Source organism: Tamaricihabitans halophyticus (genome assembly GCF_004340875.1).
Taxonomy (GTDB): domain Bacteria; phylum Actinomycetota; class Actinomycetes; order Mycobacteriales; family Pseudonocardiaceae; genus Tamaricihabitans; species Tamaricihabitans halophyticus.
The window spans coordinates 57672-113320 of the sequence record NZ_SLXQ01000004.1 but is presented as its reverse complement, the minus strand read 5'-3'; the positions used below and the strand labels follow the sequence as shown (position 1 = coordinate 113320).

54 protein-coding genes and 1 pseudogene (2 of these 55 cut by a window edge) are annotated in these 55649 nt (G+C 65.3%); 31 read left to right on the top strand and 24 right to left on the bottom strand.

Annotated features, from left to right (window positions below; genetic code table 11):
- On the bottom strand, positions 1–495 hold the 5' portion of the coding sequence (locus tag EV191_RS12930; protein ID WP_132877264.1) for a TetR/AcrR family transcriptional regulator. Its footprint begins 81 nt before the window's first position; the window shows 495 of its 576 coding nt (coding positions 1–495); the start codon lies at positions 493–495; its stop codon lies beyond the left edge, outside the window.
- A 56-nt stretch (positions 496–551) separates the two neighbouring features.
- Between EV191_RS12930 and EV191_RS12925 the strand changes: the two genes are divergently transcribed.
- From EV191_RS12925 to EV191_RS12915, 3 genes are all read left to right on the top strand, one after another.
- Entirely contained in the window at positions 552–1625 is a 1074-nt protein-coding gene (locus EV191_RS12925; protein WP_132877263.1) for an FAD-dependent oxidoreductase, read from the top strand.
- Between the two features lie 11 nt (positions 1626–1636).
- On the top strand, positions 1637–2479 hold the full coding sequence (locus tag EV191_RS12920; protein ID WP_132877262.1) for an SDR family oxidoreductase: 843 nt from the start codon (positions 1637–1639) through the stop codon (positions 2477–2479).
- Between the two features lie 95 nt (positions 2480–2574).
- The gene (locus tag EV191_RS12915; protein ID WP_132877261.1) at positions 2575–3207 is read left to right on the top strand and encodes a class I SAM-dependent methyltransferase; all 633 of its coding nucleotides are present in this window, start codon (positions 2575–2577) and stop codon (positions 3205–3207) included.
- Here EV191_RS12915 and EV191_RS12910 read toward each other — a convergent pair.
- Positions 3172–4734, bottom strand: a complete 1563-nt coding sequence (locus EV191_RS12910; RefSeq protein WP_132877260.1) for an MFS transporter — start codon at positions 4732–4734, stop codon at positions 3172–3174. The two genes, EV191_RS12915 and EV191_RS12910, sit on opposite strands and share 36 nt — an antisense overlap.
- An 87-nt stretch (positions 4735–4821) precedes the next feature.
- On the opposite strand from EV191_RS12910, the gene EV191_RS12905 reads away from it, so the two are divergent.
- The 3 genes from EV191_RS12905 (at position 4822) to rpmF (ending at position 9083) form a co-directional block, all read left to right on the top strand.
- Entirely contained in the window at positions 4822–7620 is a 2799-nt protein-coding gene (locus EV191_RS12905) for an ATP-binding protein (protein ID WP_132877259.1), read from the top strand.
- Positions 7621–7707: 87 nt separating this feature from the next.
- On the top strand, positions 7708–8526 hold the full coding sequence (locus EV191_RS12900; protein WP_165912941.1) for an endonuclease/exonuclease/phosphatase family protein: 819 nt from the start codon (positions 7708–7710) through the stop codon (positions 8524–8526).
- 365 nt (positions 8527–8891) lie between these two features.
- Positions 8892–9083 (top strand): 50S ribosomal protein L32, encoded by a 192-nt coding sequence (rpmF, locus tag EV191_RS12895; RefSeq protein ID WP_132877257.1) that lies wholly within the window; start codon positions 8892–8894, stop codon positions 9081–9083.
- A 21-nt stretch (positions 9084–9104) separates the two neighbouring features.
- Here rpmF and EV191_RS12890 read toward each other — a convergent pair whose 3' ends face one another.
- Positions 9105–9854, bottom strand: a complete 750-nt coding sequence (locus tag EV191_RS12890) for an IclR family transcriptional regulator (protein WP_132877256.1) — start codon at positions 9852–9854, stop codon at positions 9105–9107.
- Between the two features lie 64 nt (positions 9855–9918).
- On the opposite strand from EV191_RS12890, the gene EV191_RS12885 reads away from it, so the two are divergent.
- The 3 genes from EV191_RS12885 to dmpG are packed head-to-tail and all read left to right on the top strand — an operon-like array spanning position 9919 to position 12724.
- Positions 9919–10755 (top strand): 2-keto-4-pentenoate hydratase, encoded by an 837-nt coding sequence (locus tag EV191_RS12885; RefSeq protein WP_132877255.1) that lies wholly within the window; start codon positions 9919–9921, stop codon positions 10753–10755.
- Complete coding sequence (locus EV191_RS12880) at positions 10755–11678, top strand: acetaldehyde dehydrogenase (acetylating) (protein ID WP_132877254.1); 924 nt, start codon at positions 10755–10757, stop codon at positions 11676–11678. Before EV191_RS12885 ends, EV191_RS12880 begins: the two co-directional genes overlap by 1 nt.
- Positions 11675–12724 (top strand): 4-hydroxy-2-oxovalerate aldolase, encoded by a 1050-nt coding sequence (gene dmpG / locus EV191_RS12875; RefSeq protein ID WP_132877253.1) that lies wholly within the window; start codon positions 11675–11677, stop codon positions 12722–12724. Before EV191_RS12880 ends, dmpG begins: the two co-directional genes overlap by 4 nt.
- Positions 12725–12769: 45 nt before the next feature.
- Here dmpG and EV191_RS12870 read toward each other — a convergent pair whose 3' ends face one another.
- Complete coding sequence (locus EV191_RS12870; protein WP_132877252.1) at positions 12770–13444, bottom strand: GntR family transcriptional regulator; 675 nt, start codon at positions 13442–13444, stop codon at positions 12770–12772.
- Positions 13445–13582: 138 nt separating this feature from the next.
- Here EV191_RS12870 and EV191_RS12865 point away from each other — a divergent pair, with 138 nt between their 5' ends.
- Both EV191_RS12865 and EV191_RS12860 read left to right on the top strand, forming a co-directional pair.
- A complete protein-coding gene (locus EV191_RS12865; RefSeq protein ID WP_132877251.1) occupies positions 13583–14953 on the top strand; it encodes an L-serine ammonia-lyase in 1371 nt (456 codons plus the stop codon).
- Between the two features lie 58 nt (positions 14954–15011).
- Entirely contained in the window at positions 15012–16145 is a 1134-nt protein-coding gene (locus EV191_RS12860; protein WP_132877250.1) for an alpha/beta hydrolase, read from the top strand.
- Positions 16146–16150: 5 nt separating this feature from the next.
- Here EV191_RS12860 and EV191_RS12855 read toward each other — a convergent pair whose 3' ends face one another.
- Positions 16151–17482 carry an aldehyde dehydrogenase family protein gene (locus tag EV191_RS12855; RefSeq protein ID WP_424565455.1) on the bottom strand — a complete coding sequence of 444 codons (1332 nt, stop codon included), beginning with the start codon at positions 17480–17482 and terminating at the stop codon, positions 16151–16153.
- Positions 17483–17500: 18 nt separating this feature from the next.
- Between EV191_RS12855 and EV191_RS30550 the strand changes: the two genes are divergently transcribed.
- Entirely contained in the window at positions 17501–17662 is a 162-nt protein-coding gene (locus tag EV191_RS30550; protein WP_243658945.1) for a hypothetical protein, read from the top strand.
- A gap of 45 nt (positions 17663–17707) precedes the next feature.
- On the opposite strand, the gene EV191_RS12850 is transcribed toward EV191_RS30550, so the two are convergent.
- Positions 17708–18061 carry a DoxX family protein gene (locus EV191_RS12850; protein ID WP_132877248.1) on the bottom strand — a complete coding sequence of 118 codons (354 nt, stop codon included), beginning with the start codon at positions 18059–18061 and terminating at the stop codon, positions 17708–17710.
- Between the two features lie 227 nt (positions 18062–18288).
- On the opposite strand from EV191_RS12850, the gene EV191_RS12845 reads away from it, so the two are divergent.
- The gene (locus EV191_RS12845) at positions 18289–18996 is read left to right on the top strand and encodes an alpha/beta fold hydrolase (protein WP_132877247.1); all 708 of its coding nucleotides are present in this window, start codon (positions 18289–18291) and stop codon (positions 18994–18996) included.
- Between the two features lie 26 nt (positions 18997–19022).
- On the opposite strand, the gene EV191_RS12840 is transcribed toward EV191_RS12845, so the two are convergent.
- On the bottom strand, positions 19023–19922 hold the full coding sequence (locus tag EV191_RS12840) for a LysR family transcriptional regulator ArgP (protein ID WP_132877246.1): 900 nt from the start codon (positions 19920–19922) through the stop codon (positions 19023–19025).
- Positions 19923–19991: 69 nt separating this feature from the next.
- Between EV191_RS12840 and EV191_RS12835 the strand changes: the two genes are divergently transcribed.
- Entirely contained in the window at positions 19992–20603 is a 612-nt protein-coding gene (locus tag EV191_RS12835; protein WP_132877245.1) for a LysE/ArgO family amino acid transporter, read from the top strand.
- 27 nt (positions 20604–20630) lie between these two features.
- Here EV191_RS12835 and EV191_RS12830 read toward each other — a convergent pair whose 3' ends face one another.
- Together EV191_RS12830 and EV191_RS12825 are read right to left on the bottom strand one after the other, a co-directional pair.
- Positions 20631–21815 (bottom strand): FAD-dependent oxidoreductase, encoded by a 1185-nt coding sequence (locus tag EV191_RS12830; protein WP_132877244.1) that lies wholly within the window; start codon positions 21813–21815, stop codon positions 20631–20633.
- A complete protein-coding gene (locus EV191_RS12825; RefSeq protein WP_132877243.1) occupies positions 21806–22399 on the bottom strand; it encodes a TetR/AcrR family transcriptional regulator in 594 nt (197 codons plus the stop codon). The genes EV191_RS12830 and EV191_RS12825 overlap by 10 nt, the downstream gene beginning before the upstream one ends.
- Before the next feature lie 161 nt (positions 22400–22560).
- Between EV191_RS12825 and EV191_RS12820 the strand changes: the two genes are divergently transcribed.
- Both EV191_RS12820 and EV191_RS12815 read left to right on the top strand, forming a co-directional pair.
- Positions 22561–22932 carry a DUF6463 family protein gene (locus tag EV191_RS12820; RefSeq protein ID WP_132877242.1) on the top strand — a complete coding sequence of 124 codons (372 nt, stop codon included), beginning with the start codon at positions 22561–22563 and terminating at the stop codon, positions 22930–22932.
- Between the two features lie 56 nt (positions 22933–22988).
- Complete coding sequence (locus tag EV191_RS12815) at positions 22989–23942, top strand: LysR family transcriptional regulator (RefSeq protein ID WP_132877241.1); 954 nt, start codon at positions 22989–22991, stop codon at positions 23940–23942.
- On the opposite strand, the gene EV191_RS12810 is transcribed toward EV191_RS12815, so the two are convergent.
- The 4 genes from EV191_RS12810 to EV191_RS12795 form a co-directional block, all read right to left on the bottom strand.
- Positions 23939–24721, bottom strand: coding sequence for a GNAT family N-acetyltransferase (locus tag EV191_RS12810; RefSeq protein WP_132877240.1), 783 nt, complete (start codon positions 24719–24721; stop codon positions 23939–23941). The genes EV191_RS12815 and EV191_RS12810 overlap by 4 nt on opposite strands.
- 161 nt (positions 24722–24882) lie before the next feature.
- Positions 24883–25860, bottom strand: coding sequence for a TerC/Alx family metal homeostasis membrane protein (locus tag EV191_RS12805; protein WP_132877381.1), 978 nt, complete (start codon positions 25858–25860; stop codon positions 24883–24885).
- Between the two features lie 299 nt (positions 25861–26159).
- A complete protein-coding gene (locus tag EV191_RS12800) occupies positions 26160–27323 on the bottom strand; it encodes a C45 family autoproteolytic acyltransferase/hydrolase (RefSeq protein WP_132877239.1) in 1164 nt (387 codons plus the stop codon).
- A 30-nt stretch (positions 27324–27353) separates the two neighbouring features.
- The gene (locus EV191_RS12795) at positions 27354–27959 is read right to left on the bottom strand and encodes a GNAT family N-acetyltransferase (protein WP_132877238.1); all 606 of its coding nucleotides are present in this window, start codon (positions 27957–27959) and stop codon (positions 27354–27356) included.
- A gap of 98 nt (positions 27960–28057) precedes the next feature.
- Between EV191_RS12795 and EV191_RS12790 the strand changes: the two genes are divergently transcribed.
- Entirely contained in the window at positions 28058–29005 is a 948-nt protein-coding gene (locus tag EV191_RS12790) for a TetR/AcrR family transcriptional regulator C-terminal domain-containing protein (protein ID WP_132877237.1), read from the top strand.
- A 33-nt stretch (positions 29006–29038) separates the two neighbouring features.
- Here the strand turns inward: EV191_RS12790 and EV191_RS12785 are convergent, their stop codons facing one another.
- A complete protein-coding gene (locus tag EV191_RS12785; protein WP_132877236.1) occupies positions 29039–30139 on the bottom strand; it encodes an ABC transporter ATP-binding protein in 1101 nt (366 codons plus the stop codon).
- 93 nt (positions 30140–30232) lie between these two features.
- Here EV191_RS12785 and EV191_RS12780 point away from each other — a divergent pair, with 93 nt between their 5' ends.
- Positions 30233–31414 carry an ROK family transcriptional regulator gene (locus EV191_RS12780; RefSeq protein ID WP_243658929.1) on the top strand — a complete coding sequence of 394 codons (1182 nt, stop codon included), beginning with the start codon at positions 30233–30235 and terminating at the stop codon, positions 31412–31414.
- A 12-nt stretch (positions 31415–31426) separates the two neighbouring features.
- Here the strand turns inward: EV191_RS12780 and EV191_RS12775 are convergent, their stop codons facing one another.
- The 7 genes and pseudogenes from EV191_RS12775 to EV191_RS12745 form a co-directional block, all read right to left on the bottom strand.
- Positions 31427–31768: an MmcQ/YjbR family DNA-binding protein gene (locus tag EV191_RS12775; protein WP_132877235.1), complete on the bottom strand. Its 342-nt coding sequence runs from the start codon at positions 31766–31768 to the stop codon at positions 31427–31429.
- A gap of 120 nt (positions 31769–31888) precedes the next feature.
- Positions 31889–32896 (bottom strand): 1-aminocyclopropane-1-carboxylate deaminase, encoded by a 1008-nt coding sequence (locus EV191_RS12770; RefSeq protein ID WP_132877234.1) that lies wholly within the window; start codon positions 32894–32896, stop codon positions 31889–31891.
- A gap of 49 nt (positions 32897–32945) precedes the next feature.
- On the bottom strand, positions 32946–35438 hold the full coding sequence (locus EV191_RS12765; RefSeq protein ID WP_132877233.1) for a DNA gyrase/topoisomerase IV subunit A: 2493 nt from the start codon (positions 35436–35438) through the stop codon (positions 32946–32948).
- A 70-nt stretch (positions 35439–35508) separates the two neighbouring features.
- On the bottom strand, positions 35509–37566 hold the full coding sequence (locus EV191_RS12760; RefSeq protein WP_132877232.1) for a DNA gyrase/topoisomerase IV subunit B: 2058 nt from the start codon (positions 37564–37566) through the stop codon (positions 35509–35511).
- A 204-nt stretch (positions 37567–37770) separates the two neighbouring features.
- Positions 37771–38522 (bottom strand): annotated as a pseudogene (locus tag EV191_RS30965) (cytochrome P450); the annotation flags it as partial.
- 323 nt (positions 38523–38845) lie between these two features.
- A complete protein-coding gene (locus EV191_RS12750; protein WP_132877231.1) occupies positions 38846–39835 on the bottom strand; it encodes an Acg family FMN-binding oxidoreductase in 990 nt (329 codons plus the stop codon).
- A gap of 9 nt (positions 39836–39844) precedes the next feature.
- Positions 39845–40726 (bottom strand): universal stress protein, encoded by an 882-nt coding sequence (locus EV191_RS12745; RefSeq protein WP_132877230.1) that lies wholly within the window; start codon positions 40724–40726, stop codon positions 39845–39847.
- Positions 40727–40943: 217 nt separating this feature from the next.
- Here EV191_RS12745 and EV191_RS12740 point away from each other — a divergent pair, with 217 nt between their 5' ends.
- The 4 genes from EV191_RS12740 to EV191_RS12725 all read left to right on the top strand — a co-directional run bounded on the left by EV191_RS12740 (position 40944) and on the right by EV191_RS12725 (position 44789).
- Positions 40944–41459: a universal stress protein gene (locus EV191_RS12740; protein WP_132877229.1), complete on the top strand. Its 516-nt coding sequence runs from the start codon at positions 40944–40946 to the stop codon at positions 41457–41459.
- A gap of 73 nt (positions 41460–41532) precedes the next feature.
- On the top strand, positions 41533–41964 hold the full coding sequence (locus EV191_RS12735; RefSeq protein WP_132877228.1) for a Fur family transcriptional regulator: 432 nt from the start codon (positions 41533–41535) through the stop codon (positions 41962–41964).
- 27 nt (positions 41965–41991) lie between these two features.
- Positions 41992–44217, top strand: coding sequence for a catalase/peroxidase HPI (katG, locus tag EV191_RS12730; protein ID WP_132877227.1), 2226 nt, complete (start codon positions 41992–41994; stop codon positions 44215–44217).
- Positions 44218–44291: 74 nt separating this feature from the next.
- Positions 44292–44789 carry an HAD domain-containing protein gene (locus tag EV191_RS12725; RefSeq protein WP_132877226.1) on the top strand — a complete coding sequence of 166 codons (498 nt, stop codon included), beginning with the start codon at positions 44292–44294 and terminating at the stop codon, positions 44787–44789.
- Between the two features lie 55 nt (positions 44790–44844).
- Here the strand turns inward: EV191_RS12725 and EV191_RS12720 are convergent, their stop codons facing one another.
- From EV191_RS12720 to EV191_RS12710, 3 genes are read right to left on the bottom strand one after another with little or no spacing between them, the layout of a single operon-like run.
- Positions 44845–45711: a 5-oxoprolinase subunit C family protein gene (locus EV191_RS12720; protein WP_132877225.1), complete on the bottom strand. Its 867-nt coding sequence runs from the start codon at positions 45709–45711 to the stop codon at positions 44845–44847.
- Positions 45712–45738: 27 nt separating this feature from the next.
- On the bottom strand, positions 45739–46356 hold the full coding sequence (locus EV191_RS12715; RefSeq protein ID WP_132877224.1) for a 5-oxoprolinase subunit B family protein: 618 nt from the start codon (positions 46354–46356) through the stop codon (positions 45739–45741).
- 15 nt (positions 46357–46371) lie between these two features.
- Positions 46372–47151: a LamB/YcsF family protein gene (locus tag EV191_RS12710; protein WP_132877223.1), complete on the bottom strand. Its 780-nt coding sequence runs from the start codon at positions 47149–47151 to the stop codon at positions 46372–46374.
- Positions 47152–47340: 189 nt separating this feature from the next.
- On the opposite strand from EV191_RS12710, the gene EV191_RS12705 reads away from it, so the two are divergent.
- From EV191_RS12705 to EV191_RS12665, 9 genes are all read left to right on the top strand, one after another.
- Positions 47341–48303: an LLM class flavin-dependent oxidoreductase gene (locus EV191_RS12705; protein WP_132877222.1), complete on the top strand. Its 963-nt coding sequence runs from the start codon at positions 47341–47343 to the stop codon at positions 48301–48303.
- Positions 48303–49259: a CoA transferase subunit A gene (locus EV191_RS12700; RefSeq protein ID WP_132877221.1), complete on the top strand. Its 957-nt coding sequence runs from the start codon at positions 48303–48305 to the stop codon at positions 49257–49259. The genes EV191_RS12705 and EV191_RS12700 overlap by 1 nt, the downstream gene beginning before the upstream one ends.
- Positions 49256–50044 (top strand): CoA-transferase subunit beta, encoded by a 789-nt coding sequence (locus EV191_RS12695; RefSeq protein ID WP_243658926.1) that lies wholly within the window; start codon positions 49256–49258, stop codon positions 50042–50044. The genes EV191_RS12700 and EV191_RS12695 overlap by 4 nt, the downstream gene beginning before the upstream one ends.
- On the top strand, positions 50041–50931 hold the full coding sequence (locus EV191_RS12690; protein WP_132877220.1) for an FAD binding domain-containing protein: 891 nt from the start codon (positions 50041–50043) through the stop codon (positions 50929–50931). Before EV191_RS12695 ends, EV191_RS12690 begins: the two co-directional genes overlap by 4 nt.
- Positions 50928–51419 carry a (2Fe-2S)-binding protein gene (locus tag EV191_RS12685; protein ID WP_132877219.1) on the top strand — a complete coding sequence of 164 codons (492 nt, stop codon included), beginning with the start codon at positions 50928–50930 and terminating at the stop codon, positions 51417–51419. Before EV191_RS12690 ends, EV191_RS12685 begins: the two co-directional genes overlap by 4 nt.
- On the top strand, positions 51412–53754 hold the full coding sequence (locus EV191_RS12680; protein ID WP_132877218.1) for a xanthine dehydrogenase family protein molybdopterin-binding subunit: 2343 nt from the start codon (positions 51412–51414) through the stop codon (positions 53752–53754). The genes EV191_RS12685 and EV191_RS12680 overlap by 8 nt, the downstream gene beginning before the upstream one ends.
- Complete coding sequence (locus EV191_RS12675) at positions 53751–54359, top strand: SRPBCC family protein (protein ID WP_132877217.1); 609 nt, start codon at positions 53751–53753, stop codon at positions 54357–54359. Before EV191_RS12680 ends, EV191_RS12675 begins: the two co-directional genes overlap by 4 nt.
- Positions 54356–55495: a diaminopropionate ammonia-lyase gene (locus EV191_RS12670; RefSeq protein WP_132877216.1), complete on the top strand. Its 1140-nt coding sequence runs from the start codon at positions 54356–54358 to the stop codon at positions 55493–55495. The genes EV191_RS12675 and EV191_RS12670 overlap by 4 nt, the downstream gene beginning before the upstream one ends.
- Before the next feature lie 109 nt (positions 55496–55604).
- Positions 55605–55649: the 5' portion of a PucR family transcriptional regulator gene (locus EV191_RS12665; RefSeq protein WP_132877215.1), read on the top strand. The gene runs 1626 nt beyond the window's last position; only the first 45 of its 1671 coding nucleotides appear in the window; the start codon lies at positions 55605–55607; the stop codon falls past the right edge of the window.

Here is a 55649-nt window from a genome sequence, read left to right as displayed (position 1 = left end):
TTGACTGTAGGCAAGGGTCGCGATCAGTAGTCCATCGAGGCAGGCGAGCAGGGCGCGGGCGTGCGTCTCTGGTGTCACCGAGCCGGCGAGGCGTAGTCGTTCAGCGGTGAGCGCATGCCATTGGGTGGCGCCCTCGCGTAGGGCGGGACCGAGCTCGGGGCGATTGGCTGCCTCGAGAAACAGGGCATGTCTTGCCAGTGCGAGGTCGCGACCTTCGGTGCGGAGGAAGTGAAGCATGGCAACCGCATCCTCGGCGATACCCGCCGCATCGCGCGGCGTCGGCGACGCGGCGACCACCGCGTAGCGTTCGTTCTCCCTGGCGCGAACGTGCTCGAGAATTCCGCCGATCAGTTGGTCGCGGCTGCGGAAGTAGTTCGACGTCGTGCCTTCCGGTAGGTCGCCGGCGGTGTCGACCGCCCGGTGGGTCAGCGTCCGGGGTCCGTGGTTGCCGAGGACCTGAATGGCCGCATCCAATGCCTGCTCGCGTCGCCCCATAGAGCGAGCGTACTACAGGCGTTGTATATCTACTACAAACGTAGTATCGTGTTTCTATGCGTGGAACCGCCGTCATCGTGGGTGCTGGGATCAGCGGCCTGTCCGGTGCGCTCGGACTTGCCCGCGTGGGGTGGCGGGTCACCGTCCTGGAACGCGAACCGTCGATTGTGGATGTCGGCACGGCGTTAGGCATGTGGTCGGAGGCGCAACGAGCCCTGCGTTGGCTAGGTCTCGACGTAGCGCTGCGGGACGCTGCCGTGCCGTACCGCTCCGGGGTGATCAGTGCACCGTCCGGTCGACGGCTCATGGAACTGCCGCTGGCGCGGATCGAGCGTCGTGGTGCCCCTGTGCTGCTGCTGTCTCGGGCCGCGCTCATTGACATGCTGCTGGACGCGGTGCGGGGCTGGCCAGACCTCACGATCCACACCGGCGTCGAGCCAGCCGTGTCAGATATTGCCGCGCTGTGCGGCAAGTACGACGTCGTCATCGGCGCGGATGGGTTGCGCAGTGTGGTCCGGCTCGCGAGCTTCGGTGATCTCACGCGTCCACGATGGTCGGGCACGGTGGCATGGCGTGGTTGCGTGGATCTCGAACTGGACCGGTACGGAGAGACCTGGGGAAACGGGGTGAAGATCGGTTACACGCCGGTCGAACCTGGCCGCACCAACTTCTTCGTGTCTGTCCTATCTGGACGGAACAAACTAGACGGTGTTGACGATATCCGGCGGCTACTGGCCAGCTGGCACCATCCCGTGCCCGGACTTGTCGAGGCCATTGACTCTTCGCGGGTACTCCGGCACGAGGTATACGACCTTGCGCCGAGGTTGCGCTCATTCGTTTCGGGATCAGTGGCCCTTGTCGGGGACGCGGCGCACGCGATGACCCCGGATCTGGGCCAAGGGGCGGGACAGGCGTTGGTGGACGCGACCGAACTGGCGCGTTGCCTTGGCCGGGCTTCCTCGGTGACTGAGGCGCTCGCTAGCTATGACCGGTCTCGGCGGGCTCCCGCGCAGCGGATCGCCAGCCTGGCCCGCCTGGCCGCGGGTATGACGAACACCCGCCGGGTCGTGCTGCGGGATACCGCGTTGCGTATGGGCTCTCGAGTGCTCCGCTCAGGCGGTGGTGGGTAGAGTGCCGGCTGATGACTGAGTACCCAGTTGACGAACTGGCCAGGGCGCCGTTGCCACTGCTTGGCAGGAGGGTGTTGGTCACTGGCGTGAGCCGGCGGCAGGGGATCGGATACGCGATCGCGCGACGCCTGGCTAGCTACGGCGCAAGCGTGTTCGCGCAGCACTATCTGCCGCATGATCGGGAGCAGGACTGGGGTGCCGATGATCTCGAGGTGGTACTCGCCGGCATACGCAAGCAGTTGGTGCCATCGGCACGGCTGGCGGACGCGCACACGGATCTCGCCGAACCGGATGCGCCGCGGCAGCTGATGGACCTGGCCGTCCAGGAGTTCGGACACATCGACGCACTGGTGTGTAATCACGCCCTCAGCGGGTCGGACGGTCCGCTTGGCGCGTTGAGCGCGGTTGAACTCGACCGGCACTGGGCGGTGAACACCAGGTCGACCATCCTGTTGGCGCAAGCATTCGCCGCGCAGCATCAATTCGGAAGGCCAGGTGCGGTGATCTTCATGACCTCCGGCCAGGATCTCGGGCCGATGCCAGGTGAAGTCGCCTACGCCACCGCCAAAGCTGGTCTCGCCGGCATCACCACGACGCTCGCTGATCAGCTGGCCGATCGCGGTATTCGACTGAACACGGTCAATCCGGGGCCAGTGGACACCGGCTATCTGACCGAGGAGATGTTCGAGTACGTGCGACCGATGTTTCCGTCCGGCAGATACGGCGAACCCGACGACCCGGCCCGGTTGATCGCGTGGCTGATCACCGACGAAGCGCGCTGGATCGTCGGCCAGGTGATCAACACAGAGGGTGGGTTCGGTCGCTGGCGGCCACGCGGCCCGGCCACCAGTTAGCGGGGACCGGATCGCCGGCGTGTCCACCGATGGTTGACATCAAGTTTGCTCGAGGTTTCACACTTGTCGCGTAGCAGCGGACAAGGAGTGAACGAATGGACCAGACCGTAGCCAAGAGCACGTTTGACGAGATCTACGCGGCCGATCTGCCCGGTTGGGTGATCGGCGAACCGCAGCCCGCCGTGGTGGAACTCGAGCGCCAGGGTCGGATTCGCGGAGCCGTGCTCGATCCGGGATGCGGACTAGGCGAGCATACGATCCACCTGGCCAAGCTCGGATACGACGTGCTTGGTATCGATTCCGCGGCACGTGCGATCGAACTCGCGGAACGCAACGCGGCGGACAAGGGTGTCCCTGCCCGCTTCGCGGTGGCCGACGCACTGCGTCTGGGGCGCGACCACAGCTACGACACCATAGTGGACAGTGCGTTGTTCCATGTTTTTGGTGCCGCGGATCGCCACGCGTACGCGAAGTCGCTACACGCGGTATGTCGGCCGGACGGCCAGGTATTTGTACTCGCCCTGGCCGAGACAGATGAGCGGGGGTTTGGTCCCCGGATTCGGGCCGAGGTCATCGAGGAAGCCTTCCAGGATGGTTGGGAGTTGACGGATATTGAGCCCTCGCACTACTACGCGATGGCTTATGACGAGCAGGCCGCGGAACTCGGTGTGGCATCGGGAACACGGGTAGCCCTACCCGCATGGCTGGCCAGCGCGCGCCGGGTCTGACGAGGGTTCCTCGGGTGGGGTGTCCTTGGTTGCTCCGGTGCCGCGCAAGGTGAAACCGGACAGCACCGCAAGCAGCAGGATGCCGATACCAGCGACCAGCGCGGTCACATTCAAACCGGAAGTGAACGCGTCCGCGGCCGCCTGGCGCGCGTCCTCCGGCAGCTGGTCGGCGACGGCTGTGGCACCGGACAGGTTCTCGGTGGCCGTCTCGGTCGTTTCGGCGGGCAGGTCCCCGGGTAGTTGGGCGTGCAGCTGTGTTCGGTAGACAACGGTGGCGAGACTGCCGAGCACGGCTACGCCGATCGCGAGTCCGAGCTCCTGGACCGTTTCGGATAGCGCCGAGGCCGAGCCGGCCCTGGCTGGGGGCGCGGAGCCGACGACCAGATCCGTACCCAGTGCGGCGATGGCGCCCAATCCGAGGTAGACGAACGCGAAACCGGCCACCACCAGCGGGATGTTGCCCGCCCCGGACACCTGGGTGAGGAGTAGATAGCCGACCGTGGAAAGGCCGAGCGTGCCGGTCACCACATACCCAGGTCGAAATCGCCTCGCCAGCAGGGGAGCCACGATCGACGCGACCAGCGTCGCCAGAGCGGGCGGGCCCATCCAGAGGCCCGCGTGGAATGGCGAGAGCTCTTCGACGAGCTGGAGGTGCTGGGTGACCAGGAACATCACCCCGCCGACGCCGACGAGCCCGATCAGCAGCAGTCCGAGCGCTGCGCTGAACGTGCGGCTGGCGAACAGTCGGACGTCGAGGAGCGGGTCCGTGAGCCTGCGCTGCCGCCGGACGAACACCACTGCCATGGCCACTCCGAGCAATGCCGCTAGGACGGTTGGCAGCTGGAAGCCGTCCTTGGCCGCCCTTTTCACCGCGTAGATCACCGGCAGTATCGCGAGCATGGACAGCGCGACGCTGAGGAGATCGAACCGGCCAGCCCTGGGCGCGCGGTACTCCGGCAGCAGGAACGGCGCGGTCACCAGGAGAACCAGTATGAGTGGTATCGCGACGAGAAACGCCGATCCCCACCAGAATCGCTCCAGCAGCACACCCCCGACCAGCGGTCCCGCGGCCATACCGAGTGCGAACATCATCGCCCAGATGCCAATCGCGAGAGCTCGTTGGCGTAGGTTGTGAAACAGATTGGTGATCAGCGAAAGCGTCGCTGGCATCAGCGTGGCGCCGGCCACGCCGAGTGCCGCGCGCGCGGTGATCAATAGTTCGGCGTTTGGTGCGTACGCGGCGAGTACCGAGGCCACGCCAAATGCCGTGGCGCCGATGAGGAGTAGCTTGCGCCGGCCGATCCGATCGCCAACGTTACCCATGGTGATCAGTAATCCAGCGATGAGGAAGCCGTAGGCGTCCATGATCCAGAGTGTTTCGGTGGCGCTTGGCCGTAGATCCTCGGCGAGCGCGGGTAGTGCCAGGTAGAGCACGGTGACGTCCAGCCCGAGCAGCGCGGTGGGCAGGGCGAGTACCGCGAGACCGCTCCATTCCCGGATGCCCGCCGCGCTCGTGGTGTTGCGCATATCGCTCCTTCACGTTCGACTCCACTACTCACCTTGTGTGTCGGCGCGTACGAAATGCTGACGATTCGCTGGCGATAAGCTGAGGACATGCGTTTCGGGGTGCTTGGGCCACTGGCCGTATGGGATAAGGACGGCCATCCGCTTGAGATCCGGGAACCGAAGGTTCGCGCACTGTTGGCGAATCTGCTCGTGCATGGCGGTGCACCGGTCCCTGCCGACCGGTTGATTGCGGATCTGTGGCACGATATGCCGCCGCGCGAGCCGCGCAATGCTTTGCAGACCAAGATTTCGCAGTTGCGCAGAGTGCTCGGGCGGGACCGTCTGGTGCACGAGGCGGCCGGCTACCGGCTGGTGCTGGCCGAAGACGATATCGACGCCAGCCGTTTCGAACGATTGGCGAGCCGGATCCGTTCGGTTGCCGAGGCTGGCGCGCGCGCCGCGTTAGGTGCTGAGGCGCTGGGGCTGTGGCGTGGTGCCGCCTACAGCGATGTGGCCGACTCCCTGGTCACCAGCGCGGAGATCGCCCGGCTGACCGAGTTACGGCTCACCGTGGTGGAAGATCATGTGCAGGCGCGCCTCGACCTCGGCGAGCACGCGGCGCTGGCCGCCGAGTTGACCGCGCTGGTGGCCGAGTACCCAGCCAGGGAGCGGTTGCGGATGGTGCAGCTGCGGGCGCTGTACCTTGCGGGTCGGCAGGGTGACGCCCTGGCCGCGTTCCAGGAATTGCGGCGCTACCTCGCAGCGGAGCTGGGTCTTGACCCTGGTCCGGAGGTGACCGCGTTGCACGAGTCGATCCTGCGCCAGGATGCCGAACTGGGCAGCCAAGCCGCCAGCCAGTGCGTGCCGACCTGGCCACGGCGCCGAACGGATAACCTGCCGTCCCCGGCCACCTCGCTCATCGGCAGGAAAACCGCGGTCGGTGCGGTGAGTGAGCTACTCGGCGACGACCCGAACACGCGGCTGGTGACGCTGACCGGCCCCGGCGGCGTTGGCAAGACACGGCTCGCTGTCGCGGTCGCCGAGCGCCTTCTCGGCCGGTTTGCTGACGGGGTGTGGCTCGTGGAGCTGGCTGGTGTGAGTGGATCGTCCACCGTGGACGATATCGCGGAGCGGGTGATCGCCACATTGGGTCTGTGCGATACAACCTCCGCGGAGTCAGATCCGATCGACCTGCTTGCCTGGCTCTGTCAGTCCATGGTGGACAAGAGCCTGCTGCTGGTGTTGGACAACTGCGAGCATGTGATCGGTCCGGTGGCACGACTCGCGGATGCCGCCCTGGCCGCTGCCGCTGGCGTGCGCTTGATCGTAACCAGCCAGGAAGTACTGGATACCGCCGGCGAGACGGTCCACCTGGTACCGCCGCTGGAGTTGCCGCCTGCCGCTGAGCCGGCGGAGGGCGATGATCCGGAAACAGCCTGCGCCGCATCGAGTGCGGTCGAGCTGTTCGTTGCCAGGGCTACGGCGGCGGCTCCTGGATTTCACATGGACGGTCAGAATGCCAAGGCAATCCGGGAGATCTGCCGGAGGCTGGACGGGATTCCACTGGCCCTGGAACTGGTGGCTTCCCGGCTGCGGGTGTTGGCGCCGACACAGCTGGCGGCCAGCCTGGACAATCGATTCAGTCTGCCCGGCGGACGCGCGCGTGGTCGCGCCGGCAGGCAGCAAACCCTGCGCGCGATGATCGACTGGAGTTGGGATCTGCTGACTGAGCCGGAGCGAATAGTGCTGCGTAGGCTCGCGGTTCATGCGGACGGCTGTACTCAGGCGGCGGCCGAGGCGGTCTGCGCCGATGTGGATATCGCCGCTGACGACGTTCTGCCGTTGCTCGCCCGGCTGGTGGACAAATCACTGGTGGTTGCCGAGCGTGGTCGGTTCCGGTTACTCGAATCCGTCGCCGCGTACTGCACTGAGCGGATGCGCGAAGTGGGTGAGCTCGACTGTGTGCACGCGAGGTTCGTGGACTGCTACGTCGAGCTGGCGGAGCTGGCCGATGACCAGCTGCGGGGAGCTGGCCAGATCGAGTACCTGACCAGGTTGGACACCGAGACGGTGAACCTGCGACGGGCGCTGGATGCCGCGCTCTTGGACGGTGCCGTGGGCAAGGCGCTGCGCTTGGTGAACGCGCTGTCCTGGTACTGGTTGCTGCGTGGGCGCATCGCCGAAGCGCGCCGGTCGTTCGATTCGGTGTTGTCACTGGGTGGTGGGGCATCCGCGGACCGGGTCGTGGCTGGTGCTTGGCTGCGTGGCTTCGAGTTGCGGATGCCCGCTCTGGCAGTGGATCGAACGGCCGCGGAGGTCGCCGTGACCGAGGTTGCCGACGTATCACTGCATGGTCGACTCTGCTGGTTCATCGGATCGGCGCTATCGGCGAATGGCCAACTGGCGGCGGGGGAACGATTGTTCAGCGCTGGTCTGGCGCTCGCCGCGCAGGCTGGGGATCGTTGGGGAGAGGCCGTGCTGCTCGTCGAACGTGCCAGTCATCCAGAGTTGGTCCCGGATCCGGTCGCTAGGTTGGCTGACGCGCGGCAGGGCGCCGCATACTTCGCCGAGAGCGCTGACCGGTGGGGCAGGTTACGCGGATTGCGCTCGCTCGCGTTGGCTGCCGAGTCGGTGGGTGACCGGACCGAGGCGGTTCGCCTACACGAAGCGGCCCTCGAGATCGCAGAGGAGCTCGCACTGTGGTCGGAGGCGGTGGAGACCCTGTGCTGGCTTGGCGATGCGGCGCTCGCGCAAGGCGAGCTTGCCGGCGCTACGGCGTATTACGACCGGGCGCGACGGTTGGCCACCGAACGTTCCTATGTTCGGGGTGAGGTCAGGGCGCGCACAGGCTTGGACCGGGCGAACGGTGGAGTGGTTGCCGGTGGTGGACGGGAGCCGCGTGCCTAGCTCCGCGCGTCGACGCATCCCCTAATGTGACATGTGAATTAATAGTGTAACATGTGGTCCTTGGTTCACACTGAGGGAAGATATGACATGGGGAGATCTCGACCGCGACGAGCTGCCGGGGTCGTCGCGGTGCTGCTGGTTGGCGTGTTGGCGAGCACTGGCGTCGGCGGCGCGCAGCCGAAAGCGGCTGGCACGAAGGTCGTCACCTGGAATCTGCTTTCCGACTGGGGCATCGATGGCAACAAGAAGATCGCCGACTGGGCGGCGACGATCGCCCGGGTGCAGCCGGATGTGCTCGGGGTACAGGAAGTCTGCAACTGGCAACTCGTCAAACTGGCCAAAGAGCTCAAGGACAAGCACGGTCTGAGCTACTACCAGCAGGCAGGGCCGGTCCACGAGAAGGATCAAGCGTTCAACGGTTGCGGCAAGGGCAAGAAATACGGCCAGGGGCTGCTTTCCACGAAACCGTTCACGGCGGCCCGTACCGTCGAATACACCAAGACCGGCCCGAATGAGCGGCGCGGTTACCAGGTGGTCCGGACCGAGGTAGCCGGCAAGCCGACGCGCGTTTTCAATACGCATACGGACTATCTCGGCGAGGTGCTACCCGCCCAGTTGAAGCAACTGTTCGCCGACGCCGGCAGCGGATCGAACGCCATCGTGCTCGGTGATCTGAACACCGAACCGGACAACAAGAAGCTGCGGGAGTACGCGGCGGCTGCTGGCTTCCGGGATGCCGAGCCGGGTTGCGAGAAGTCCCCGCCGGATCAGCAGACGTGCAAGCCCACCCATTCGAAGGGCACGCGGATCGACCACATCCTGCTCAAGGGATTTACCCCACCGGGGACCAGCCGGCTGCCCAGCGAGGCGTCCGATCACCTGGTACTGGGTGCGACGGTGTCCTGAACGGGAGTATCACCGCAGGTCAAAAACCCGTATCCGAGGCGGTGCGAGTGTTGCTACGGTTCCGCCCGTGGCAACCTCGCCCTGTGCGTCTTAGCTTTCCGCGATGAGGTCACCGGTGCTCCTCCGGTGACCTCATTCCGCCTGTCTTGCTCGCGCCACAGTATCGGGATTTCTGTTGCCTGCCGTCTATTCTTTTCGTCTACTTGCGAATGCTCCCAGCGGGGCTCCCGGCTCCGTACACATCGGCTTGATTGTCCGATCGGAGACGGTGCCGGACCCGCCGACCTCCTTCGTCCGCCTACCCCGCGTGTCGCGCGGTAGCGCATCGGCTGAATCAGAACAGCAGACGAAGGAGAACAACCGTTATGGCCTCGTCCGGATTCCGGCGCAAGTCTCGGGCCAACACCCGTGCTCGCCGGTCCCAGTGGAAAGCAGTGGCGCCGCGGCTGACGCCCTGCCCGAACCGGTCCTGTCGTAAGTTGAAGCCTCGGCAGATCGCTTGCCCCGGTTGCGGGCAGTACAACGGGCGGCAAGTGTTGCCGCTCTCGTCGAGCTGACGCCGTTCGGCACGGTGCGCGCTATCGCAGAGCTCGGGACAGTGCGAGCGCGGTAGTGCGCACCGCCGGGGCGACGTGGTTGAGCCGTACTCGGTTGCTCCAGCCGGATACCGAGATGGCCGCGATTGCCTGCCCCGCGTGATCGAGGATCGGGCTCGCGGCACAGACAACGCCAGCCCCGGACTCCTCGCGTTCATAGGCCATGCCCTCTTCGCGCGCGCGGCGGAGTTGCTTACGGAACACCGCGGCCGAGGTGATCGTGCGTTCGCTGACCCTGGACAGGCCGGGGCGCAGCACGGCATCCACCAGTTCGGAACTGGCGTAGGCGAGCAGGGCTTTGCCCACGGCGGTTGCGTGTGCGGGGAACCGGCCGCCGATCCGGGACGGCAGCCGAGGGCCGTCCCGCCATGGCAGTACATCAAGGTAGACGACCTCGGTACCTTCCAGGACCGCGAGATGCACGGTGTTCTGACTTGCCGCGCGCAGGTCCGCCAGATGCGGTCGGGCCAGGTCGACCAAGCCACGTTGCCGGACGGCGAGCTGGCCGATTTCGAACAGCTTGAAACCGAGTAGCAGTCCGTTTTCGGTCCGTTCGAGAAAACCGTGCGTGAGTAGCTGCTCAGTGAGTCGGTGCACGCTTGATTTGGGCAGCCCGGTTCGGCGGGCAAGCTCGGAAACACCGAGCGCGTGATCGCCCGCGGAGAACGCGCCGAGCAGCAGCGCAACCCGTCCTGTCGCCGACGGCTCCGTGTTCCGCTGATCGGGACGCATCGCTTGAGTATTTCATCTCTACCGGCGAAGTTGGATGTATCCGAGAAGGGGAGTTGGGTGGCGTATGGGCGAGTCTCGCGACAGGGTCAACGGTCCCGATATAGCCGCGCCGGATCGCGCGGAGCTGGCGCAGCTGCTTCTCGCGGCTTATGCGAGCCGGGTACCGATCGTTCCGCTCATCGAGCAACACCCCGGGCTGACCGTTGCCGATTCGTATGCGATCCAACAGCATCAGGTCGGTGCTTGGGAAGCGGCGGGGGCGTCGATTCGGGGACACAAGGTCGGGCTGTCCTCGTTCGTCATGCAGCGCCAGATGGGCGTCGATCAGCCCGATTACGGGCATCTCCTGGACACGATGTTCTTCCCCGAGCACCAGCCGATCGCGGCTGCCGGCTACCTGCAGCCGCGAGTGGAGCCGGAGGTCGCGTTCGTGCTGCGCACATCGCTGTCTGGCCCGGGTGTCACGGCTGCCGATGCCGCGGCCGCGGTCGACTTCGTGTTGCCGGCACTGGAAATCATCGATTCGCGCATCGCGGACTGGCGTATCTCCATTGTGGATACGATCGCGGACAACGCTTCCTCGGGTGGGGTCGTGCTGGGCAGCAAACCGACCCGACTTGACCGAGTCGATCTACAACTGGCCGGCTGCCTACTTGGCGTGAACGGACGAATCGTGGAAACAGGTGCCGGTGGCGCGGTACTGGGCTCCCCACTCAACAGCCTCGCGTGGCTGGCGAACACCTTGGGCCCGCTCGGCGTCTCGCTGGAAGCTGGCCATGTGGTGCTGCCGGGTTCAATGACCAGAGCGATCCCGATTCGACCTGGTGATGTCGCGACCGCGACTGTCGCTGGACTCGGCACGGTGACCGCCGTGTTCGCCGACGACGGAAAGGACGCGTAATGGGTGAGAACGCGGCGATCGCCGCGATTCTGGGTCCGGGCAATATCGGGACGGATCTGCTGGCGAAGCTTCGACGTAGCGACGTGCTTGACGTGCGCTACATGGTTGGTGTTGATCCGGACTCGGACGGCCTGCGGCGCGCGGCGGAACTGGGCGTGACTGCCTCGGCTGGGGGAGTCGATTGGCTACTGGATCAGTCTCCGTTGCCGGATCTGGTTTTCGAGTCCACGTCGGCGGGAGCGCATCTGGCGAACGCGCCACGGTTCGCTGAGGCCGGGATTCCGGCAATCGACCTGACACCGGCCGCGGTCGGCCCGTTCATCTGTCCTGCCGTCAGTGCCCCAGAGCAGCTCGATCTGCCGAATGTCAACCTGATCACCTGCGGTGGTCAGGCGACGATTCCGATGGTGTTCGCGGTTTCCCGGGTTACCCCGGTGTCCTACGCGGAGATCGTGGCGTCCGTGTCGTCTCGTTCGGCAGGTCCGGGAACCCGTGCGAACATCGACGAGTTCACTGAAACCACCGCGAACGGTATCGAATCGGTCGGTGGCGCGCGGCGGGGCAAGGCGATCATCATCATCAACCCGGTTGAGCCGCCGATGATGATGCGGGACACGGTGTTCTGCGCCATCGATCCCGACGCCGACCGTGCCGCGATCACCGAATCCATCCACCACATGGAGCGCGCGGTGCAGCGGTACGTGCCGGGCTACACGCTCAAGGCCGAGCCCCAGTTCGACGATCCGCGTCCGGAATGGGATGGGTCAGCGAGGGTGGCGATCTTCCTCGAGGTAGCCGGTAACGGCGACTACCTGCCTAGATACGCGGGCAACCTGGACATCATGACGGCCGCCGCCGCGCGGGTCGGCGAACTGATGGCAAACCGGCTCCGTACCGAGCGAACGGGGGAGATGTCGGTATGACAACCGGTGACGGATCGGCTCGCGACCTGCGGCTGGTGGACACCACCCTGCGCGACGGCAGCCATGCCATGGCGCATCAGTTCACCGAGGCGAACGTACGGGATACCGTGCGGGCACTGGACACCGCGGGAATCTCATTGATCGAGGTGACCCATGGTGATGGCCTGGGTGGCTCGACCTTCAACTACGGATTCTCCCTTGTGGACGAACGGGTACTGATCAAGGCGGCGGCGGAGGAAGCACGAAACGCGACCATCGCCGTACTACTGCTACCCGGCCTTGGCACCGTGACCGATCTGCGGGCAGCGGCCGATCTCGGTGCTGGCGCCGTTCGGATTGCCACGCACTGCACCGAGGCGGACGTCTCGACGCAGCATTTCACCGAAGCTCGCAAGCTCGGATTGGAAACGGTCGGTTTCCTGATGCTCTCCCATATGTCGGAGCCGGGGGCACTTGCCAAACAAGCGCGGATCATGGTTGACGCGGGTTGCCAATGTGTTTACGTGGTTGACTCCGCTGGAGCCCTGATTCTCGAGGAAGCCGGCGACCGGATCGCCGCGCTGGTCGCCGAGGTCGGCGATACCGCACAAGTCGGCTACCACGGACATCAGAATCTGAGCTTCGGCGTGGCGAACTCGGTGCTCGCCTACCGCGCCGGTGCGCGGCAGATCGACGGCTCCCTGGTCGCGCTCGGGGCCGGTGCGGGCAACTCGCCGACCGAGGTGCTGGCGGCAACTTTCGACCGTCTCGGTATCCGCACGGGTGTTGATGCCGATGTGCTCATGGACGCCTGCGAGAACATCGTGAAGCCGTACATCACGCGGCTACCGGTGATGGATCGGTCGTCGATCGTGCAGGGCTACGCGGGGGTGTACTCCTCGTTCCTGTTGCACGCCGAACGCGCCGCCGAGCGTTATCAGGTTCCTGCCCACGAAATCCTCTATCGGGTAGGTGCGAACAAGTATGTCGGCGGCCAGGAGGACATGATCATCGACATCGCCCTGCAGCTGGCCGCCGAGCGCGAAGGAAGCACGTCGTTCAGGTGAGGGCGCGCGACTGAGGTTGCGGCCAGCGCGTCGACGATCGCTTGGTCAGATCGCTTCGTGTACGGCTCGCTCGAATCCCTTGACGTGGATTGCCGCGAGGTCGCGCGCGCCCGATTCGTCGCCAGCCAGGATGGCGCGCAACAGTGGGCCGTGCTCGTTGATATGTCCGGCGACTCCGGAGAGCCGGTCGAGGAAAAGACACCAGATCCGGGTCGCCAGATTGTCGTACCGGACAAGGGTGTCTTCCAGATATGGGTTGTGCGTGGCCGCGTACATGGCGCGATGAATCCGGAGGTCGAGTCGAAGCATGGCCTCCGCGGGTGGCTGCGGGGCGTGGGAGTCCAGTTCCGCAAGTAGGTCGGTGAGTGCCACCCGGTCATCGGCCCGTAGCCGCGTCGCCGCGGCGGCCGCGGCGACCGGTTCGAGTTGCAGGCGTACCTCGGAGATATGCGCGAGGTCGGTGATGTTTACGTCGGTCGCGAAGGTGCCACGGCGAGGATAGGCGACGACCAGGCGCTCGGATTCGAGGCGTTTGAGGGCTTCACGTACCGGGGTACGGCCGAGGTGCAACTCGTTGGCGAGCAGGACATCGTTGATCGCCGCGCCGGGTGGAATATCGAGCAGTACCAGCCGGTCTCGGATCGTCCGAAATGCGCGCTCGGCCAGCGAGATGTCCTCGGTTGCGTGCGTGCTGCCCACCTTGTTGACCGTGCTGCGCATGCGGCATACTCTACACCACAACTGATATATCAATTGACTGTCAGGAATGTGGCCAGCTGGGTGATATGGCTCGGCAACCGGAAGGTGGCTAGTGGACGCGGTACGCGAGCACAACGACGGTGATCGTGAGGGAGCCAGATGGCGCTGAGCGCGTTCGATCTCTACTCCATCGGCATCGGCCCCTCGTCGTCGCATACGGTGGGCCCGATGCGGGCGGCGGGCCAGTTCGTCGCCGGCCTGACCGACGACGGGCTGCTCGGCGAGGTGGCCAGGGTTAAGGCCGAACTCTTCGGTTCCCTCGGTGCGACCGGACACGGTCACGGGTCGGAAAAGGCGGTAGTGCTCGGCCTCGAGGGGCACGCGCCGGAAACCGTGGATCCAGACGGTACGGATGGCCGGATGGGCGAGGTCCGTACCGCCGGCAAGCTGTTGCTTGGCGGCGCGCACCCGATCCGGTTCGACGCAGATCGGGATCTGGTGCTGCACCGGCGAAAGAGTCTGCCCGCGCATCCGAACGGGATGACCTTCACCGCATTCGATCAGACCGGCGCGTCGATTCGGACGCGAACCTATTATTCAGTAGGTGGGGGCTTCGTCGTGGACGAAGGTGCCACCGGAGCCGATCGGGTTGTCGTGGACGCCACCCAGGTCCGCTACCCATTCAGTACCGGAGCCGCGTTGCTCGACCAGTGCTCGACGCATGGGTTGGCGATCAGCGACGTCATGCTGGCCAACGAGCTGTCCTGGCGCAGCGAACCAGATATTCGCACGGGACTGCTCGAGTTGTGGTCGGTCATGCGGGCTTGCGTGACGCGCGGCTGCACCCAGCAGGGTGTGCTGCCGGGTGGTCTGCGAGTGCCGCGGCGCGCCCCCGCGCTGTATCAGGAGCTGTCTTCCGGTGACGACACCGACCCGATGCGGGTGATGGACTGGGTGAACCTGTTCGCGCTGGCGGTGAACGAGGAAAACGCCGCGGGTGGCAGGGTGGTAACCGCACCGACCAATGGTGCGGCCGGGATCATTCCGGCCGTACTGCACTATTACGTGAAGTTCGTACCGGGCGCCTCGGATGAGGGCGTGGTCCGGTTCTTGCTCACCGCGGCGGCGATCGGCATCCTGTTCAAGGAGAACGCGTCGATCTCCGGTGCGGAGGTCGGGTGCCAGGGCGAGGTCGGTTCCGCCTGCGCGATGGCGGCCGGGGCACTGTGCGAAGCGCTCGGCGGTACACCTTCCCAGGTCGAAAACGCGGCGGAGGTTGGTATCGAGCACAACCTCGGGCTCACCTGCGATCCTGTTGGTGGCCTCGTGCAGATTCCGTGTATCGAGCGCAACGCCATCGCCAGTGTCAAGGCGATCAACGCCGCACGGCTGGCCAGGGTCGGGGACGGGACACACAAGGTCTCGCTCGATCGCGCGATCAAGACGATGCGGGAGACCGGGGCGGACATGAAGATCAAGTACAAGGAAACGGCGCGCGGCGGGCTCGCCGTGAACGTGATCGAGTGTTGACGCCAGTATCGCGAGTATTCGGCTGCCCCTCGGGCGCGAGTTGCCTATATTGAACCCCGTGCCGAACAAGTTTGAGTTCCCCGTCGAGCTGTCGGAGTTTTTCGGCGAACGCGCCAGGCAGTTCGCTGGGTGGGGAGTTCCCGCTGAGGTGATAACCCGGGCACGTGAACGCATCGCGGATATGTGGGACGCGGGTCCAGCTGGCTGGGTCTCGGTCTGGTCCGAGCAGGCACGCGCGGCCGAAGCTACCGAAGAGTGGCTGACCGCGGCGATGTGTTGGGGGGCGGCGAGATTCCCCACTATCGTCACGCCGGAACGCCGCGCGGCGTATCAGCGACAGCTCAGTTGCTACCAGCGAGCGGCGGCGCAGTGCACGGCCAGCTTCGAACGGTTGACACTTGACGTCACCTACCGGGCGGAGACCACCACGGTCCCAGTACACATCTGGCGGGATGCGGACGAAAGCCCGCGTTCGCTGGTGCTGATCTGTGGCGGGGTGGACACCTGGAAAGTCGAACTGCACCGGATGGCCATGGCGGCCGCGAAGTTTCCCGGGACGGTGGTCGCCGTGGTGGATATGCCGGGAACCGGCGAATCGGAGGTTCCGCTCGCTCCAGCCGTCGACGAGATCCTTGCGGAGGTCGTGGCCGATCTTGCCCACCGATTCGGGGTGACGCGTACTGGGTCCCTTGGCGTGAGTTTCGGCGGGCACTGGGCGGTGAAACTGGCATTCACCGGTCGTATCGACGCCGCGGTTGATCTCGGTGGCCCGGTGGGCGCGACCGGTTCCCCGATGGATATCAGCGCACTGCCGAACGGCATGCCCGGCATCCTCGGCAACGTCCTTGGCCTGTCCGGTCTGCCCACATCGCTCGACGCGGCACGATTCGCCGAGGACTTTTCGTTGCGTCGGCAAGGACTGCTCGACAGTGCTCCGCGGGGAGCGTTGCTGGCGGTCAACGGTGCAGCCGATCCGTATGTGTCCGAACGGGACACCACGGTGTTCGCTGGACTCCCCAACGCGGCCGCGTGGCTGGTTGCGGACGCGGGTCATTGCGCGACGGAACGACTCCCGGTGGTTCTCCCGGCGGCGCTAGCGTGGTTGCACCACGCGCTGTGGCCGGCGGAGCGTCCGGCGCAATGGCTCGCTGACGCGGTTGGTCAGCTAGGACCGTTGCTGCGTGACCTGTAGCCAGTTCATTCGGTTCGCAGGACGGCCATCCTGGTCACCGTGAGTTCCTCGATCGCGAAGCGCGGCCCCTCCCTGCCAATCCCGGAATCCTTCACGCCGCCGTACGGCATGATGTCCGAGCGGAAACCTGGCACCTCGTTGACGACCACACCGCCCACGTCGAGTTCGTCGATCGCCCGGAACGCGGTAGCGAGCGAGCGGGTGAAGATGCTGGCGTGCAGGCCATAGCGGGAACGGTTGACCGACGCTAACGCAGCATCCACATCCGCGACCGTTCGGACGCAGACGACCGGCCCGAAAACCTCCTCGCACCAGGCCAATGCCGTTTCCGGGACGTCCACGAGAACCGTGGGCTCGACGGCGCCATCGCGAACCGCGCCGCCATGCAACAGCGTGCCGCCGGACCGCTGTGCGGCGTCGATCCAGTCCAGCACCCGCTCGGTGGCCGCGGCATCGATGAGAGCGGCGACATCCGTCTCCGGCGCGCGGGGATCGCCGACCACGAGGTCGCCGATCCGTTCGGTCAGCTTCGCGAGGAACTCGTCGCGGATCGAGGCGCAGACGAGGACCCGCTGCACGGAAATGCATGCCTGACCGTTGCCGTAGAAACCGCCACGAAGCACCGCATCGGCCGCCCGATCGAGATCGCCGTCCGAGGCGACCACCAGCGCCGCATTGGAACCGAGTTCCAGCAAGGTCTTGCGGGGCGCGGCATCCCTGGCGATCCGGTGTCCTACGGAGGCCGAGCCGGTGAACGAAACGGCGCCCACTCGTTGATCACTGACCAGCTGGTTGCCAACGGCGGCATCCCCGGTGACCACCTGTATCGCGGAAACCGGCGCGCCGTGCCGCTGTGCCGCGCGCCGCGCGATATCCGTCAACCAGAGCGTCGCGAGCGGCGTCGCCGGCGCTGGTTTGCAGATCACCGGGCAGCCGGCCGCGATCGCCGGTGCGACCTTGTGCGAGGCGAGCAGCAGCGGATAGTTGAAACCCGCGATGCCGACGACCAAGCCGATCGGCCGGCGGGTCCAGAACCCGAACAGTCCTTCGCCGGCCGGCTGGCTGTCCAGCGGCACGGTTTCCCCGTGCAGCCTGGCGACTTCTTCGGCGGCGGCGTCCCAGGTGAACAGCGCGCGTGTCACTTCGGTGGCGCAGTCCTTGCGCGGCTTTCCGGTCTCGGCGATCAGCACGTCGATGAAGTCGTCCTGGTGGGCGGCCAACTCGGCACGGACATCGAGGCAGATCGCGCGCCTGGCCCCGGAACTGAGCTTGCCGAAGGGGCGTACGGCCGTGGCGCCGGCATCCAGCGCGGCGGCGGCCTCGGTCGCGGTGCCCACGGGGGCGGTGGCGACCTGATGACCGTTGTACGGGAAGCGGACTGGTGCGCCTGCCTGGACGTGTCGCCACTCGGTACCGATGGGCAACCCCGGCGGACAGGGGAGAGTGACCGTAGGGCCCGGCTGAACGACCATGCGCACCGCTTCCTCGTCGATCTGGATTACTGGTCCGACCAGTAGGCTAGGCCGGCGATGGCCCGGCGAGCAAGCGCGGTGTGCGCTCGGTCAACCAGCGATGAGCACAAAGGTGAGGGTGGCCGCGGATGCCAACAGCATGCCGGTGCAGTTGACGAACAGGTTGCGGCCGAAATCGCGCGCGTGGACATGCGCGGCGAGCGCGATGACGAAATAGCAGGTAAGTGCCGCGCTGGTGAGAATCGCCAGCGGTGTGAACCAGATGCCGACTACGAGCCCGGCGGCAGCGGCGAACTTCAGCACCGGAAGTAGCCACCAGAAGCGCTGCGGGAAACGAACATCGACGAGGCACTTGCGGATGAAGCTGACCGGCTGGATACACAACACGCCGTCACCCAGCTGCACGAACGCCAGCGCGGCGAGCGGCCACCACGGATCGATCACGATAAACGCACTCCTCTGCCCATAACCCGGTCGGCGGTTCGCCTCGGACGCTGTGGCTTCCCCGCACCCCTAGGACGGGACCGGCGGCCACTTCGTGACAGCCAGGAAAGGTCTCCACGATGTCCCCAGGAAACGATGTCCACAGGAAACACGGTTACCGCGGGCGTGTGGTCGCGGTAGGCGAAACCCGGGGTTTTTGTCCGTGGCCGGGAGTACCGTCGCGAGCCATGGACGTAATCATGATTCCCGGTTTCTGGTTACGGGGTGAATCCTGGAACGCGATCGTGCCGGCGATCGAGGCCGCTGGCCACCGTACGCACCCGGTGACGCCTCCCGGCCTCGACGCCGTCGACGATGACCGGTCCGATATCGGTCTCGCTGACCACGTTGCCGCCGTCGTGGCGCTCATCGATCGGCTCGGGAAACCCGTCGTGCTCGTGGGTCACAGTGGCGGGGGCGCGGTCGCGCATTCCGTCGTGGACGCACGGCCGGATGCCGTCGCCAGGGTGATCTACGTGGACTCGCTGCCGCTCGGTGCGGGTGTCGCGATCAACGAGGAACTGCCCGTTGTGGATGGCGAGATACCGCTGCCCGATTGGTCGTTTTTCGGGGATGAGGATCTCGTTGACATGGACGACGAGATCCGCGCCGAGTTCCGGGCGAAAGCGGTGCCAACTCCGGCGAGGGTAGCCACCGATCCGCAGGTACTCCGCGATTCTCGCCGTTACGATGTGCCGATTACCGTGATCGCCTGCGAGTTTTCCGTAGACGTGATTCGGGAGTTGATCGAAAGCGGAGACCCGTTCGTCGCGGAACTCGCCAGAGTGCGCGATGCCACCTTCGTGCACCTGCCAACCGGACATTGGCCGCAGTTCACGAAACCCGCGGAGCTCAGTTCGACGATCGTCGAGGCGCTGACTCAGGTCGACGGCTGAAACGGGCCAGGGTCCGTCATCGCTCGCTAGTCGCGTAACGCCCGGCTTGCGGCGTTGGCCACGGCCCGGGCGGTCGCAGTGAGCGGTGGTGAATCAAGTTTCCACTGCTGCCAGAACAGCGGTACATCGATCGCCCGCTCGGTGTCGAGGTTGATCAGCGCGCCGGTGGCCAGGTGGGGTAGCGCCTGCGGTTCGGGCACCATTCCCCAGCCCATGCCGGACGCGATGGCCTCAACGAAGCCCTCGGAGGACGGTACGAGATGTCGCATCGTGGTCCCGGTATGTCCGAGCTCGCGCAGGAACTGGTCCTGCAGGTCGTCGTTGCGGTCGAATGCGACCAGTGGCGTGGCCGGCAACGTTGTCGTGAGCGGTACCGCCGGCCAGTCGGGGAGCCAGCGAGCAATGAGTCCTGGACTGGCCGTCGGCAGGTAGCGCATCCGGCCGAGCCGCCGCACCGTGCAGCCGGTGACCGGTTCCACCGCTGAGGTGACGGCGGCAAGTACCAGTCCGGCCCGCAACAACTCGGTGGTGGTGCTCTGGTCTTCGCGATGTAGTTCAACGCAGAACCCCGATTCGGCAGGCATGTTCGTGATCGCGGGCAGGAACCAGGTGGCTAGCGAGTCCGCGTTGACCGCGATGGGGAGCCGAGCCGGACCGTGCTGCCTGGTCAGCCCGAGTTCAGCGCGTGCGTCGTGCTCGAGTTGGGCGAGCTGACGGGCATAGCGAACAAGGATCTGGCCGGATTCGGTGAGCCGCACTGGCTTGCTGCGCCGCACCAGCACTCGCCCGGTGCCGTGTTCGAGCGCTTTGAGTCGTTGACTTACCGCGGAGGGAGTCACGTGTAGCGCGTGGGCGGCCGCGTCGAAGGTACCGTGTTCGACGACCGCGAGCAGGGTGCGCAGTTGGTCGGGGGCCAGCTCTGACATCACAGTCGCTAATGATACGTAAGAATCTTTAGCTGTACTGGTGCCCAGTTGCTTCTTAGCCTTGCGCGAATGGGACCCACGGTGCTCGCGGTAGGGGCTGGCTTTGGGGCGGGACTTTCGCTGATCGTTGCCATCGGCGCGCAGAACGCCTTCGTGCTACGTCAGGGCATCCGCCGTGAAGCGGTGGTCGCGGTGGTGACGATCTGCGCGCTTTCCGACGCGGTGCTGATCATCCTGGGTGTCGCCGGGGTTGGCGCGGTGGTGGCGGCGTGGCCCGCCGCGTTGACCGCCGTCGCGATCGTCGGCGGCGGCTTCCTGATCTGCTACGGCTTACTTGCCGGACGGCGGGTTTTCCGTTCGGCCGCACTGGAAGTTGACGGCGGTTCGGTGCGCTCGCGGCGTCGGGCTGTCGCTGCCTGCCTGGCGATGACCTGGCTGAACCCGCACGTCTATCTGGACACCGTGCTGCTGCTCGGTTCGGTAGCGGCCGCACGCGGCGAGCTGCGCTGGATGTTCGGGTTGGGAGCGGTACTGGCCAGCCTCAGTTGGTTTCTCGCGCTCGGCTTCGGTGCCCGCCTGTTGAGCAACGTCTTCCGCAAACCATTAGCCTGGCGCATCGTGGACGGTTTCGTCGCCGCGACCATGTTGACGCTTGGCGCGCTGTTGATCGCGCGCGCCTGACACGTGGCCCGTGGCCGCGGTGTCGGTTCATTGTGGACTGGTAACCAGGTCATCGATACGCGGTGCGCGCCACCCAGCGACGAGGTTCCTGATCAGTGTGCTGGCGCCGGGCAGTCCGGCGAGCCGCGCGCCTGCCCGGCGAATCCGCACGTCCCTTGCTGACTCGGGTAGGAACCACCGGATGCCTCGACGGGCGCCGCGCTGGCGCGCCGCGACGATCGGTTGCCAGATCCGCTGGTAGTGGGAAAGCGCCGCATCGATCGACCGGGTCCGACTCAGCAGCTCGGTAAGCAGGTAGGCGCCGGCCATGGCCAGCGAAGCGCCCTGGCTGGCTAGCGGAGTGACGGCGCCGCAGGCATCGCCGAGTAGGCCCACGCGTCCGCTGCTCCACCGCGGCAGCTCGACCTGCGACATCTGGTCGTAGTAGACATCCGACGATGGCGGGCAGGCCGCTACCGCACGCGGAACGATCCAGCCTAGTTCGCCGTAGACCTGGCGGATGGCTTCCTGGGCGTCCGGCGGGCTCGCCGGATCGGGCGTGCGGTGCGCCGCGAAGGCGACCACGAGGTCGCTGGCCTGACCATAGAGGCCGACCTGCTGGTCGGAGGAATCGGTAAAACAGAACCGATCGCGAAGCTTGCGATGGATCTCTCGATCGGTGAACTGCCATACCGCCATCTGCAAGCCGAGGTAACGCAGGAAACGTTCCTCGGGGCCGAAGACGAACCTTCGTACGGCCGAATGGATGCCGTCCGCGCCGATCAGCAGGTCCGCGGTGATCGTCGTACCGTCCGATAGCGTCACCCAGACTTTCTCCGGTCCATTCTCGATCGCGTCAATCGTATGGCGATAGCGGAGATCCACGGTGTCGCCGAGTGCGTCATACAGCACCCGTTCGATATCCGGACGGCGAATACTCAGCAGTTCGCCACCCTGGGCCTGCTGGAACGGCCTTCGATCCAGGTGGGCCGTCGGGTGGCCGTTTCTGTCCAGATAGCACCACTCGCTGACCGTGTGGCTACGCGCTTCGAGTTCGGCCAGGATCCCCATACGTTCGGCAGCCTGGTAGCCGAGTCCCCAGAAATCCAGGGAGAATCCTTGGTCACGTAAGCCGGCCGCTCGGTCCACGACAGTGACCTCCCAGCCGAACGTGGCGAGCCAGCGTGCCGCCGCGAGACCGGCGATACCGGCACCGCAGATCACTACTCGCATGCTGTCCCCCTGCCGCGGCTATCGAGGAGGCGATCAACGGCTGGCCGGGTCGTGTCCGCGGACAACCTTGGGTCGAAGATGCGATGTAGTAGTAAGCCATCGATCAAGGCGGCGAGAACCACGGCGGTCTCGGCGGGATGACGGTGACCGCAGTCGTCCAGTTGGTTGGCTACTTCTTCGCGGAACTCGACGATGAGCGCGGCCAATGCGCTGCGCAGTTCCGGGTCTCGGGTAGCGGCCAGATATGACTCGGTGACCGCGAGCCAGACCACGTCATCGGTGTGTTGATCCAACCCAGCGAACAGTGCGTGCAGTCCGGCCACGGGATCGGACGCATCGGTCAGGACAGGTCGCATCGCGCCGAGCGTCGCGCGCATGGTGTCCACCGCCGCTTCCCTGAGCAGTGCCTGCAGGGAGGCGAAGTGGTAGTGCACGAGGCCGGAGGTGACCTGGGCCCGCTCGGCGACGGTACGCGTACTGACGGCCGTCCAGCCTCGTTCGCCGATCAACTCGACGGCGGCGCGCAGCAGCTTGCCACGCACCGCATCGCCGCGCTTCACGGCCGAAGGCGGCGGGCTAGTCATCGTCAAACTTGTCTTGGTCAACTGCCCAATTGGTCATATGCCCAAGATAGCATGGTGGAGCGGTCGTGTCGGCATTGGACGGTGTTGAGCCGCGTGGTCGCCGGCGGCAGGATCGACTGGGGATCTACGTTCGAGATCGGGCGAGGAAATGAGGTGCGGGAATGTTTCGACGTACGCCAGGGTGGTGGCTGCAAGCAGTGTCCGCCGCGCATGCCGGGGTTGGCGTCGCGCTGTACCGCGATGCGGTGGCGGAGATCGCGGCGAGGAAGTACGTCAACGCGGTTCCGGAGCGGGGTGACCGGGCCACCGCGTTCTGGTTTCTCACCGCCGCTCCTGCGTTGTGGACGGCGGGTCGATTGCTGCGTTCCGCCGAGTCCGCGGGTGATGCGGCCGCGCAGCGCACCGCGGGGCGCACCTTGGTCACCGCGGGCTTGTTCGGCAGCGCGGCGATGCCAGCGAGTGGGTTCTGGGCGGTTGCCGCGATTGGCGCGGCCGCATGGCGGCGCGGCAGGTCAGCAATCCGGGAGAGATAGCTCAGCGTCCATGTTTCTGGTTAAGGTTTGCTCGTGAATTGTTAGAATCACCAACAATGATCGACCTCCGCCGCCTCCGGGTTCTCCGAGCGGTTGCCTACTACGGGACGGTGACCGCCGCGGCGGAGGCACTTCATTTGACCCCGTCGGCCGCCTCTCAGCAGGTAAGGCAGCTGGGCAGAGAGCTCGGTGTCGTACTGCTGGAACCGCATGGGCGCAACGTCCGGTTGACCATGGCCGCTCGGAAGCTGCTCGAGCATGCCGACGCGATCGTGGAGCGCTGGCAGCGCGCCGAGGCCGAGCTGCGCACCGCCGATTCCGCGGAACCGGTAGGGGAGCTGTGGCTCAGCGGAATTACCACCGCCGTCTCGGCGCTGTTCGTCCCGGCCGTGGTCCGACTGGCCAAGCGGTGGCCAGGGTTGCGGCTACGACTCCGCGAGTCGGAACCGCCGGAGTCCTTCGACCTACTCTTTTCTGGCTCGGTCGACCTGGTGGTCACGATGCTGGTCCCGGAAGGGCCACCGGCGGGCGATGCTCGATTCGATCAGCGGCCGCTGCTCGACGACCCCTACGACCTGCTCACTCCGCCGGATCATCCGCTTGCTGGCCGGACCGATCTGACCTTGGCCAACCTCGCCGAGGAGGACTGGATCGTGAGCATGGTCGGCACGGCATGTCGTTCCGAGATCGTCGCGATGTGCGCGACAGCAGGGTTCACGCCAACGATCGTCCACGAAGCGCTCGAATGGGCGGCGGTGGCCACAATGGTGGGTCACGGGCTGGGTATCGCGCTACTTCCCCGGTTGGCGCCCCTGCCGATGGAACCTGCGGTGGTGCGCACCCCGATGTCTATTGTGGACTCTCCGACGCGGCGATTGCTCACGGTGACCCGAAAGGGGAGTGCGGCGGACCCGGCGATTGCCGCGGTACTTGCGGAGTTGACCGAGATCGCCAGTGAACGCGTTGGCGGCCGCCCTCGGTTGGTGCGCTCACCCGATGCCGTCGCCTAGCGGTCGGCAGCAGGGGCCGTCCGGTAGTGGTACTCGCACAGTTCGGTGAAACCCATGCGGGTATACAGCCGAACCGCGGTCTCGTTCTCGGCTTCGACCTGGAGGTACATCGAACCGGTTGCGCGCGCTTCGGCCCAGGACGCGAGTGCGCCGAGTGCCGCGCTGGCGGCGCCCATGCCCCGCGCACGGGGGAGTGTGGCCATACCGAAGACGCCGGCCCATCCGGTATCGACAGCCGCTCGTCCAACGGCGATGACCTCGTCGTCATACCGGACACTCACAAAGGCACTCTGCTGGGTGTTCCGCGCGAGCAAAGGTTGTTCGGCGGCCGGATCGTTGCCATGTATCGCCCGTCCGACCGCGAACCACTCCTGGCTCGGAAACTCGGCCAACTGGGCATCGAGTCCAGTCGGCCGAGCTCGCGCCAGGATCTCCGCGGTATGCGCGGTGCGGAGGGATACCGGGCCGCTTCGCCGGTACCCGCGAGCTGCCAGCATGTCATCCAACTCAGCGGGACAGGCACCGGGACTGAGTTGGAACCGGGGTACTGCTCCGCGGCTTACGTAGAAGTGCTCTGCCGCGGAGATCAGCTCCGGCAACTCCGCACGGTCCGCCGTGCCGTGCGGCAGTACGGTGCCCACCCACCATGACGATGTCTCGGTATATCGCAACCACCAGTCGCCGAGGCGCCGCACCTGTTCAGCCGGCTGTGCTGCCGCTACCCGTTCCTGCAGGCCGCGCACCAGACCCGCGTCACCGTGACTGGTCACCATTGACATTGGCGCCAGTCTAGTCAGCCGTGTTGCCGGTGCCGGCCTGCGTCAGCGGCCTGGTCCCCTCGGCGGCCTCGCATTGGCCAACACGAGACACGTCAGGGCCAGGGCGGTGAGCACCAGGATCAGGACACCCGCTTCGATGAGGATGTCGATAACCATGAGCTCTACTTAGTTTGGCGTTCCTCTGCTTCTGTTTCTTCCGTTTCTTTCGCTTCCTCCGCACGCCGGTTGGCGCGCAAACTTGTCATGGTGACCGTCGCGAGCACCACCACGATCACCACAAGGGACAGTGGGGTTGGTACTTCCGGAATGGCGGGCCAGATGCCGTGGGCCCAGTGCAGGACGAGCTTGATGCCGATGAACGCGAGAATGATCGCGAGGCCGTGGTTGAGGTGCGCGAGCTTGGTGAGTACGCGATGCAGCACGAAGTACAGCGCACGCAGCCCAAGCAGCGCGAAGGCATTGGTCGTGAAGACCAGGTACGGATCATCGGTGATGCCGTAGACGGCGGGAACCGAGTCGACGGCGAAAACGACGTCGGTCGCGAACACCGCGACGACAACGACCGCGAGCGGGGTCAATGCGCGCCGTCCGCCTTCGCGGATGCTCATCTTGGTGCCCCGGTAGTCGTCGGTCACCGGCATGAACCTGCGGAGTAGCCGGACCGAGCGCATTTGCGACACGTCCGTCTCGAATCCGGAACCCTTCAGCGCGTCGCGCAGGATCTTGACCGCGGTAATGAACAGGATCGCCCCGAACACCAGGAAGGCCCAGGTCCCCGCGCTGAGCAGGGCGGCGCCGGCCGCGATGAAGATGCCACGCAGTACCAGTGCGCCCACGATTCCGTAGAGCAGCACTCGCTGCTGTAGCTGCGCGGGGACGGCGAAGGCCGCGAGCAGCAACATGAACACGAACAGGTTGTCCACCGACAGCGACTTCTCCACGACGAAGCCGGTGGTGAACTCCAGTGCCTGCGTGCCGCTGTAGTCGACCCACAGGTAGGCGGCGAACACGAATGGTAGGGCCAGGTAGAAGACTGACCAGCCGACCGCTTCCCGCATCGACACGGTATGCGGCTTTCTGGTGACGATGAAGTCGATGGTCAGCAACGCGAGTAGCACGACGATGCTGATAATCCACATTGCCGGATCACCGATCCGCTCGGTGGCGGCGGCAAGCGGCTGTGCGGTACTGGACACGGACACACCTCAAACGGGTAATCGTTTGAGGTCTCCTTCACCCACTAAGGGCGGCGCTCCGAGGACATCGTGGGATGTCCGTATTGACCGGAGTGGCACTGTCCGAAGTACTCCCCTCGCGGGAGAGTATGCGGGAGCATTTGCCCCACGGCAAGCCATTCGTCCGTTAGCCGCCCGACTGGATGACCCATCGGGCGAGGTGACACTATTCGGACAGTGCCCACTGGGTGGCCAGCGTCACGCTATGAAGTGCTCGTTAGCTCCGGTCGAAAGGTGAACTCCGGGCTGTAGGCCGGTACCGACCTTGAGTCATCGCCAAGGTAAAACCGTGTCGTCATGGTGCGTTCGTCGAGGTTGAACACCGTCCGCCAGAGCGTCCGCAGTGGATATTTGGCGGTGGGTTCACTGGTCAGCGCTACCGAGTCCAGGCTGGTTCGCAACTCATTCGCGGAAAGCGGCGCGGATTCCGCGCGGGCGCGTAGCGTGTCCAACCGGGCGTAGGAGTACATCGTTTCCTCGGTATCCACCGGCGGCTTCGCCGGATCCGTCGGCCGATGGAGCGGATGATTTGTCACGCATTGGGCGAGCCCTTCAGCGGGCACGATGTGCTCGACGCCACCGGCGCCCACTTCCCAGACAAAGGCGTTGCCCGCGCGGTCGGCGATGAGGTAGTGCAGCGGCGCGCCGAGGTCGTATTGCTTCGCAAGCAACAGGGCTTGCTGCGCCTCCTCGACGTTCGCGCAGGTATCCAGGAGGAAGCGGGGGAGCTGGGTGGTCGCCAGGCCGACCTGTGGGCCCCCGTCGACGGGCAGGTTCGCCCCTCCCGCATCGGCGATCAGCAATACGACGGCGAGACCGTGTTCGTTGATCCCGTCCATACAACCGTCGAGCTCATTCATGGTGATGATCGTGGTCGCGGGGCCGTCGTCCGGAACGCTCGTGATGACATATGGCCGCGAGGCGATGGGGCATTCGGTGGTGGGGCCGGGTTCATCTGACATCAGGGCGAGCATCTGCTGCCAACCAACGGTGAAGAAGTCGTAGTTGCGGCCGAGGAACCCGTGCCCTTCGCTCGTCGCGGCTGGCGAGTACCACACGGCCGAGCAGCCGGATCCTGGCGGAATCGTGCTGAGGTCGTCGAAATGGACGGCGGCATCGGGCTGGACGCCGGCAACCTCAGCCGCGCCGCTGTTGCGCGCGTACTGCGCTGGCCAGTTTCTGGCGAACCAGGCGTGCCGGGCCCGGCTCTTGACCGGATCAGCTGGCCGCGGCCGCCACCCCGATCGCTCGGTGGCCTCGTGCGCCAACGCCTTGCCGATTTCGTGCTGGCTGCCGCTGAGACTGAGATGTCGGACGGTCATGAAGTCGTCGGGGCCGCCGGCGATCACGTCGGTGGTAACGGGCATTTGTGGCTCCTCGAATAGTTCCGGATGTGTTCACGGTGTGTGGGGTGCGCGCCACATGGGCCACAGCGTTGGCCCGTCGTGGTCGAGCTCGATGGGTGGTCCTAGATCAGCGAAGCCGTGCCGCAGGTACAGCGCGCGACTGCGGGCGGAGCTTGCCTCCAGATAGGTGCCGATACCCAGGGCGTCAGTACGGGCGCCGCCATGGCGCAACAAGGCAGAGCCGATACCGGTGCCCTGGGCATATGGCGATACGCCCAGGCAGGCGAGGTACTGATGGGCGTGGCCTGTCGGGTGCCGTTGAGCAAGCTCCTCGCCCAACGACAGCAGCCGCGTGCTGCTTGGCAACTGGAGGTCCGCGGACTCCGCATCCCTTTCGGGGAAGGGAGATTCACCTGGCCGCAGCGTGAGCCAGATGGACGCGGCGACCCGTTCGCCGCCGAGGTATGCCGTGGCCTTCGGGTGATCGAATATGGCGCTGAAGTAGTCAGGGAGGAAACGCTGCCGTGATGATTCGGATGGGAAGAGCCACCGGATCAGTGGGTCGGCGGAGAAGGCGGCGGTGAGTAAGCGCACGGTGTCGGCTCGGTCTTGGTAGCCAGCCGTGGATGTCTTTTCGTACATCGTATTTCTGTTCACATGTACACCGTACACGTGTTTTGACGTGCAATAAGTGTTCTATCAATGTACTATCGCTGACGACGTGTACTAGTACAAATCTGGATTGGGGATGGTGCATGAATTCGCCGGGGAGTGCCGCTGGACGAGGTCGATACCGCCAAATCGTTGATGATTTCCGATCTCGGATCACCGCAGGCGAGCTCCCGAACGGGGCCCGATTGCCGTCCATCCGCCAGGTGGCCCAGGACTGGCGTGTCGCGCTGGCCACCGCTACCAAGGCGATGGCCGCGCTGCGCGACGAAGGTTTGATCGAACCGCGTGTCGGCGCCGGGACCGTCGTGCGCGCGGCGGGTAGCGCGGGACCGTCCGAACCGGACGACGACAAGCACGCTGGGCTACCGGTTCGGGTCAAGGCGCCGATCGACCGCGAACTGGTGCTGCGGACGGCGATCGGGATCGCCGACGTGGAAGGGCTCGAGGCTGTCACCATGCGCCGACTTGCCGCCGAACTCGGTATCGCGGTGATGTCGCTGTACCGGTATGTGGCGAACAAGGAAGATCTCGTCGAGCAGATGGCCGATATGGCCTTTGGGGCTCATCAGCTACCGGAGTTGGGACTGGTTGGGTGGCGCGCGAAACTGGAGTTCGGGGCACGCCAGCAATGGGCCATGTGCGGTCAACACCCATGGCTGCCGAGGGTCGTTTCGTTCACTCGGCCGCTGCTGATGCCGCAAGCGATGAGCCATACGGAATGGTTCCTAGCCGCGCTCGAGGACGTTGATCTCCCGCTGGAGATGAAACTCCGCGAGGTGATCTGTCTGGTTTCGATCGTGGTGACCTACGGTACCTCGGCGGCGGCCGAGTTCGAGGCACGGCAGGAACGCGGCGAAACGATGGCGCACTGGTGGCGCGACCGAGAAGGGCGGGCGGACGAGCTACTGGCTTCCGGCCGGTTTCCGTATCTGGCGGCGACCAGTGGTGACTGGATCGGTGACCTGGACGGACTGTTCGAGTACGCGCTTGCCCGCCACCTGGACGGGTTCGCGCTGCTACTCGAAACCTGATCCCGTGAGCGACCTGGTCGGCGCCGGGCGCTGCTATTCGGCGAGGCGTTCCCCGGTTTCCGGATGGAAGGCATGCACCTCGTTGTCATTAGCGACGACCACCGTCACGGTTTCGCCGAGCCGCGGTGGTTTGCGACCGTCGGCACGGACGACGAATCGTTCAGTCTGCTCGCCTACCTGGATACCGCCGTGCACATAGGCGTCGGCACCAAGTTCCTCGACGAGCTCGACGGTCATCTTCGCACCCTGTTCTTCGGCGCCGGCGATCCGAAGCGATTCGGGACGTAGTCCGAGGGTGAGCGTCCGCGCTCCGGACTGCTCGGCAGCGCTGAGCGTCGCCCGGGGCAGCGGCACGGTAATCCCGTCCAGCTGCGCACCCTGCGAGGTGACGGTGACTGATTTCAGGTTCATAGCTGGTGAACCTATGAAGCCGGCGACGAACGCGTTCTTCGGGCGTTCATACAGATTGCGCGGCGTATCGCATTGCTGCAGCTTGCCGTCCTTGAGTAGGGCGACGCGATGCCCCATGGTCATGGCTTCAACCTGGTCGTGCGTGACATAGACGGTGGTGGTGCCGAGTCGCTTTTGCAGCGCCGCGATATTGGCTCGGGTCTCGACCCTGAGCTTCGCGTCGAGATTGGACAGTGGCTCGTCCATCAGGAACACCGCTGGTTCGCGCACAATGGCGCGGCCCATCGCGACACGTTGCCGTTGACCACCGGAGAGTGCCTTCGGCTTACGATCGAGGTACGGCGTGAGATCCAGTAGTTCCGCGGCTTCCTTGACGCGTTCGGCGATGGTGGACTTCGCGACGCGCTTCAGTTTCAACGCGAAGCCCATGTTCTCCGCGACCGTCATATGCGGATAGAGCGCATATGACTGGAAGACCATAGCGATATCCCGGTCCTTCGGCGGGGTGCTGGTGATGTCCTTACCGTCGATGTGAATCGCGCCCTCATCAACGTCTTCGAGCCCGGCAAGCATGCGCAGCGCGGTTGACTTGCCCGACCCGGACGGCCCTACCAGAACCAGGAACTCGCCGTCGGCGATATCGAGATCAAGGCTGTCCACCGCTCGCACCGGCGGGGAACCCGGATACAGCCTGCTCGCCTGCTGATAGCTGACCTCCGCCATGGATGAACCGCCTTTCGCTGGAAACCGTGGGCAATGTCTATCTGGGCGCCACCGCCCTTGGCTAGGATTTGTCAGTTCAATAAACTAACTAATATGGCGAACCAGGGTGTTGGAGCGGGCGCGCAAGCGATGCGCCGGCATAATGTCGCGCTGCTCATGGAGATGATCGCCCGCTCGGCGCCGATATCGCGGGTCGAACTGGCTCGCCGCGCCGGGCTCACCAAGGCGACCGTCTCCAGCCTGGTTGCTGAGCTGATCCAGGCTGAACTCGTGCGCGATCTTGGCCCGGAGCCCGGCGGGGCGCCGGGGCGCCCAGCTGGTCGGTTGATGCTCGATCCGTATGGTCCGGTGGCAATCGGATTGCAGTTCGCGCCCGACCACATCGCCGGCATACTGCTGGATCTGTCTGGTCGGCAGATCGCGCGCGATCTACGGCGCTTCGGACTCGACACGGTTTCTCCCACCGACGGGGTGCATGCCGCCAGGCCGGTGCTTCGACGGCTTTTCGATGAGGCGACGACGGCTGGTCGCTTGGTCGCCGGGGTCGGGCTGGCGGTCAGTGGCACGGTGTCCGCGCGTTCGGACAGCGCGGGCACGGTGGCGTATTCGCCCGCGCTCGGCTGGTCGGAGGTGGATGCTCGCGCACTGGTGAACGCCGAGTTGCACGCGCTCGGTCTACATGGCTTGGACGTCCGGCTGGACAGCGAAGTGGCATGTGCCGCACACGCCGAGTATCGGGCAGGCGCTGGTGGTGACTGGTACTACCTGGGAGGGGAGGAGTCACTTGGCCTGGTGCCGGTTTCCCCAGGCAGTGTCCTTGCCGGCGAGTTCGGACACGTGCCGGTGCGCCCGCGTGGGCCGCGATGTTTCTGCGGGGAGCGCGGCTGCCTGCGGCTCTATGCCGAACCTGCGGCCATCGCGCGATCGGCTGGGTTGCCTGAGCGGTCCGGCTCGCGACTACTTGGCGGTGATGAACCGTTGATCGGTCAGCTGCGCGCGGCGGAGCCGGCCGCGGTCCGTGCCGTGCACCAGGCCGCCGACGCGGTGGCGAGTGGACTTGTCCCGGTGCGGGCGCTGCTCGCGCCAGAGGTGATCGTGCTTGGCGGTCGGCTAGCCAGCCTCGGGGAGGTGTTCTGGAATCGGCTGCACGCCCGACTACCCGATGGAATCACCCTCCGGCAGGCCAAACTCGGACCGGATGCCGCGCTGCGCGGTGCCGCCGCGAAGGTTATCGGCGCGGTGATCGCCGATCCGCTGGCGTGGATTGATGGGTGACGTTTGTTGCGGTCAGGGCATCGGATGTTCCTCGACCAAGGCTTCCGGTGCGGACAGCCGCCACGCCTCGTAGACCAGTTCGGTGAGCTCTGTTCGATCAACCCCGGTCAACTGGACGACGACCCAGCCAAAGCCGCCAGCGGTGAACTGGACCTCAAAGACGTCTGGGCGCTCGGAAACCAGCGCGACCTGCTCGGAGAGCAGCTGTTTGAGACCCACCGTGCTGGTCCGCGGCCAGAAGTAGCCGAAGCGTTTGCCACGTACGCTGAACGAGGTGTAGTCCCGCGCTTTTGCCCGCTCGACATCGGCGAGCTGGTCGACGATCCGGTGAAATCCCGCGTCCGTGACAGCCATGCTCGCCATTCTCGCCTATCCCACCGACAACCAGCTCACGTGCATCACCGGGTGCCGCTGGTCGATCCGCTCGCCGCAATATCCTCAAGGAACGCGGTTTCGTCGGCTTGTGGGAACGGCTCAGCGGAACAGCGCGCTGTAGGCGTTCAGCGCAGGCTGCCCGCCCAGGTGCGCGAAGAGCACGTTGCTGTCCTTGTCGATGTCTCCGCTGGTCACCAGGTCGATCAGGCCAGCCATTGATTTTCCCTCGTAGACCGGATCGAGGATGATCCCTTCCAGCCGGCCGACGAGGCGGATCGCCTCCAGCGTCGATTCGACGGGAACACCATAGCGTTCGCCCGCCCAGCCAGCGAGCAGTTCAATGTCCGCACTGGATAGATCCCTGCCGAGACCAATGCGTTGTGCCGTGGCCGCCGCGATCCTGGTGACCTGCGCGCGAGTCGCGTCAATCTTGGCAGAGGCGTCAATCCCGACGACTCGCCGGGCATGGGATTGCTCGGCGAAGCCGGCGACCATGCCTGCCTGCGTGGATCCCGTCACCGCGCAGACGACGACGGTATCGAAGAACGTGTCCAGTTCGCGTTCCTGACGCTCGACCTCGTGTGCCCAGTTCGCGAAGCCCAGCCCACCCAGTGGATGATCAGAAGCCCCCGCCGGGATGGCGTACGGGGTCCCGCCGGCCTGGCGGACATCGTCGAGTGCCGCCTCCCAGCTTGGTTTGACCTCGATGCCGAACCCCGCGGGGTCGAGCCGGACATCGGCGCCCATAACCCTGGACAGCAGGATGTTTCCGACTCGATCGTTCACTGGGTCCGGCCAATCCACCCAGTTCTCCTGGACCAACACCGCACGTAGCCCGAGGTGTGCGGCCACCGCGGCGACCTGACGGGTGTGGTTCGACTGGTATCCGCCGATCGACACCAGGGTGTCGGCTCCAGAAGCGAGCGCATCCGGAATCAGGTACTCGAGCTTGCGAGTCTTGTTGCCACCATAAGCGAGTCCAGAGTTGACGTCCTCACGCTTCATCCACACTCGCGCGCCACCAAGGTGTTCGGTCAATCGGTTCAGCGGGTGAACCGGACTTGGCCCGAAGGTCAGCGGATGCCGAGGAAAGTCCGCGAGTGCCATACGTTTCCTTTCGTGCCGACTGAACAGCCGCTGATACGTCGGTGACCCGTTAGCTTCGCTCGATCAGATGACCGATCACGTCCGGCCCCGGATGCGCGCTCCCGGACGCGTCCCTGCGCATCACCGTCTCCGGAAGTTCGACGGGGCTCCCGTTGTTCGCCGAACCCGCCGGCCGCGGGCCGACCCACGCCGCGGTGAGCTCGGTTTCCCCTTTGAGGAAGCGCTGTGCGCGGACGCCACCGGTGGCGCGTCCCTTGGCTGGATACTCGGCGAACGGGGTCACCTTCACACTCTGACCCGTGGCGGTAACCACCATGGCGGCACCGTGCTCAGCCTCGTCTTCTTCGGTGCGCACCGTGCCGAAGAAGACAGTGTGGGCATCGGCACCGAGCTTGATTCCGGCCATACCACCACTCTTCAAGCCCTGCGGACGCACAAGCGAGGCGGAGTAGCGCAGCAAGGCGGCATCGCTGGACAGGAAGACCAGCGTTTCCGAACCGTCGGTCAACCAGACCGCGCCGACGACCTCGTCATCGTCCTTGAGGCTGATGATCTCGAACTCGTCGGAGCGAACCGGCCATTCGGGCATGCATATCTTCACGACACCCCGTTTCGTGCCGATGGCGAGTCCTGGTGATCCTCCCGCCTGCGCGCCAAGTGGTGCGATACCAACAACCTTCTCGCCGCGGTCAAGTGGCGCGAGTTCCTTGGCGGCCATCCCGCCGCGCAGCGAGACCGTGCCCACCTGTTCGGGCAGCACCGGTAGCGGCAAGACGTCGGTCTTGAAGGCCCGTCCGCGGTTCGTGACGAGCAGGATCTGCCCTCTGGCCGTGGAATGCACAATGGCCATCACCGCGTCGTGTTTGACACGGCCGTTGCGTCGGCGTGCTTCGGAGGCCTCCTCGGACTCCGCGGCGGTACGAGCGACGAGGCCGGTCGCGGAGAGGATGATCTGGCACGGATCATCGGCTACTTCGAGCGGGCCAGCGGGCTTCGAAGCGGCGAGGACCTCCTTCAGTTCGCCGTCGATCAGCGATGTGCGTCGCTCCGCGGGAAAGTCCTTTGCGATCTTCGCGAGCTCTTGGGCGACGACCTTCTTCAACACCGACTCGTCGTCGAGGATCTTGGTCAGCTCGGCGATCTCGTTGCGTAGCTTGTCCTGTTCGGCTTCCAGCTCGATCTTGTCGTACTTGGTGAGCCTGCGCAGCGGAGTGTCCAGGATATAACTGGCCTGTATCTCGGAGAGCGCGAACCGCTTCATCAGACCGTCCTTCGCGGCCTGCGCGTTCTCGCTGCCGCGAATGAGCTTGATCACCTTGTCGATATCGAGGAGCGCCTTGAGCAAGCCCTCGACCAGGTGCAGCCGCTCCTCGCGCTTGCGTCGACGGTACTTGGTGCGCCGGGTGACCACCTCGTACCGATGCGCCAGAAACACTTCGAGTAGCGCCTTGAGGCCAAGTGTGCGTGGCTGACCGTCCACAAGCACCAGATTGTTGATGCCGAATGACTGCTCGAGCGGCGTAAGCCGGTACAGGTCGGCGAGCAGCGCCTGTGGGTTCACCCCCACCTTGCACTCGATGACCAGTCGGGTGCCGTTCTCCCGGTCGGTGAGGTCCTTGACGTCGGCGATTCCGGTCAGCCGCTTGGATTTGTTCACCTCGTCGGTGATCTTCTCGATGATCTTTTCCGGACCGACGCCGTAGGGCAGCTCAGTGACCGTGATGGCCTGTCGTCCGCGGCTTCCTTCCAACGGTCCGGTTTCCACCTTCGCGCGCATCCGGACCACGCCGCGGCCGGTTTCGTATGCCTTGCGCACCTCGTCCAGGCCAAGTAGCTGACCGCCGGTGGGCAGGTCCGGGCCGGGGATGAACTCCATGAGCTTGTCCAGGCTCGCGCCCGGGTGGTTGATCAGCCAGCGCGCCGCGGCGATCACTTCGCCCATATTGTGCGGGATCATGTTGGTGGCCATCCCGACCGCGATCCCGGAGGTCCCGTTCACCAGCAGGTTCGGGTATGCGGCCGGAAGTACCGACGGTTCCTCGAGCGAGCCGTCGTAGTTGGGCCGGAAATCGACCGTATCCTCGCCGAGTTCACCGACCAGGAGCATCGCTTCGGGCGACATCCTTGCCTCGGTGTACCTGCTCGCGGCTGGGCCATCGTCCGGACTACCGAAGTTGCCATGCCCGTCGATCAGTGGCGCATTCATCGAGAAGTCCTGGGCGAGCCGCACCATCGCGTCATAGATAGCGGTGTCCCCGTGCGGGTGGTAGCGACCCATGACATCACCGACGACGCGGGAGGACTTCACGTAGGCGCTGTTCGGCCGATAGCCGTTCTCGTTCATGGAGAACAGGATCCGGCGGTGTACCGGCTTGAGTCCGTCCCGCGCGTCCGGCAGCGCCCTTGAATGGATAACCGAGTAGGCGTATTCCAGGTACGAGTCCTCGATCTCGGATTTCACCGACGTCTCGAAAACCTGCGCGCCCGGCTGGTCGAACGCGGTGGGGTCAACCCTGGTCACCGAACCTTTGCGGCGTGCCATTACTCCGTGTCTCCTCGACTGCTCTCGTGGCCCCCCAAGGGAAGCTATCCCAGGGAATCATCGGGGGAAATCAGATGTCGATTGCTTCCTTGTCGACCCGCTCGGCCGACGCGACCAACCAGTTGCGTCGTGGCTCGACCTTCTCACCCATCAACAGCTCGAGGGCAGCCTCCGCGGCGTCGGCATCCTCGAGCGTGATTCGCCGGACCGATCTGGTCGACGGGTTCATCGTGGTCTCCCACAGTTCGTCCGCGTCCATCTCGCCGAGGCCCTTGAACCTGGGCACCGGTGTCTGGACCTGTTTGCCGGCCTTCTCCAGGTCGGCGACGACCCGTTCCATCTCGCGTTGGGTAAAGGTGAACTGGGTCTGCCCGTTGCGCCCCTTGGTGACGACCTTGTGCAGCGGTGGCATCGCGGCGTATAGCCGCCCGTCCTCGATAACCGGTCGCATGTACTTCGCGAACAAGGTGATCAGCAGAGTACGGATATGCGAGCCGTCAACATCCGCATCGGCCATCAGGATCACCCGGCCGTAGCGCATCGTGCCCAGATCGAAGGTTCGCCCGGTACCCGCGCCGAGCACCTGCACGATCGAAGCTATCTCGGCGTTCTTCAGCGTGTCGGCGATACTTGCCTTCTGCACGTTGAGGATCTTGCCGCGCAATGGGAGCAGCGCCTGATACTCGGAAGCGCGGGCCATCCTGGCGGAGCCGAGAGCACTGTCGCCCTCGACGAGGAACAGTTCGCTGCGGGATACCCCGGTGGCGCGGCAGTCCACCAGCTTCGGTGGCATCGCCGCGCCTTCCAGGGCCGTTTTGCGGCGCGCGGCATCCTTTTGCTGTTTCTGGGTGAGTCGGACCCTGGCCGCGTCGACGACCTTCTGCAGTACGGTCTTCGCCTCGGCCTTGGTTTTCCTGGCTTCGGCCCAGCTTTTCAGCTGCTGTTCCACAATGCCCTGGATCACCTTGGTGATGCCCGCGGTGGAGAGCTCGTCCTTGGTCTGCGAGGTGAACTGTGGTTCCGGCACCCGAACGTGAATGACGGCGGTCATGCCCTCCAGAACGTCATCGAGGGTCGGCATGTCCTCTTTGGTCTTGAGGAGGCCGCGCGTCTTCGAGATCGCTTCCTGGATAGCCTTCAGCACGGCGCGGTCGAAACCTTTGCGGTGCGTGCCGCCGTGTGCGTTGCTGATCGTGTTCGTGAAGCACTCAACAACCCGCTCATAGCCTGTCGACCAGCGCAAGGCAACGTCGACCTCGGCATGCCGTTCCACTTTGGACCGCATGACGCCGTTCTCGTCGGCGGCGTTTTCCCGGTAGGTCCCGGTTCCGGAGATCAACAGAGTGCCGGTGACCGGCTTGTCCGCGCTCGGTGTGAGGTAGTCGACCATATCCGCAAGACCATGGGGATAGTGGAAGGTCTCCTCTTCGATCGCGCCTTCGGTCGCGACCCTGAGCACGTAGGTGACGCTCGGTACGAGGAATGCCGTACTACGGAGCTTCTGGCGGACCTGCTCGATGGCGAGCTCCGCTCCGGGCTCAAAGTACCGAGCGTCGTGCCAGTACCTGATGGACGTTCCGGTTGACTCGCCGCGCTTCATCTTGCCCGTGACCTGAAGGCCCGGCTGCGGGGTGAATTTGGCTTTCGGTCCCTGCCCGTCGAATATTCCCGGCACGCCCTGCGCGAAGGACATCTGATGGACCTTGCGGTCGTTCTTCACGGTCACGTCAAACCGGTGCGAAAGAGCGTTGACCGCCGAGGCACCCACCCCGTGCAGACCACCGGAAGCCTTGTAGCCGGAGCCGCCGAACTTGCCGCCCGCATGCAGTCGGGTGAGTACGAGCTCCACCCCGGACAGCCCGGACTTGGCGTGTACCCCGGTCGGAATGCCGCGACCGTCGTCGTCGACCTGGACGCTGCCGTCCGCGTGCAGGGTTACCACCACCCGGCTGGCGTGGCCGGCGACACCTTCGTCGGTCGAGTTGTCCACGACCTCAGTGAACAGATGGGTAACACCGCGGCTGTCCGTCGACCCGATGTACATACCGGGCCGTTTGCGGACCGCTTCCAGTCCTTCCAGATGGGTTAGGTCGTCAGCCCCGTACAGCGGGCTCTCAGCTGCAGTCACAGAGTCGTTCTCCCGAATCGTGGTGCGCGCCAGGTCCGCGGTGCCGCGGGCTCACGCAGTAGCCGGATTCGTCTCACCAGCACCGCACCGTAGGGCAGCGTACCGACTGACCCTGGCGGGTGGCGGAACGACCTGCCGCCGATGTGGTCAATCGATCACCTGGCCCCGCTCTTCGGGAGACCTGTCGACGAGAACCGAGGGCGCCTACCAGGTCACCGGAAGCTCGTGTACTCCGTAAACGGTACCGTCGTGCTTGAATGAGATCTGGTTCAGCTCGACGGCCGCCCGCGGAGCCGGGATACGCCGGTACAGCGTGCCGTACACGACCTGCAGTTTCAACCGGGCCAACGACTGCCCGAGACACAGGTGCACCCCGAAGCCGAACGCGACATGCGACCTTCCCTCCCGCTTGAGGTCAAGCTGGTTGGGATGGGCGAAGACCTCGGGATCGCGATTGGCGCTCTCGTTCGGCAGGATGATGCCCTCGCCGGCGCGGATGGTCTGGCCGGCGATGTGGATGTCTTCGAGTGCCACCCTGCGGCCACCAGTGTGCGTGACGGTGAGGTAGCGAAGCAGTTCCTCCACCGCCGCGGCGATCGTCTCCCGGTCCTAGGCGTGACGCAAGGTCGCAAGCTGTTCCGGATGCTCGAACAGGGCGAGTGTGCCCAGCACGATCATGTTCGCGGTGGTTTCGTGTCCACCGACAAGCAACAGCACACCCAGCTGGGCTGCCTCCGTTCGGGTCAGCTCACCGGCGGTGATCCGGTTCACCAGGCTGGAGATCAGGTCGTCGGATGGATCAGCGATCTCTTTGTTGGCCAGTTCGTCCAGGTACTCGTTGAGTTCCTGGACCGCCGAGTCGCGCTGTTCCGCGGACAGCGTCATGCTGACCATGACCGTGCTTCGCGCCTGGAAGAAGCCTCGATCGGCATAGGCACGCCGAGTAGCTCGCAGATCCCGGATCCGTACCCGCGTGAGTCGGCCCTGGACCTGCTCGGCCCGTATTTCATGGGGCGGGTCGAACGGGCGGTCGGCCACCCGTCGGATGGGGAACTTGGGTAGTTCGGTCGATTGAGGCGTGCAGGCGATGCTTACCTCCAGTACGAACTCCAGTCGGTCCTATGCGGACAGATAGCTTCCACAGTGGACGAGAGGATGCCGAGAAGTGGCGCGGCAGGATCTGCGGTCAGGTGTTCGACTTCGGCATGGTTCGGCTGTCGCGCACCGTGGCTTCGTCGTCAGCCCCGACGTCAACCCGTAATGAGTTAATCGCTGCGTGTTAACGCGCGTCAAGCCGCCGATGGTGGCGAAGCAACGCACGATACGGTTTCCGTGGCACCGCTGGAAGTACCCGTACCGGATAACCGAACCTGAACAGTGCGCGCGGCAACCCGGGTAGTGCCAGTCGATCTCGCAGTTCCTCCGGGAAACCGCTGAGGTGTAGTGGCTGGGTGATGACCGAAGCCGCCATACCAGCCGCGGTCACCGAGAGCCAAGCGCGTTGCAGCACGCGGCCGGCCGCGACCTGGTCGGCCACCGTGTTCGCGGATGTCGTGACGATCAGCAGTGTTTCCGCGGCGATCCGTTCCGCGAGTACGTAGTCATCGGGCATAGGGGTATTCGTTCGTACGAGCCCGGCGGGTAGCCAACCGTTGCCCAGTGCACCGGTTGGGATCCCGTCGCCGTGTTCAGGAGCCGGTTCGCTTGGCGAAGCCAGCCAGGCCGTGAGCTCCCGCTGATATATCCGATCGGCGCGCAGCGCGCGTGCAGCGCTGCCGAGCATGCTTGCCAGCGTGGCGATCTGGGCCGGCGCGGTCAGCAGGTGTGACTCGACGCCAGGCTGGCGAGCGAGGCCTGCTATCGCCGCCGCCAGAGTATTCGGTACCGGTTTCGGCTCGAACTGGTACCGGTAGCTACGCCGTCGCGCGATCGCTTGGTAAAGCTGGTCTTCCTCCTCGGTAGCCGGGCGCGGTCGGCCCGCGGTAACCAGACCGATCGCATCGCGGTCAGCCGATCCCGGCAGTATGTCCACGTTGGAGTCGAAGCCGAGGTGGCGGACGGCGAGCTCCAGATTGGCGAGTGCCGCACCGCAGGAGATCATTCGATCGCGCCCGACCGGGTCATGGCTGGGCAGGTCCACCTTGCGTTGGAAGAGCCCGATGGTTCGCTCGGTGACATCGATTTCCCACGGTTGTGTGTTGTGCACGGAAGGCGCATTGCTGACCGCGCGCAGCAGGATGTCCACTTGTGCTTCGGTAAGCCCGTCCATGGTGGCTGGTTAGCGTTCCTCGCGCGGTCGGACGATGAGCACCGGGCAGGGTGAATGATGAATCAGCGCTTGACTGGTCGAACCAAGCAGTAGGCCGGTGAACCCGCCACGTCCTCTGCTGCCGACCACGACGAGCTGGGCGGTCTTCGCGAGTTCCAGCAGCTGGTGCTTCGGTTTGTCGTGTGCCACCACACGGCGGACCTCGACCTCTGGAAACTTCTCCCGCCACCCCGCGAGCATTTCGGCGAGCGCGCGTTCCGCGACGTCAGCGAGCGATTCCGAGCCTGGGTAAAACCGCTCGACGACATCCCAGCTGACCTCGGCGTCGTTCCAGGCGTGCACGGCGACGAGCTGCGCACCGCGCAACGAGGCTTCCGTGAAGGCGGCCTCTATCGTGTCCTGGGCGCTCGTCGAGCCGTCCATACCGAGTACAACGGTGCCCTCAGCGGAAATTGCCGTCTGATCGTTCGACCGGACTACGGCCACCGGACACTGCGCGCGTGCGGCTAGGGCGACCGCTACCGAGTCGGTAAACGGACCGCGTGCTCGGCCACCCGCGCCAATCGCGATCAGGCGCGACTCCGCGGACAGCTCGATCAGCAGCGCTGCCGGATGTGCGCTCTGGACCAGGGTGTCGATTTCCAGGTCGGCGCTGATCTGTGCCAGCTCATCGGCTGCTGCCTGGACGGCACGCTCGCCCTCCTGGATCAGGTCGTCCACAACTTCCTTGGGAAGCGGTAGGTCCGAGTAGACGGCGGGAACAACTACCGCACGCGCCAGGCGAACGGGTGCTGCCAGCCGGGCGGCTTCCTGGGCGACCCAGTGCAGCAGGGATGTCTGATCCGTAGCCCCGCCAATTCCGACGGTGATCGGTAGGCGTTTCGTGTGCATGGCGCGCTCCAAAGGCGTTCATGGGGTCTCATTCACCTCGACGTTATGGCGAGTGAGGTGCTAGTGCAGCGGGCATTGGTCACCGATAAGCAGGGACTTCCGGCTCGCGCGCGAAGGACTTCACGTCGTGGCCAGGCTGAACCGGACCGGAGGACGCTTGCTTCGGCGAAGGCGTGGCTACGCGCCGCGCGACCAACCATGACTGGAGGCGACCGGGATGAACGCGCAACAGGGCGGTAGCGACTCGCGGGCCATCGTCGTTGGCGTCGATGGTTCCGAACTGAGCAGGGTGGCGCTGCACTGGGCGGCAGCCGAGGCGCGACTGCGGGGTTGTTCGGTGCACGTCGTGACCGTCTGGCGATACGACCCGGGGATCGCGGGCTGGACCGCGGCTGTTCCGCCGCCAATCCGCACGTACGAAGGGATGCGGGACGCGAACGAGAAGGTGTTGGCCGGCGCCGTCGCTGAGGTTTCCGGCGCTTACCCAGACGTCAGTTTCCGCTCCGAGCTCGTCGAAGGCTGGCCGCCCGAGGTGTTGAGCTCCGCCGCGGCGGAGGCTGCATTACTGGTTCTCGGACACCACGGCGTCGGCCGGCTGGTTGAAGCGGTACATGGCACGGTCAGCGGGTACTGCATCCGGCATACGGACTGCCCGGTGGTAGTGATCCCGGATGTCGAGGCCGTTCAGCTACACCGTCCGGTGCCGGAACGGGCCGCTACCGAGGCACCGTAGCTGATCTCGAGAGACGACCCGCCTGGGTGACTTATTCTTGAATCATTCCAGATAATCCGGCAGACTGGCGCCCGTGCCAACGACCTCGGACTTTGAGCATATGTTGCGCGAGGCGGCGCTACGCGTAACGCGCCCTCGTGTCGCGGTGCTCGCCGCTGTCCATGATCGTCCGCACGCGGATACGGAGTCCGTCATCAGTGCCGTACGCGCGTGTCTCGGTGAGGTGTCCCACCAGGCCGTCTACGACGTCCTCCGTGCGCTGACCACCGCCGGACTCCTTCGGCGTATCCAGCCGCACGGTTCCGTAGCGCGGTACGAATCGCGCACTGGCGACAACCACCACCATCTCGTGTGCCGGTCGTGTGGGGCGATCGCCGACGTCGACTGCGCCGTGGGCGAGGCGCCCTGCCTTACCGCGGCTGACGATCATGGTTTCGCGGTGGAGGAAGCTGAGGTCATCTACTGGGGCGTGTGCCCTGATTGTGCAACGGTACGCAGTTCCTGATTACCCTGACCGCCTGGAAGGATTCGCATGTCTGACAGCCACGATGCAGTGGAGAACACGGAAAGCGGAGGTGGCTGCCCGGTCGCACACCAGCTCCCGCACCCGACGCAGGGCAACAGCAACAACGTCTGGTGGCCGAAGCGACTCAACCTGAAGATCCTGGCCAAGAACCCGGCCGTGGCCGACCCGATGGGCGAGGACTTCAACTACGCGGATGAGTTCAAAACGCTTGACTTGCCCACGGTAAAACGGGACATCGAGGAGGTACTGACCACCTCGCAGGACTGGTGGCCAGCCGACTTCGGGCACTACGGGCCACTGATGATCCGGATGGCGTGGCACAGCGCGGGGACCTACCGCGTCAGCGACGGGCGCGGCGGTGCCGGCGCCGGCCAGCAGCGGTTTGCCCCGCTGAACAGCTGGCCGGACAACGTCAGCCTGGACAAGGCCCGCCGTCTGCTGTGGCCGGTCAAGCAGAAGTACGGCCGCAAAATCTCCTGGGCAGACCTGCTGATCCTGGCCGGTAACGTCGCGCTCGAGTCGATGGGCTTCAAGACCTTCGGCTTCGCCGGTGGCCGGGTGGACACCTGGGAGCCGGAGGACGACATCTACTGGGGTGCCGAAACCACGTGGCTCGGCAGCGATGCGCGCATCTCCGGCGGGGAGAAGCGTGAGCTGGAAAACCCCTTGGGGGCCACCCATATGGGGCTGATCTACGTTAATCCGGAAGGTCCCGAGGGCCAGCCTGACCCGGTAGCCGCGGCCAGGGACATCCGCGAGACCTTCGGCCGGATGGCGATGAACGACGCGGAGACGGTGGCGCTGATCGCCGGTGGCCACACTTTCGGCAAGACTCATGGTGCCGCACCGGATTCCCACAACGGCCCCAACCCGGAGGCAGCCCCGCTCGAGGAGCAGGGGCTCGGTTGGCGGAACAGTTACGGCACGGGTAAGGGCTCCGACACGATCACCAGTGGTATCGAGGTCACTTGGACGACCACGCCCACGAGGTGGACGACCAACTTCCTGTGGAACCTGTTCAGCTTCGAATGGGAGGTTTACCAGGGGCCTGGTGGGGCTTGGCAGTGGAAGCCGAAAGGCGGCGCGGGCGAGGGCACCGTTCCGGACGCACACGATCCGGCGAAGAAGATCGCGCCGAACATGCTCACCACTGACATCTCACTCAAGGTCGACCCGATCTATGAGCCAATCGCGCGGCGGTACATGGAGAACCCGGACGAGTTCGCGGATGCCTTCGCGCGCGCCTGGTACAAGCTGACACACCGCGATATGGGGCCGATCCAGCGCTACCTCGGCTCCGAGGTGCCAGCCGAGGAACTGCTCTGGCAGGACCCGATTCCGGCTCCGGAACACGAGCTGGTTGGTGCCGCCGAGATCGCCGCGCTGAAGGGCAAGATCGCGGAGTCCGGCCTGACCGTGCAGCAGCTGGTCTCCACCGCGTGGGCATCCGCTTCCACCTTCCGGGGAAGCGATAAGCGCGGCGGTGCCAACGGTGGTCGTATCCGGCTCGAACCGCAGCGCAGCTGGGAGGTCAACGAGCCGGACAAGCTCGCTCCGGTGATCAGCACGCTGGAAGGCATCCAGCAGTCCTTCAACGCCGAAGCTGGCACCAAGCAGGTTTCGTTCGCTGACCTCGTGGTGCTCGCCGGTGTCGTCGGCGTGGAGCAGGCAGCCAAGGCGGCCGGAGTCGATGTCGAGGTGCCGTTTACTCCTGGACGTGGTGACGCCACTGCCGAGCAGACCGATGTCGAGTCGTTCGCGCATCTCGAACCTGCCTCGGACGGATTCCGGAACTACGTCGGCAAGGGCAGCCAGTTGCAGGGCGAGTACCTGCTGATTGACCGGGCGAACCTGCTCACGTTGAGCGCGCCGGAGATGACCGTGCTGGTTGGTGGTCTGCGGGTACTTGGCGCGAACTACCAGCAGTCCGCGCAGGGCGTGCTCACCGACAAGCCCGGCGTGCTGACCAACGACTTCTTCGTGAATCTGCTCGATATGGCCACGGAATGGAAGGCGACGGACGAGTCGTCGAATTCCTTCGAGGGCGTTGACCGGGCAACGGGCGAGGTCAAGTGGACCGGCAGCCGGGTCGACCTGGTGTTCGGGTCCAACTCCGAACTGCGGGCCGTTGCGGAGGTCTACGCGAGCAGCGACGCGAAGCAGAAGTTCGTCACGGACTTTGTCGCCGCATGGACCAAGGTGATGAACGCCGACCGGTACGACCTGGCCTGATCGTTGCTGGCTAGGGCCGGCTATAGGAGTCGGCCCTAGCCATCGGCACCCGTAGTACCTGAGGACTCCGCGGCATGACGCCTGACCGGCAACGCCCCTTGCTGTTCCTCGATGTTGACGGAACCCTGCTGCCCTTTGGCGATGACCCCAGCGGCGCAGGGCTCGGTGCCAGGACGGGTTCGTACCTGGACCGGTTCACCCCGCAAGTGGGGCATGGGCTGGCCGCATTGCCGTGTGACCTGATCTGGGCCACGACCTGGGAACAGGAAGCGAATGTCGAGCTGGCGCCCCGGCTAGGGCTACCGTCGTTACCCGTCGTGCACTGGCCGGAACCCACCGCTGAACGCGAGCGGGAAGACCAGTGGTTCGGTCTGCACTGGAAGACCCGGCCCCTCGCGGAGTGGGCGGCCGGACGCCGCTTCGCATGGGTCGACGATGAAATCACCGATGCCGACCGCGAATGGGTGTCCACGCATTGTCGCGACCACGCACTGCTCCACCGCGTTGAGCCGTCCCGTGGTCTTACCGTCGAGGACATCGCAGTCCTCGACCTGTGGCTACGGGGGCCCTGACCGATCGCGGTCAACCGATACTGCCAACAACTCTTGATCCAGCCACTCGCTGTCCTCAGTGGATGGTGTCGAGTCGGAAGCGCAGCCCGGTACCGGGGCGGATCTGTGCCGCGGCGTCCAAGTCGGCGGCACGGACCACCGCGATCACTGGGTATCCGCCGGTGATCGGATGATCGGCGAGAAACAGGGTAGGCAGTCCGGCTGGCGGTACCTGTAGCGCGCCCGTTACGGCACCTTCACTGGGAAGCTCGGCTGGTTCGGCTCTGTGTAGCGGTGGACCGGCCAGTCGCATGCCGACGCGGTTGCTTTCCGAGGTCGCCTCGTATCGTGCGGTCAGCAAGCAGTTGATCGCCTCCTCGGTGAACCAGTCGTGCCGTGGTCCCAGCCGCACCCGCAGGGTGCGGTCACCGGCCGCGGGCCCATCGACCGGCGCGGTGTCCAACACCGGAAATCGCGATGGTGCCGGTCCGACCGGAACTGTGTCGCCGGCTCGAAGCGCGGCTGGGCCGATACCTGCCAGCAGATCGGTCGAGCGCGAACCGAGCACCGGTGGCAGATCGATTCCGCCGCGCACGCCAAGGTAGCTGCGCAGACCGTGGTCAGGCTGGCCGAGCCGCAGCGGTACCTCCGCGGGCAGCCGCAACACCGTGTTCAACGCTTCGGAGCGGTTGCCCACCATGATCGGACACGGCGCTCCAGTGATGGCGATCGTCAGCGGGCACGGTGCGCGAACGACAAGTCCACCAAGGGTTACCTCGATGGCCGCGGCGGATTCGGGATTACCGAGCAGGCGGTTCGCCAGCCGAAAGGAACCCTGATCGGCGGCACCCGAAGCGCCGACCCCGATCTCCGCAAGCCCATGACGGCCCAGGTCCTGCACCGTGCTCAGCGGGCCGGTAGCGACGATGCAGAGCTCGGACATGGCCGCGTCCTCCGTTCGCGAAGGCTGTCACCCGACATCCTCGAAACGCACCCGCACGCCGGGCCGTAACAAGGCTGGTGGTTGTCGGTCCGTTCGCCACAGTTCGAGCTCCGTACGGCCGATCAGCTGCCAGCCGCCCGGCGACTCACGCGGGTAGATCCCACTGAACTCGCCAGCGAGCCCGACTGACCCGGCGGGAACCTTGGTGCGCGGCACTTTCGCCCGAGGGACGCGCAGCCGTGGGTCGCCATTCACCAGGTACCCGAACCCCGGTGCGAACCCTCCGAACGCGACTGTCCATTCAGTACCAGTGTGCGCGGTGACGATCTCCGCCGTCGTCAGTCCGGTCAACTCCGCCACGCTGGACAGATCCGCGCCGTCGTAACGCACCGGAATACGCAGCGTGCCGACGTCGCTCGGTTGCCGTCGAGTCGGCCGAGTGTTCCTGAGCAACCGTTCCAGCTCGGTGAAATCGGCTCGGGTCGGGTCCAGCACCACCAGTAGAGTGCGTGCGGCCGGGACCAGGTCGACGATCCATTCGGGACGATCAGTTGCCGCCACGAGCGCGTCGTAGAGCGCGAGTACCGCATCGATATCCGCCAACTCGACGAGTAGCCCGGAGTCGGCGCACCGGAGTAGTCGCATGACCGCTGGCCAAGATCAGGCCTGCGGTACCAACCGTGCGCCGGCCGATTCCAGCGCGTCTCGGGTAGCCCGGGCGATTTCCACCGCACCGGAGGTGTCCGAGTGCACGAGGAGCGACTGGGCTTGCACCGCGATGGTTTCTCCGGTGATCGCGGTCAGCTCGCCGGCGAAAACCATCTGTACCGCCCGTTTCGCCGCGGCGTCCGGGTCGGTCACCATCGCGTTGGCTTCGGTCCGTGGAACGAGCAGTCCACCGGAGGTATAAGCGCGATCCACGAACGCCTCGGCGATCGTGGTCAGCCCTGCCTCGGCGGCAAGCCGCCAGGTCTCGGTGCCGACCTGGCAGAGCAACGGCAGCTTCGGATCGTACTTGGCCACCGCCTCGACCAGCGCGGCTGCGTGCGCGGTGTCCGTTGCGGCGACGTTGTACAGCGCGCCGTGCGCGCGTACGTAGGTTACCGAGGTCCCGGCGATACGAGCGAAACCATCCAGCGCGCCGATCTGGTAGATCAGGTCATTGGTGAGCGTGTCCGGTTGCACGGCTACGTACCGCCGACCGAACCCGGCCAGGTCCCGGTAACTGACCTGTGCGCCGATGGCCACGCCGTTGCGTGCGGCGCGCGCGCAGGTACGACGCATGATGTCCGGATCTCCGGCGTGAAACCCGCAGGCGATGTTCGCGCTCGTGACAAGGTCGAGCAAGGCGTCGTCATCCGCGATCGTCCACATCCCGAAGCCTTCGCCGATATCGGTGGTCAGCGCGATCGCAGGGGCGTGCTCAGCTGGACCAGTCATGGGCTACGGCCTCCTCATCAGTGCGTACTGCCTGGATGCCGATCATGCCGAGTACCTGCGGACACGTCGATGTCGAACGGTGACTACACATCGAATGGTTGTTAGACAACTTTTGCCACTGACTGCCGGACCGGCTGGCCCTAATGTCGGACAACATCGCAGCCACCAAACCGCCCAACTGGAGCGCTCATGACTGTCGAGTACGGCGTCGCTATCGAGAACTTCACCTCGGCGTCAGCCAGCCCGGATATGGGCCGGCTGATCAACTACGCAACTCGGGCGGAGGAGCTCGGGTTCACCTCACTGTGGGCATGGGACCATTTGTTTCTTGGTTCCAAGCAGCCGTTCCCGTGTTTTGAAGCCCTCACCACGCTCACCGCGCTGGCCAGTCATACCAGCACGATGACGCTGGGTACCGGAGTACTGGTACTGCCGATCCGGGATCCGGCGTTACTCGCCAAGACGGCGGCCACCTTGCAGTCCGCGTCCGGTGGGCGGCTGTGCCTCGGGGTCGCGGCTGGCTGGTACGAGCGCGAGTTCGCGGCTACCGGAAGCCCGTTCAAGGGACGTGGCAAGCGGTTCGAACGCAATCTCGACGTGTGCTACCGCCTGTGGGGCGATGACGAGGTGACAGGGGAGTGGGAGGACCTTTCGTTCCGGCGGGTGCGGATGCTGCCGAAGCCACGACCACGGCCCCGCGTGCTGATCGGTGGATACGTCGATCGAGTGCTGCGCAGGGTGGCGACGCTGGGGGACGGCTGGCTGACGTACTTCTATACGGCGGAGGCGTTCGCGCGCTCCTGGGCGAAGATCCGCGATTTCGCCGCGGAGGCCGGCAGGGATCCAGACACGCTGACCAACGTGGCTCAGCTACCGCTGTGCATCGACTCCTCCTTCGAATCCGCGTCCAGGAAGGTCGGCCCGTTCCTCGCAGAGCACTTCGACAATCCCGAGTGGAGCGATGCCACGCCAGAAAGTGCCATCCGAGGGACGCCAGAACAGTGCGCGGAACAACTGGCCGCGCACATCAACGCGGGTACACGGCATATCGCGCTCGTGCCATACCGCTATGACCTCGAGCAGCTCGAGCGATTCACCGAGCAGGTGCGACCGCTGTTGGAGGTTGCTCCGGCGCGGGTTGGCGGCGCATGATGACCGCCCCATCGCCGATCCGTACCGCGCGCGCCGAACTGGAGTCGACGGTCCGTCCGGTGACCGACAAACGGGTGAGTGCGGCCGAGGCAATCGAACTGGTGCGCTCCGGTGACCATATCGCGGTAGGTGGGACAAACTACGCGCGTACACCCATGGCTCTGCTGTTCGAGATCCTTCGGCAGGAGCGCACGGGACTGACTCTTTCCCGGCCATTGAGCTGCTACGAGGTCGAACTGTTCCTCGGCACCGGCATGGCCGATACGGTCGTGACCAGCTGGGTCGGGATCGGGCATGGCTGGGGCCTCGCACGAATTCTCCGGCACTGTGTGGAAAACGGCCAGGCGCGCTTCGAGGAATGGAGCCACCTCGGTATGGGGATGCGCTATCAGGCGGGTGCGATGGGAGTCCCGTTCCTGCCCACGGTAAGCATGCTCGGATCCGACTTGGCGAACAACACCGAAACGGCACCAGTCGTCTGTCCGTTCACCGGACAACGGTTGCTCGCGATCCCGAGCCTCAATCCGGACGTGGCATTGATCCACGTACACCGCGCCGACCAGTACGGAAACGCGCAGATCGATGGCTACCCGTTGATGGACGCGGAGATGGCACGGGCGTCGCGACGGGTCGTGCTCAGTGCCGAGGAGATTGTCACAACCGAAGAGATTCGCCGGGATCCGGGCAGCACGGTGATCCCACACTTCGCCGTGGACGCGGTCGTGGAAGTGCCGTACGGCGCGTATCCGCACGAATGTTACGGCAAGTACGAAGTAGACAGTGAACACGTGGACGAGTACATGCGCGCCGTGCGGGAAACCGGGGTCGCCGCGGCACGCGAGTACGTCGAGCGGCACGTTGGCAAGCACGCCGACTTCAGTGGGTTTCTCGCGGATATCGGTAGCGAACGGCTGCGTGCCCAGCAGCTCCGTGCGCAGGAGTTGATGCCGCGATGAACGCGAAGGACGAACTGATGACCGTGGCGGCAAGCAGGCTGCTGCGGGATGATCGCGTGGTGTTCGCGGGAATTGGCCTCCCGCTGGTCGCCTCGACCTTGGCGAAACGCCATCGTGCGCCAAATCTGACGATTATTCTCGAGGGCGGGATCATTGGTACCACCCCCCATCCTGGGATGTTGCCCAGTTCCACGAACGAACTTCGCGCCGCGGCCGGCGCGGCGATGTTCACCGGGATCACCGATATCTTCCTGCTCGCGCAGCGCGGGTTCTTCGACTACGGATTCCTCGGTGTCGCCCAGATCGACCCGTACGGCAACATCAATACCAGCGTTATTGGTGAGCCAACCAGGCCGACGGTTCGGCTACCGGGAAGCGGTGGCGCCAACGACATCATTTCGTTGTGCAACGAGACTCTCGTCGTCACCACCCACGAGCCACGCAGGTTTGTCGAACGCGTCGACTTCGTCACGAGCCCCGGGTACCTCACCGGTGGCGCGGCTCGAGTCGAGGCGGGACTGGTCTACGGCGGGCCGAGCCATGTCGTCACCGATCTGGCCCTGCTCGATTTCGAGCCAACCAGCAAACGGATGCGGGTACGCGCCCTACAACCGGACGTGACGCTTGACGAGGTACGTACCGCGACCGGATTCGACTTGCTGGTACACGACGAACTGGCACAGTTGCCCGCGCCGAGTGCGACCGAGCTAGCAATGCTGCGTGAACTGACTGGTGAGTCGGCTGATCGTGAGCCGGCAACGCAGGTGTCGACGGTGTCGCGATGACCGGCGCGTTCGAGTACCAGCTCGCCGATTCCTGGGAGGAAGCCGTCGAGCTGCACCGCATCTGGGGTGAGGACGGCAAGATTCTCGCCGGTGGACAGAGCCTGGTGCCGATGTTGAATCTACGTCTGGTGCAGCCGGCTGGACTCATCGATATCAACCCGATCGGCGCCGTAGAGCCGCGAGTGGCCGACGATCGACTGGTGCTCTCTGCGCTGACGCGGCACCAGGATCTGCTGCGTTCACCATTAGTTCGTGAGCATTGTCCGATACTTGCCGAAGGGGCCGCGCAGATCGGCAACGTCCGGGTACGTGCACGAGGAACCGTTGGTGGCAGCATGTGCCATGCGGATCCCAGTGGAGAGATCCCGTGCATGGTGCTTGCGCTTGACGGTCAATTGATTGCCCACTCCCCGCGGGGCCAACGAGTGATCGATGCCGAACGGTTTCTGCGCAGCTATCTCACCACGGATCTCGCCGAGGACGAGTTGCTGACCGAGATCAGGTTACCGATCCGCAAGCACGGCCAAGGTTGGGCCTTTCTGGAAACCGTTCGCCGCTACTCCGACTTCGCCACGGTCGAAGTGGCGGCGACCGCCACGCTGAGCTCCGATGCGCACACGGTCACGGCACTGCGCGTCGTGGTCGGGGGCGTCGCTGACCGGCCGTTGATCCTCTCCGATGAGCTCCTGTCGGCGGCCGTCGGCGGGACCGGGCGCGATGACGAGCTCCGGGCTGTTGGGGCAGCAGCCGCCGCCACCGTGTCGCCCGAGTCCGATGTGCACGCCAGCGCTGACTATCGGCGGCGCCTCACCGAGGTCCTCACCTATCGCGCGCTCGGGAAGGCGATCGAGCGCGGACGCGCCGAGAGCAAGGGAGCTGGCGTATGACGAAAACACAGGTCCAGCTACGGGTGAACGGTCGTACGCACGAGTTGTGGGTAGGCACCAACCGGTTGCTGCTTGACGCGCTGCACGACGACCTCGGCATGGCCGACGTTCGTTACGGCTGCGGGGAAGGCGTCTGTGGTACCTGCACGATCCTGCTGGATGGCGAACCGGTAAGCGCCTGCCTGCTTTTCGCGGTCCAGGTAGAAGGGCGGGAGATCACCACGCTCACCGGGCTGCCGGCCGCCGACGCGGAGTCACACCCCATCCAGGACTGCTTTCTCCAGGCCGGCGCGGCTCAATGTGGTTTCTGTACCCCAGGAATGATGCTGACCGCGCTTGCGCTCGTCGAGCGCACCGAGCGACCAACCCGCGAGGACATCCGCTACGAGCTGGTCGGAAACCTCTGCCGGTGTACCGGATACACGAAGATTGTGGATGCCGTCGAGGAGTACGCCTGTCGACGGCGGGGAAATGGTAGCCATGACTGAAGCGATCGAATCGGCACCCGCGGGTACGACCGAGTTCACCGTGGTCGGCAATTCCCCCGCACACCATGACTTCCAGGACAAGGTTCAGGGGACACTGCGCTACGGGGCGGACTGGAAACTGCCCGGCATGCTGTACGGCAAGGTCGTACGGTCGTTGCAGCCCTGCGCCCGAATCACCGCGATAGACACGTCAGCGGCTCGCGAGCTTCCCGGTGTCGTCGCCGTGTTGACCGCATCGGACGTCCCCTTCAACAAGGTCGTGGACAACGCCAGTGGCGGGCTTGGTGAGTTGACCGTCGCACAGCCAGTGCTCGCCGAGGATCGGGTGCGCTACACCGGTGAGCCGGTCGCCCTGATCGCGGCCACCGAGCCGGAAATCGCGGCGGCCGCGGTGGATCTCGTGGACGTCAGTTATGCCGATCTCCCGGGAATCTTCGATCCAGAGGAGGCGTTGGAACCCGAAGCGCCCCTGGTGCACGAGGCCGGAAACGTACTCGTGAACTGGCGCATCGGGCGTGGCGACGCCGCGGCCGCGATGGCGGCCGCCGACGTGGTGATCACTGGCGAGTATCGCAGTCAGCATGTCGAACACGCCTACTTGGAGCCGGAATCCGGTGTCGGCTGGTCGGACAACGGTGTTCTGACACTTCGGGTGTCAACCCAGGTGATCGAGCATGCCAGTCAGATCGCGCGCATCCTGGACGTTTCCGAGAACAAGGTCAGGATCATCGCCTCCTACATGGGGGGAGGGTTCGGCGGTAAGGAAGACATGACGGTCGAGCCTTACCTCGCGCTGCTTGCCTGGCACACCCAGCGCCCGGTGCGGATGGTGTGGGATCGGCAGGAATCCATACTGGCCAGCACGAAACGGCACCCCTTCGTGATGCGGTATCGCACCGGCGCGAAAGCGGACGGAACCCTCCTGGCGCAAGAAATCGACATCATCGGCGACGCCGGCGCATACCCGTGCTTGAGCGCTCGTGTACTGTTCGCCGGTGCCGCACTGGCCGCGGGGCCATACCGAGTACCGAATATCACTACGAGGTCCCGGGCGGTGTTCACGAACAATGTTCCGGCAAGTGCCTTCCGTGGCTTCGGCGCTATGCAGGTCGTGTTCGGCTACGAGTCGCAAATGGACAAACTAGCGGAACGACTCGGGCTGACCCCGACGGAGATCCGCGACCGCAACCAGGTCAGCAAGGGCGATACGATCCCAACCGGGGAGTCGCTGCATACCGCCGTGGAACTGACGGCGACGCGTGACCTCGCGCTCGCCAGGCTAGGGCCGCGTAGCACCGCTACCGGGCCCGGCTGCCGAGTTGGCCGCGGGTTCGCCTCGGGTATGCAGCCCTACGGTCGAACGATCTGGTTCCGGGATCACGCCTCCGTCTGGCTGACTTTGCAAACCGACGGCAGTTTGTTGATCCGCAGCGGCGTCACGGACCTTGGGGCCGGACAGGCGGCCAGTCTGTGTCAGATCGCCTCGGAGGTCCTCGGCGCTCCGCTCGAAGAGATCAGTGTGTATATCGGGGACACCGCGTTGAATCCGCCAGCGGGCGGAACCTTCGCTACCCGGCAGCTGTACATGTCCGGCAACGCCGTGCTCTCCGGCGCCAGGGAACTACGGGATAGCCTCGCCGCCGTAGCGGCGGAGGAGCTCGGTGTGCCACCGGATACTTTGGTCTGGCGGGACGGAATGGTGCGTACCGCTGATTCGTCCGGGCAGAACAGGGGTATTCGTCTCGCCGAGCTGGCGCAGATGTGTCAGCGTCGCGGGGTGTCGACGTCGAATCTGCACACCTGGCGGGCTCGCGGTGGCGAATTCGATCCGGAAGCGGGGCAGGGGGACAGCTTTCCGGACTACACCTATGGCACGCACGCCGCCGAGGTCGAGGTGGACACCGAAACTGGTGTAGTCCGGGTATTGAAATACGCCGCGAGTCACGACGTCGGGCAACAGATCAACCCCGTACGTGTACAGGGGCAGATCCAAGGTGGGGTCATGCAGGGCCTCGGCTATGCCCTCATGGAGGATCATGCGCTGATCGACGGCCAACCCGTGTCGACCTTGTTCGCGAACTACCTCATCCCGACCACCATGGATATGCCGGATATCGAGGTCGACGTGGTGGAAAGCGGTGAAGGCTGTGGGCCGCTGAATGCCAGGGGGATCGGCGAGCCGCCTGTTGGTCCCTGCGCGGCGGCGATCGCCAGCGCGATCAAGGACGCGATTGGGGTGCGACCGAATCGGTTGCCGATCACCCCGGAGCGAGTACTCGAGCTGATCGATGAACAGGCGGCGGGACGCGTGGCAAAGGACGGTGACCACGAATGAGAATCAACCAAACCGCCTGGGTCTCGGCCTCTCGGACCGAGGTCTGGACGATGCTTGGCGATATCCCGCGCGTGGCATCGTGTCTGCCTGGCGCCGAACTCACCGAGACCGTGGATGCCTCGACCTACCGAGGGACGGTTCAGCTCGCCGTTGGCCCGTTGCGAATGAGCTACCTCGGCACGGCAACCGTCATGGAGCGCGACGATGCCACACGGACGATGGTGGTTCGCGCGGAAGGCCGCGATCGCCGCGGTGGCGGCTCCGCCGCCGCGGATCTGACGATCCGCCTGGCCGAGGACGCCCCGACCCGGATCGATATCGCTAGCGAGGTGCGACTCACCGGCAGGATGGCAGCGCTTGGCCGTGGCGTATCGGATGTGGCGACGAAGCTGTTCGAGGAGTTCGCCACCCGGTTGGGTGCTGAGCTCGCTCCTCCGACGGATCGTCCCGCCAAAGTGCGGGACAATGAATCGGCCCCCGAGTCGCAACTGGCACCCGCGCCGGCAGGTGAGAATTCGTTGCGGCTCGGTCAGGTGGTGCGCACCGTCCTCCGCGAGAGGCTCGCGAGACTGTTGATCAGTCTTGGTGAGAAGGTGCACCCATGAGCGCGAACGAGCAAATGGTACTACTGAACGCCTCAGCGGGACCGGTCGATGCACCAGCACCAGTGGACGCGATTGGCGTGCATCGCCGGCTGCCGGGCTACGCGACGACCACACTGACCGAATGTACTGGGCTCGCTACCCAGCTTGGTCTCGGCAAGGTATGGGTCAAGGACGAGTCCAGCCGGCTCGGACTGCCGTCGTTCAAGATCCTTGGTGCCTCGTACGCCATCTACCGTGCATTGGCCGAACGGCTCGGCGGAATCGATTCGGATTGGGCCGATATTGACCAGTTGCGCGCGGCGGTGGCGGCAGTTCGCCCGCTACGGCTGATCGCGGCAACCGACGGAAACCACGGCCGTGCCGTGGCGCACATGGCCCGATTGCTGGACCTGGCTTCGACGATCTACGTGCCGGCGGGAATGGCCGCGTCCCGGATCGCGGCGATCGAATCGGAAGGTGCGCTGGTCGAGGTCGTCGATGGCGACTATGACGCGGCCGTTCGGCGCTCCGCGCAGGACGAGGGACCTGCCGGTTTGGTGGTTTCGGATACCTCGTGGCCAGGCTATGAGCGGATCCCGAGTTGGGTTGTCGAGGGTTACGCGACGATCTTCGACGAGATCGCCGCGACACTGGCCGAATGGGGCGAGCGGTCGCCCAGTCACGTCGTGGTTCCGGTCGGGGTAGGTGCCCTCGCCGCGGCCACTATCCGGCATTTTCGCGGTTACGGCGCGGACAACCCGTACATTCTCGGCGTGGAACCAGCGGCGGCCGCGTGTGTGCTCGAATCGCTGCGTGCGGGTAAGGAAGTCACCGTCCCCGGCCCACACACCTCGATCATGGCTGGACTCAACTGTGGTACTCCGTCGCAGGTAGCGTGGCCGCTGCTGCGCCGCGGACTGGACGGCGTGGTGGCCATCGCGGACGACCGCGCACGGGACGCGATGCGTGCCCTGGCCGCGGCGGGCGTGGTGGCGGGGGAAACCGGTGCCGCGGCGCTCGGCGGCTTGGTTGAGGTCCTCACTGGTCCCGATGCCGCGTTGCGGGAGTCCTGGCAGCTAGGGCCGGATAGTCGGGTGCTACTGCTGTGTACCGAGGGTGTTACGGACCCGGAGGCGTATCAGCGGATCGTTGGTTAAATTCTCGATACAACCTTCGGCGCAGGTCAGCGGCACTGACCTGGGGGTGGTTCAGCGCATAAGATGTCCAGTTGGCAGCACTGTGCACGCCCAGAGGACGTCGGTGGACATGGCTGATAATCAGGCACCAGGCTCGATCCCGCGAGCCCTGCTC

Excerpts from the sequence above, each read along its gene's own strand:
- EV191_RS12925 (WP_132877263.1), top strand. The coding sequence starts at position 552 with ATGCGTGGAACCGCCGTCATCGTGGGTGCTGGGATCAGCGGCCTGTCC.
- EV191_RS12920 (WP_132877262.1), top strand. The coding sequence starts at position 1,637 with ATGACTGAGTACCCAGTTGACGAACTGGCCAGGGCGCCGTTGCCACTG.
- EV191_RS12915 (WP_132877261.1), top strand. The coding sequence starts at position 2,575 with ATGGACCAGACCGTAGCCAAGAGCACGTTTGACGAGATCTACGCGGCC.
- EV191_RS12910 (WP_132877260.1), bottom strand. The coding sequence starts at position 4,734 with ATGCGCAACACCACGAGCGCGGCGGGCATCCGGGAATGGAGCGGTCTC.
- EV191_RS12905 (WP_132877259.1), top strand. The coding sequence starts at position 4,822 with ATGCGTTTCGGGGTGCTTGGGCCACTGGCCGTATGGGATAAGGACGGC.
- EV191_RS12900 (WP_165912941.1), top strand. The coding sequence starts at position 7,708 with ATGGGGAGATCTCGACCGCGACGAGCTGCCGGGGTCGTCGCGGTGCTG.
- rpmF (WP_132877257.1), top strand. The coding sequence starts at position 8,892 with ATGGCCTCGTCCGGATTCCGGCGCAAGTCTCGGGCCAACACCCGTGCT.
- EV191_RS12890 (WP_132877256.1), bottom strand. The coding sequence starts at position 9,854 with ATGCGTCCCGATCAGCGGAACACGGAGCCGTCGGCGACAGGACGGGTT.
- EV191_RS12885 (WP_132877255.1), top strand. The coding sequence starts at position 9,919 with ATGGGCGAGTCTCGCGACAGGGTCAACGGTCCCGATATAGCCGCGCCG.
- EV191_RS12880 (WP_132877254.1), top strand. The coding sequence starts at position 10,755 with ATGGGTGAGAACGCGGCGATCGCCGCGATTCTGGGTCCGGGCAATATC.
- dmpG (WP_132877253.1), top strand. The coding sequence starts at position 11,675 with ATGACAACCGGTGACGGATCGGCTCGCGACCTGCGGCTGGTGGACACC.
- EV191_RS12870 (WP_132877252.1), bottom strand. The coding sequence starts at position 13,444 with ATGCGCAGCACGGTCAACAAGGTGGGCAGCACGCACGCAACCGAGGAC.
- EV191_RS12865 (WP_132877251.1), top strand. The coding sequence starts at position 13,583 with ATGGCGCTGAGCGCGTTCGATCTCTACTCCATCGGCATCGGCCCCTCG.
- EV191_RS30550 (WP_243658945.1), top strand. The coding sequence starts at position 17,501 with ATGACCGTTGTACGGGAAGCGGACTGGTGCGCCTGCCTGGACGTGTCG.
- EV191_RS12845 (WP_132877247.1), top strand. The coding sequence starts at position 18,289 with ATGGACGTAATCATGATTCCCGGTTTCTGGTTACGGGGTGAATCCTGG.
- EV191_RS12840 (WP_132877246.1), bottom strand. The coding sequence starts at position 19,922 with ATGTCAGAGCTGGCCCCCGACCAACTGCGCACCCTGCTCGCGGTCGTC.
- EV191_RS12835 (WP_132877245.1), top strand. The coding sequence starts at position 19,992 with ATGGGACCCACGGTGCTCGCGGTAGGGGCTGGCTTTGGGGCGGGACTT.
- EV191_RS12830 (WP_132877244.1), bottom strand. The coding sequence starts at position 21,815 with ATGCGAGTAGTGATCTGCGGTGCCGGTATCGCCGGTCTCGCGGCGGCA.
- EV191_RS12825 (WP_132877243.1), bottom strand. The coding sequence starts at position 22,399 with ATGACTAGCCCGCCGCCTTCGGCCGTGAAGCGCGGCGATGCGGTGCGT.
- EV191_RS12820 (WP_132877242.1), top strand. The coding sequence starts at position 22,561 with ATGTTTCGACGTACGCCAGGGTGGTGGCTGCAAGCAGTGTCCGCCGCG.
- EV191_RS12815 (WP_132877241.1), top strand. The coding sequence starts at position 22,989 with ATGATCGACCTCCGCCGCCTCCGGGTTCTCCGAGCGGTTGCCTACTAC.
- EV191_RS12810 (WP_132877240.1), bottom strand. The coding sequence starts at position 24,721 with ATGTCAATGGTGACCAGTCACGGTGACGCGGGTCTGGTGCGCGGCCTG.
- EV191_RS12805 (WP_132877381.1), bottom strand. The coding sequence starts at position 25,860 with ATGTGGATTATCAGCATCGTCGTGCTACTCGCGTTGCTGACCATCGAC.
- EV191_RS12800 (WP_132877239.1), bottom strand. The coding sequence starts at position 27,323 with ATGCCCGTTACCACCGACGTGATCGCCGGCGGCCCCGACGACTTCATG.
- EV191_RS12790 (WP_132877237.1), top strand. The coding sequence starts at position 28,058 with ATGAATTCGCCGGGGAGTGCCGCTGGACGAGGTCGATACCGCCAAATC.
- EV191_RS12785 (WP_132877236.1), bottom strand. The coding sequence starts at position 30,139 with ATGGCGGAGGTCAGCTATCAGCAGGCGAGCAGGCTGTATCCGGGTTCC.
- EV191_RS12780 (WP_243658929.1), top strand. The coding sequence starts at position 30,233 with ATGGCGAACCAGGGTGTTGGAGCGGGCGCGCAAGCGATGCGCCGGCAT.
- EV191_RS12775 (WP_132877235.1), bottom strand. The coding sequence starts at position 31,768 with ATGGCTGTCACGGACGCGGGATTTCACCGGATCGTCGACCAGCTCGCC.
- EV191_RS12770 (WP_132877234.1), bottom strand. The coding sequence starts at position 32,896 with ATGGCACTCGCGGACTTTCCTCGGCATCCGCTGACCTTCGGGCCAAGT.
- EV191_RS12765 (WP_132877233.1), bottom strand. The coding sequence starts at position 35,438 with ATGGCACGCCGCAAAGGTTCGGTGACCAGGGTTGACCCCACCGCGTTC.
- EV191_RS12750 (WP_132877231.1), bottom strand. The coding sequence starts at position 39,835 with ATGGACGGGCTTACCGAAGCACAAGTGGACATCCTGCTGCGCGCGGTC.
- EV191_RS12745 (WP_132877230.1), bottom strand. The coding sequence starts at position 40,726 with ATGCACACGAAACGCCTACCGATCACCGTCGGAATTGGCGGGGCTACG.
- EV191_RS12740 (WP_132877229.1), top strand. The coding sequence starts at position 40,944 with ATGAACGCGCAACAGGGCGGTAGCGACTCGCGGGCCATCGTCGTTGGC.
- katG (WP_132877227.1), top strand. The coding sequence starts at position 41,992 with ATGTCTGACAGCCACGATGCAGTGGAGAACACGGAAAGCGGAGGTGGC.
- EV191_RS12725 (WP_132877226.1), top strand. The coding sequence starts at position 44,292 with ATGACGCCTGACCGGCAACGCCCCTTGCTGTTCCTCGATGTTGACGGA.
- EV191_RS12720 (WP_132877225.1), bottom strand. The coding sequence starts at position 45,711 with ATGTCCGAGCTCTGCATCGTCGCTACCGGCCCGCTGAGCACGGTGCAG.
- EV191_RS12715 (WP_132877224.1), bottom strand. The coding sequence starts at position 46,356 with ATGCGACTACTCCGGTGCGCCGACTCCGGGCTACTCGTCGAGTTGGCG.
- EV191_RS12710 (WP_132877223.1), bottom strand. The coding sequence starts at position 47,151 with ATGACTGGTCCAGCTGAGCACGCCCCTGCGATCGCGCTGACCACCGAT.
- EV191_RS12705 (WP_132877222.1), top strand. The coding sequence starts at position 47,341 with ATGACTGTCGAGTACGGCGTCGCTATCGAGAACTTCACCTCGGCGTCA.
- EV191_RS12700 (WP_132877221.1), top strand. The coding sequence starts at position 48,303 with ATGACCGCCCCATCGCCGATCCGTACCGCGCGCGCCGAACTGGAGTCG.
- EV191_RS12695 (WP_243658926.1), top strand. The coding sequence starts at position 49,256 with ATGAACGCGAAGGACGAACTGATGACCGTGGCGGCAAGCAGGCTGCTG.
- EV191_RS12690 (WP_132877220.1), top strand. The coding sequence starts at position 50,041 with ATGACCGGCGCGTTCGAGTACCAGCTCGCCGATTCCTGGGAGGAAGCC.
- EV191_RS12685 (WP_132877219.1), top strand. The coding sequence starts at position 50,928 with ATGACGAAAACACAGGTCCAGCTACGGGTGAACGGTCGTACGCACGAG.
- EV191_RS12680 (WP_132877218.1), top strand. The coding sequence starts at position 51,412 with ATGACTGAAGCGATCGAATCGGCACCCGCGGGTACGACCGAGTTCACC.
- EV191_RS12675 (WP_132877217.1), top strand. The coding sequence starts at position 53,751 with ATGAGAATCAACCAAACCGCCTGGGTCTCGGCCTCTCGGACCGAGGTC.
- EV191_RS12670 (WP_132877216.1), top strand. The coding sequence starts at position 54,356 with ATGAGCGCGAACGAGCAAATGGTACTACTGAACGCCTCAGCGGGACCG.